This is a genomic window from Klebsiella sp. ME-303 (assembly GCF_007910085.1).
Classification (GTDB): domain Bacteria; phylum Pseudomonadota; class Gammaproteobacteria; order Enterobacterales; family Enterobacteriaceae; genus Klebsiella; species Klebsiella michiganensis.
Genome location: NZ_VOJB01000074.1, coordinates 2,400 through 58,380 on the forward strand (window position 1 = coordinate 2,400; position 55,981 = coordinate 58,380).

At 56.6% G+C, this 55,981-nt stretch carries 59 protein-coding genes and 1 riboswitch (1 of these 60 running past the window's edge); of the genes, 40 read left to right on the forward strand and 19 right to left on the reverse strand.

What is annotated here, in order from left to right:
- Both FQK12_RS27665 and FQK12_RS13070 read right to left on the reverse strand, forming a co-directional pair.
- Positions 1-537: aromatic amino acid transport family protein (locus FQK12_RS27665; protein WP_315898957.1), on the reverse strand; the 537-nt coding region annotated here is incomplete at its 3' end.
- Positions 538-686: 149 nt separating this feature from the next.
- Complete coding sequence (locus tag FQK12_RS13070) at positions 687-1,952, reverse strand: 4-aminobutyrate--2-oxoglutarate transaminase (RefSeq protein WP_014227093.1); 1,266 nt, start codon at positions 1,950-1,952, stop codon at positions 687-689.
- 117 nt (positions 1,953-2,069) lie between these two features.
- Here FQK12_RS13070 and FQK12_RS13075 point away from each other — a divergent pair, with 117 nt between their 5' ends.
- Entirely contained in the window at positions 2,070-3,584 is a 1,515-nt protein-coding gene (locus tag FQK12_RS13075; protein WP_014227094.1) for a PLP-dependent aminotransferase family protein, read from the forward strand.
- A gap of 32 nt (positions 3,585-3,616) precedes the next feature.
- On the opposite strand, the gene rpoH is transcribed toward FQK12_RS13075, so the two are convergent.
- The 4 genes from rpoH to ftsY all read right to left on the reverse strand — a co-directional run bounded on the left by rpoH (position 3,617) and on the right by ftsY (position 7,967).
- Entirely contained in the window at positions 3,617-4,471 is an 855-nt protein-coding gene (gene rpoH, locus FQK12_RS13080) for an RNA polymerase sigma factor RpoH (protein ID WP_004106554.1), read from the reverse strand.
- A 256-nt stretch (positions 4,472-4,727) separates the two neighbouring features.
- The gene (gene ftsX, locus FQK12_RS13085) at positions 4,728-5,786 is read right to left on the reverse strand and encodes a permease-like cell division protein FtsX (RefSeq protein WP_014227095.1); all 1,059 of its coding nucleotides are present in this window, start codon (positions 5,784-5,786) and stop codon (positions 4,728-4,730) included.
- Positions 5,779-6,447, reverse strand: a complete 669-nt coding sequence (gene ftsE / locus FQK12_RS13090; RefSeq protein ID WP_004106557.1) for a cell division ATP-binding protein FtsE — start codon at positions 6,445-6,447, stop codon at positions 5,779-5,781. Before ftsE ends, ftsX begins: the two co-directional genes overlap by 8 nt.
- Before the next feature lie 2 nt (positions 6,448-6,449).
- Positions 6,450-7,967, reverse strand: coding sequence for a signal recognition particle-docking protein FtsY (gene ftsY, locus FQK12_RS13095; RefSeq protein WP_014227096.1), 1,518 nt, complete (start codon positions 7,965-7,967; stop codon positions 6,450-6,452).
- Between the two features lie 192 nt (positions 7,968-8,159).
- On the opposite strand from ftsY, the gene rsmD reads away from it, so the two are divergent.
- A complete protein-coding gene (gene rsmD / locus FQK12_RS13100; RefSeq protein WP_014227097.1) occupies positions 8,160-8,756 on the forward strand; it encodes a 16S rRNA (guanine(966)-N(2))-methyltransferase in 597 nt (198 codons plus the stop codon).
- Positions 8,746-9,024 carry a DUF1145 family protein gene (locus FQK12_RS13105; protein WP_004106574.1) on the forward strand — a complete coding sequence of 93 codons (279 nt, stop codon included), beginning with the start codon at positions 8,746-8,748 and terminating at the stop codon, positions 9,022-9,024. Before rsmD ends, FQK12_RS13105 begins: the two co-directional genes overlap by 11 nt.
- Before the next feature lie 14 nt (positions 9,025-9,038).
- On the opposite strand, the gene FQK12_RS13110 is transcribed toward FQK12_RS13105, so the two are convergent.
- Positions 9,039-9,398 (reverse strand): DUF2500 domain-containing protein, encoded by a 360-nt coding sequence (locus FQK12_RS13110; protein WP_004855078.1) that lies wholly within the window; start codon positions 9,396-9,398, stop codon positions 9,039-9,041.
- A gap of 142 nt (positions 9,399-9,540) precedes the next feature.
- On the opposite strand from FQK12_RS13110, the gene FQK12_RS13115 reads away from it, so the two are divergent.
- Together FQK12_RS13115 and zntA are read left to right on the forward strand one after the other, a co-directional pair.
- On the forward strand, positions 9,541-10,167 hold the full coding sequence (locus FQK12_RS13115) for a lysoplasmalogenase (protein WP_004855080.1): 627 nt from the start codon (positions 9,541-9,543) through the stop codon (positions 10,165-10,167).
- A gap of 78 nt (positions 10,168-10,245) precedes the next feature.
- Entirely contained in the window at positions 10,246-12,450 is a 2,205-nt protein-coding gene (zntA, locus tag FQK12_RS13120) for a Zn(II)/Cd(II)/Pb(II) translocating P-type ATPase ZntA (protein WP_014227098.1), read from the forward strand.
- A gap of 78 nt (positions 12,451-12,528) precedes the next feature.
- Here zntA and tusA read toward each other — a convergent pair whose 3' ends face one another.
- A complete protein-coding gene (gene tusA / locus FQK12_RS13125) occupies positions 12,529-12,774 on the reverse strand; it encodes a sulfurtransferase TusA (RefSeq protein WP_004106582.1) in 246 nt (81 codons plus the stop codon).
- Positions 12,775-12,940: 166 nt separating this feature from the next.
- On the opposite strand from tusA, the gene FQK12_RS13130 reads away from it, so the two are divergent.
- Together FQK12_RS13130 and FQK12_RS13135 are read left to right on the forward strand one after the other, a co-directional pair.
- Positions 12,941-13,606: a 7-cyano-7-deazaguanine/7-aminomethyl-7-deazaguanine transporter gene (locus FQK12_RS13130; RefSeq protein ID WP_004126198.1), complete on the forward strand. Its 666-nt coding sequence runs from the start codon at positions 12,941-12,943 to the stop codon at positions 13,604-13,606.
- 73 nt (positions 13,607-13,679) lie between these two features.
- A complete protein-coding gene (locus tag FQK12_RS13135; protein WP_004855087.1) occupies positions 13,680-14,237 on the forward strand; it encodes a DcrB family lipoprotein in 558 nt (185 codons plus the stop codon).
- Here FQK12_RS13135 and FQK12_RS13140 read toward each other — a convergent pair whose 3' ends face one another.
- On the reverse strand, positions 14,238-15,458 hold the full coding sequence (locus tag FQK12_RS13140; RefSeq protein WP_014227099.1) for an MFS transporter: 1,221 nt from the start codon (positions 15,456-15,458) through the stop codon (positions 14,238-14,240).
- A gap of 132 nt (positions 15,459-15,590) precedes the next feature.
- Here FQK12_RS13140 and FQK12_RS13145 point away from each other — a divergent pair, with 132 nt between their 5' ends.
- The 20 genes from FQK12_RS13145 (at position 15,591) to acpT (ending at position 32,713) form a co-directional block, all read left to right on the forward strand.
- Positions 15,591-16,640 carry an AI-2E family transporter gene (locus FQK12_RS13145; RefSeq protein ID WP_014227100.1) on the forward strand — a complete coding sequence of 350 codons (1,050 nt, stop codon included), beginning with the start codon at positions 15,591-15,593 and terminating at the stop codon, positions 16,638-16,640.
- Positions 16,641-17,053: 413 nt separating this feature from the next.
- On the forward strand, positions 17,054-17,443 hold the full coding sequence (locus FQK12_RS13150; protein WP_014227101.1) for a lipoprotein: 390 nt from the start codon (positions 17,054-17,056) through the stop codon (positions 17,441-17,443).
- A gap of 63 nt (positions 17,444-17,506) precedes the next feature.
- Positions 17,507-18,568 carry a class I SAM-dependent methyltransferase gene (locus tag FQK12_RS13155; RefSeq protein ID WP_014227102.1) on the forward strand — a complete coding sequence of 354 codons (1,062 nt, stop codon included), beginning with the start codon at positions 17,507-17,509 and terminating at the stop codon, positions 18,566-18,568.
- Between the two features lie 76 nt (positions 18,569-18,644).
- Positions 18,645-19,367, forward strand: coding sequence for a beta-ketoacyl synthase chain length factor (locus tag FQK12_RS13160; RefSeq protein ID WP_014227103.1), 723 nt, complete (start codon positions 18,645-18,647; stop codon positions 19,365-19,367).
- Complete coding sequence (locus FQK12_RS13165; RefSeq protein WP_032719974.1) at positions 19,364-20,179, forward strand: lysophospholipid acyltransferase family protein; 816 nt, start codon at positions 19,364-19,366, stop codon at positions 20,177-20,179. The genes FQK12_RS13160 and FQK12_RS13165 overlap by 4 nt, the downstream gene beginning before the upstream one ends.
- The gene (locus FQK12_RS13170) at positions 20,160-20,417 is read left to right on the forward strand and encodes a phosphopantetheine-binding protein (RefSeq protein WP_014227105.1); all 258 of its coding nucleotides are present in this window, start codon (positions 20,160-20,162) and stop codon (positions 20,415-20,417) included. Before FQK12_RS13165 ends, FQK12_RS13170 begins: the two co-directional genes overlap by 20 nt.
- A gap of 12 nt (positions 20,418-20,429) precedes the next feature.
- A complete protein-coding gene (locus FQK12_RS13175) occupies positions 20,430-20,681 on the forward strand; it encodes an acyl carrier protein (RefSeq protein ID WP_014227106.1) in 252 nt (83 codons plus the stop codon).
- A 6-nt stretch (positions 20,682-20,687) separates the two neighbouring features.
- Positions 20,688-21,269, forward strand: coding sequence for a hypothetical protein (locus tag FQK12_RS13180; protein WP_014227107.1), 582 nt, complete (start codon positions 20,688-20,690; stop codon positions 21,267-21,269).
- The gene (locus tag FQK12_RS13185) at positions 21,266-22,615 is read left to right on the forward strand and encodes an AMP-binding protein (RefSeq protein ID WP_014227108.1); all 1,350 of its coding nucleotides are present in this window, start codon (positions 21,266-21,268) and stop codon (positions 22,613-22,615) included. Before FQK12_RS13180 ends, FQK12_RS13185 begins: the two co-directional genes overlap by 4 nt.
- Positions 22,602-22,955, forward strand: a complete 354-nt coding sequence (locus FQK12_RS13190; protein WP_014227109.1) for a hydroxymyristoyl-ACP dehydratase — start codon at positions 22,602-22,604, stop codon at positions 22,953-22,955. Before FQK12_RS13185 ends, FQK12_RS13190 begins: the two co-directional genes overlap by 14 nt.
- Positions 22,946-24,637: a glycosyltransferase family 2 protein gene (locus tag FQK12_RS13195; protein WP_014227110.1), complete on the forward strand. Its 1,692-nt coding sequence runs from the start codon at positions 22,946-22,948 to the stop codon at positions 24,635-24,637. The genes FQK12_RS13190 and FQK12_RS13195 overlap by 10 nt, the downstream gene beginning before the upstream one ends.
- Positions 24,638-24,640: 3 nt before the next feature.
- On the forward strand, positions 24,641-25,063 hold the full coding sequence (locus tag FQK12_RS13200) for an acyl-CoA thioesterase (protein ID WP_014227111.1): 423 nt from the start codon (positions 24,641-24,643) through the stop codon (positions 25,061-25,063).
- Positions 25,060-25,665, forward strand: coding sequence for a LolA family protein (locus FQK12_RS13205; protein ID WP_014227112.1), 606 nt, complete (start codon positions 25,060-25,062; stop codon positions 25,663-25,665). The genes FQK12_RS13200 and FQK12_RS13205 overlap by 4 nt, the downstream gene beginning before the upstream one ends.
- A complete protein-coding gene (locus FQK12_RS13210; RefSeq protein ID WP_014227113.1) occupies positions 25,634-27,955 on the forward strand; it encodes an MMPL family transporter in 2,322 nt (773 codons plus the stop codon). The genes FQK12_RS13205 and FQK12_RS13210 overlap by 32 nt, the downstream gene beginning before the upstream one ends.
- Positions 27,948-28,532: a DUF3261 domain-containing protein gene (locus tag FQK12_RS13215; RefSeq protein WP_014227114.1), complete on the forward strand. Its 585-nt coding sequence runs from the start codon at positions 27,948-27,950 to the stop codon at positions 28,530-28,532. Before FQK12_RS13210 ends, FQK12_RS13215 begins: the two co-directional genes overlap by 8 nt.
- Position 28,533: 1 nt before the next feature.
- Positions 28,534-29,703: a beta-ketoacyl-[acyl-carrier-protein] synthase family protein gene (locus FQK12_RS13220; RefSeq protein WP_014227115.1), complete on the forward strand. Its 1,170-nt coding sequence runs from the start codon at positions 28,534-28,536 to the stop codon at positions 29,701-29,703.
- Complete coding sequence (locus FQK12_RS13225; protein WP_014227116.1) at positions 29,700-30,176, forward strand: 3-hydroxy-fatty acyl-ACP dehydratase; 477 nt, start codon at positions 29,700-29,702, stop codon at positions 30,174-30,176. The genes FQK12_RS13220 and FQK12_RS13225 overlap by 4 nt, the downstream gene beginning before the upstream one ends.
- Entirely contained in the window at positions 30,173-30,904 is a 732-nt protein-coding gene (locus FQK12_RS13230) for a 3-ketoacyl-ACP reductase FabG2 (RefSeq protein WP_014227117.1), read from the forward strand. Before FQK12_RS13225 ends, FQK12_RS13230 begins: the two co-directional genes overlap by 4 nt.
- Positions 30,901-32,130: a beta-ketoacyl-ACP synthase gene (locus FQK12_RS13235; protein WP_014227118.1), complete on the forward strand. Its 1,230-nt coding sequence runs from the start codon at positions 30,901-30,903 to the stop codon at positions 32,128-32,130. Before FQK12_RS13230 ends, FQK12_RS13235 begins: the two co-directional genes overlap by 4 nt.
- Position 32,131: 1 nt before the next feature.
- Positions 32,132-32,713 (forward strand): 4'-phosphopantetheinyl transferase AcpT, encoded by a 582-nt coding sequence (acpT, locus tag FQK12_RS13240; protein WP_014227119.1) that lies wholly within the window; start codon positions 32,132-32,134, stop codon positions 32,711-32,713.
- Between the two features lie 213 nt (positions 32,714-32,926).
- On the opposite strand, the gene arnF is transcribed toward acpT, so the two are convergent.
- The 8 genes from arnF to FQK12_RS13280 form a co-directional block, all read right to left on the reverse strand.
- Positions 32,927-33,310 (reverse strand): 4-amino-4-deoxy-L-arabinose-phosphoundecaprenol flippase subunit ArnF, encoded by a 384-nt coding sequence (gene arnF, locus FQK12_RS13245; RefSeq protein ID WP_014227120.1) that lies wholly within the window; start codon positions 33,308-33,310, stop codon positions 32,927-32,929.
- Positions 33,310-33,648 carry a 4-amino-4-deoxy-L-arabinose-phosphoundecaprenol flippase subunit ArnE gene (gene arnE / locus FQK12_RS13250; RefSeq protein WP_014227121.1) on the reverse strand — a complete coding sequence of 113 codons (339 nt, stop codon included), beginning with the start codon at positions 33,646-33,648 and terminating at the stop codon, positions 33,310-33,312. Before arnE ends, arnF begins: the two co-directional genes overlap by 1 nt.
- On the reverse strand, positions 33,645-35,300 hold the full coding sequence (gene arnT, locus FQK12_RS13255) for a lipid IV(A) 4-amino-4-deoxy-L-arabinosyltransferase (protein WP_014227122.1): 1,656 nt from the start codon (positions 35,298-35,300) through the stop codon (positions 33,645-33,647). Before arnT ends, arnE begins: the two co-directional genes overlap by 4 nt.
- Positions 35,300-36,202 carry a 4-deoxy-4-formamido-L-arabinose-phosphoundecaprenol deformylase gene (gene arnD, locus FQK12_RS13260; RefSeq protein WP_014227123.1) on the reverse strand — a complete coding sequence of 301 codons (903 nt, stop codon included), beginning with the start codon at positions 36,200-36,202 and terminating at the stop codon, positions 35,300-35,302. Before arnD ends, arnT begins: the two co-directional genes overlap by 1 nt.
- A complete protein-coding gene (gene arnA / locus FQK12_RS13265) occupies positions 36,199-38,184 on the reverse strand; it encodes a bifunctional UDP-4-amino-4-deoxy-L-arabinose formyltransferase/UDP-glucuronic acid oxidase ArnA (RefSeq protein ID WP_014227124.1) in 1,986 nt (661 codons plus the stop codon). The genes arnD and arnA overlap by 4 nt, the downstream gene beginning before the upstream one ends.
- A complete protein-coding gene (gene arnC / locus FQK12_RS13270) occupies positions 38,181-39,164 on the reverse strand; it encodes an undecaprenyl-phosphate 4-deoxy-4-formamido-L-arabinose transferase (protein WP_004126208.1) in 984 nt (327 codons plus the stop codon). Before arnC ends, arnA begins: the two co-directional genes overlap by 4 nt.
- Before the next feature lies 1 nt (position 39,165).
- Entirely contained in the window at positions 39,166-40,305 is a 1,140-nt protein-coding gene (arnB, locus tag FQK12_RS13275) for a UDP-4-amino-4-deoxy-L-arabinose aminotransferase (RefSeq protein WP_004855110.1), read from the reverse strand.
- A gap of 399 nt (positions 40,306-40,704) precedes the next feature.
- Positions 40,705-41,211, reverse strand: coding sequence for a phenolic acid decarboxylase (locus FQK12_RS13280; RefSeq protein ID WP_025106840.1), 507 nt, complete (start codon positions 41,209-41,211; stop codon positions 40,705-40,707).
- Between the two features lie 97 nt (positions 41,212-41,308).
- Here FQK12_RS13280 and FQK12_RS13285 point away from each other — a divergent pair, with 97 nt between their 5' ends.
- The 7 genes from FQK12_RS13285 (at position 41,309) to nikR (ending at position 48,051) form a co-directional block, all read left to right on the forward strand.
- Positions 41,309-42,169, forward strand: a complete 861-nt coding sequence (locus FQK12_RS13285; RefSeq protein ID WP_014227126.1) for a LysR family transcriptional regulator — start codon at positions 41,309-41,311, stop codon at positions 42,167-42,169.
- A 586-nt stretch (positions 42,170-42,755) separates the two neighbouring features.
- On the forward strand, positions 42,756-44,324 hold the full coding sequence (gene nikA, locus FQK12_RS13295; RefSeq protein ID WP_014227128.1) for a nickel ABC transporter substrate-binding protein: 1,569 nt from the start codon (positions 42,756-42,758) through the stop codon (positions 44,322-44,324).
- Positions 44,324-45,268 (forward strand): nickel ABC transporter permease subunit NikB, encoded by a 945-nt coding sequence (gene nikB, locus FQK12_RS13300; protein WP_014227129.1) that lies wholly within the window; start codon positions 44,324-44,326, stop codon positions 45,266-45,268. The genes nikA and nikB overlap by 1 nt, the downstream gene beginning before the upstream one ends.
- The gene (nikC, locus tag FQK12_RS13305) at positions 45,265-46,098 is read left to right on the forward strand and encodes a nickel ABC transporter permease subunit NikC (protein WP_014227130.1); all 834 of its coding nucleotides are present in this window, start codon (positions 45,265-45,267) and stop codon (positions 46,096-46,098) included. The genes nikB and nikC overlap by 4 nt, the downstream gene beginning before the upstream one ends.
- A complete protein-coding gene (gene nikD / locus FQK12_RS13310; protein WP_014227131.1) occupies positions 46,098-46,859 on the forward strand; it encodes a nickel import ATP-binding protein NikD in 762 nt (253 codons plus the stop codon). Before nikC ends, nikD begins: the two co-directional genes overlap by 1 nt.
- Positions 46,859-47,629, forward strand: a complete 771-nt coding sequence (gene nikE, locus FQK12_RS13315; protein ID WP_014227132.1) for a nickel import ATP-binding protein NikE — start codon at positions 46,859-46,861, stop codon at positions 47,627-47,629. The genes nikD and nikE overlap by 1 nt, the downstream gene beginning before the upstream one ends.
- A gap of 5 nt (positions 47,630-47,634) precedes the next feature.
- Entirely contained in the window at positions 47,635-48,051 is a 417-nt protein-coding gene (gene nikR, locus FQK12_RS13320) for a nickel-responsive transcriptional regulator NikR (protein ID WP_014227133.1), read from the forward strand.
- A gap of 50 nt (positions 48,052-48,101) precedes the next feature.
- Here nikR and FQK12_RS13325 read toward each other — a convergent pair whose 3' ends face one another.
- Positions 48,102-48,659, reverse strand: coding sequence for a YagU family protein (locus tag FQK12_RS13325; RefSeq protein ID WP_014227134.1), 558 nt, complete (start codon positions 48,657-48,659; stop codon positions 48,102-48,104).
- 253 nt (positions 48,660-48,912) lie between these two features.
- Positions 48,913-49,096, forward strand: a riboswitch (M-box (ykoK) riboswitch).
- Between the two features lie 56 nt (positions 49,097-49,152).
- On the opposite strand from FQK12_RS13325, the gene FQK12_RS13330 reads away from it, so the two are divergent.
- Entirely contained in the window at positions 49,153-50,166 is a 1,014-nt protein-coding gene (locus tag FQK12_RS13330; RefSeq protein ID WP_004855147.1) for a magnesium transporter, read from the forward strand.
- Here FQK12_RS13330 and FQK12_RS13335 read toward each other — a convergent pair.
- On the reverse strand, positions 50,132-50,464 hold the full coding sequence (locus tag FQK12_RS13335) for a LysR family transcriptional regulator (RefSeq protein WP_038422952.1): 333 nt from the start codon (positions 50,462-50,464) through the stop codon (positions 50,132-50,134). The two genes, FQK12_RS13330 and FQK12_RS13335, sit on opposite strands and share 35 nt — an antisense overlap.
- 332 nt (positions 50,465-50,796) lie before the next feature.
- Here FQK12_RS13335 and FQK12_RS13340 point away from each other — a divergent pair, with 332 nt between their 5' ends.
- The 5 genes from FQK12_RS13340 to FQK12_RS13360 form a co-directional block, all read left to right on the forward strand.
- Positions 50,797-51,750, forward strand: a complete 954-nt coding sequence (locus FQK12_RS13340) for a hydroxyacid dehydrogenase (protein ID WP_014227135.1) — start codon at positions 50,797-50,799, stop codon at positions 51,748-51,750.
- Between the two features lie 10 nt (positions 51,751-51,760).
- Positions 51,761-52,459 carry an RraA family protein gene (locus tag FQK12_RS13345; protein WP_014227136.1) on the forward strand — a complete coding sequence of 233 codons (699 nt, stop codon included), beginning with the start codon at positions 51,761-51,763 and terminating at the stop codon, positions 52,457-52,459.
- 66 nt (positions 52,460-52,525) lie between these two features.
- Positions 52,526-53,920: a DASS family sodium-coupled anion symporter gene (locus tag FQK12_RS13350; RefSeq protein ID WP_004126262.1), complete on the forward strand. Its 1,395-nt coding sequence runs from the start codon at positions 52,526-52,528 to the stop codon at positions 53,918-53,920.
- A 12-nt stretch (positions 53,921-53,932) separates the two neighbouring features.
- Entirely contained in the window at positions 53,933-55,096 is a 1,164-nt protein-coding gene (locus FQK12_RS13355; protein ID WP_014227137.1) for a metallo-dependent hydrolase, read from the forward strand.
- A 142-nt stretch (positions 55,097-55,238) separates the two neighbouring features.
- Positions 55,239-55,981 carry the beginning of a sigma-54-dependent Fis family transcriptional regulator gene (locus tag FQK12_RS13360; RefSeq protein WP_014227138.1) on the forward strand. Its footprint extends 1,141 nt past the window's final position, so only the first 743 of its 1,884 coding nucleotides appear in the window; it begins with the start codon at positions 55,239-55,241; its stop codon lies beyond the right edge, outside the window.

The window sequence follows — 55,981 nt, forward strand, 5'->3', positions numbered from 1 at the left end:
CGTCGCGGCAACCAAAATGGTTATCATAACGACCATGCCGATACTGATGAATTTCTCACCCCGGCCAATCGCCTTCAGCCCAAGATAAAGCACCCCGGCCGCCGGAATAAAAAACAGCGCGCTGCCCAGGGCCGGCGAGATGCCGAATAACGAATGCAGGAGTTTACCGCTGCCGGTCATATAAGCCGTCAGCGCGCCGACGCTGTTGACGCAAACGGAGAGGAACATCATCAACGCGCCAAAGCGGCCGACGTAGCGCTGCGACAGGCCGCTAAGCTGCAGATGCTTACGCGTGCGCAGCGTCGATTCCGCCACGTAGAGCATGGTGATGGTCGTCAGGCTACCGACCACAATCAGCCAAAACAGCAGCGGCAGAAAGCCCGCTTTGCTGGAGGCATAGGCGATGGATAGCACCCCAGCGCCGATATTGGTGCCGACGATCATCGACACGCCTTCAATGAAACTGAGGGATTTTGCAGGTACAGCGGTACGCTCCCGGCTCGTCAGAGCCGGAGAAAAGGTGGAGTTGTCAGACATAATATTTTCCGTTTTATTCCGGCAGCGTGCGCCGCCGGAAAAAAGGTGATATCAGGGTGAAATACCACTCACGCTGAGCATGAATAACCAGACTGCGGCTTCCTGTTTCTGTTGGGCTTCCCTGCCGCCGCAACTGGATGTAAGACTGACTAGCCCTTCAGCACGCGGGCCAGAATATCCAGCGCTTTCGTAAACTGCGCATCCAGAATCGTTAACGGATAGAGGAAGCGAATGACGTTGCCATAGACGCCGCAGCTCAGCAGCAGCAGGCCGTTCTCCTGGGCTTGTTGCTGGATTTGACGGGTGATCTCCGCCGACGGCTCGCCGGTTTGCGGATCGTTAAACTCTACCGCCACCATCGACCCCTGGCCGCGTACGTCAGCAATCGCCGGGCAGCTTTGACGCGCCTGATTCAGCACCTCTTTCAGATGGCTGCCTAAGCGCTCAGCGCGCTGGCACAGCTGTTCTTCTTCAATCACGTCCAGCACCGCGTGCGCCGCCGCGACCGCCAGCGGGTTACCGGCATAGGTGCCGCCCAGACCGCCCGGCGCAGGCGCATCCATCACCTCGGCGCGACCTACCACGCCGGAGAGCGGGAAACCGCCGGCCAGGCTTTTGGCCATCGTCATCAGGTCAGGCTTCACATCATAGTGCTGCATCGCAAATAGCTTGCCGGTGCGCGCAAAGCCGGTTTGTACTTCATCGGCAATCAGCAGAATGCCGTGGGTATCGCACAGCGCGCGCAGCGCCTGCATAAACTCAGGCGGGGCAACGTTAAAGCCGCCTTCCCCCTGAATCGGCTCCAGCACAATCGCCGCCACCTGATCGGCCGCGATATCCGCTTTGAAAATGCGCTCCAGGCTCTTCATCGCGTCGGCGGTGGTAATGCCATGGGCGGCGTTAGGGTAGACGGCGTGATAAACCGAGCCCGGGAACGGGCCGAAACCAATCTTGTAAGGCGCCACTTTGCCGGTCAGCGCCATGGTCATAAACGTACGGCCGTGGAAGCCGCCGCCGAAGGTAATCAACCCCGGACGACCGGTATAAGCGCGCGCGATTTTCACCGCGTTTTCAACGGCTTCCGCCCCGGTGGTAAAGAACGCCGTTTTTGCCGGACCGTCAATCGGCGCCAGTTCGTTAATCCGCTCGGCCAGCGTGACATAGCTTTCGTACGGGACAATCTGGTAAGCCGTGTGGGTAAAGGCCTGCAGCTGCTGTTCAACGGCGGCAACGATTTTGGGGTGGCGATGGCCGGTATTCAGCACCGCGATGCCGGCGGCGAAATCGATCACCTCATTCCCTTCAATATCCCACAGCGTAGCGTTCTCCGCTTTCTCAACAAAGTAGCTGCACATCACCCCTACGCCGCGCGGAGTCGCCTGCTGGCGACGCTGATTCAGTTCTGAACTTTTCACCGAGAATCTCCTGTCATGTGTGTCACGTTATCGCAACAAATCCGAAACTATGTCGTTTATTTACACAGGATTTGGCCCTATAATCGAGTACCAATTCAGATTATCTGAGGGATCCAATTGCGTTCGCTTATCGCAGACCTGGTGCTGGTCAGATTGCAGAAAGAAACCGACCCGCTCCTGCACAAGCGCCTTTACAAGGCGATTCGCCACGCCATTCTGGATGGTTCTCTCCCGCCCCATAGCCGCCTGCCCCCTTCACGGGATCTGGCGGGAGAGCTGAGAATGTCGCGCAACACAATTTTAACAGTTTACGAACAATTGCTGGCTGAGGGGTACGTCGTGTCCCGTCGCGGCAGCGGAACATTCGTCGCGAAAACGCTGCCCGATATGTTTCTTCCCGCCAGCAGCGCCAGTGAAAGCAGCCCTGCGCCAGCAGCCAGCGCGCCCATCTCCCGGCGCGGCCAGCATCTGCTGGGGCACATCAGCGCCAGTCCGCGTCAGTGGGGGGCGTTTATCCCCGGCGTACCGGACGTCAATGCGTTTCCCCACCCGCTGTTCAGTAAAATCCAGGCGCGTATCAGCCGCCGTCCAAAACCCGAACAGCTCAGCTATAGCTGTAACGGCGGAACGGCCGAGCTGCAGCACACGTTGGTGGACTATCTGAGAGTAGCGCGCGGCGTTCAGTGCCAGGCAGATCAAATTCTTATCACTGAAGGGATCCATCAGGCTATCGACCTGATCACCCGCATGCTGTGCGACCGCGGCGATCTCGCCTGGGTGGAGGAGCCGTCCTACTGGGGCATTCGCCATGTGCTGGCGATGAATGAAGTGCGGGCCGAGCCCGTAGTGGTTGATGCCAGCGGCCTGTGTCCGCCCGAAAGCATAGCCGAAGCGCCGCGGCTGATCTTCGTTACGCCATCCCATCAGTACCCCCTTGGCGCGGTAATGAGCCTTGAGCGCCGACAGCGCCTGCTCACCCTGGCCCATCAGCACGGTAGTTGGATTGTGGAAGATGATTACGACAGCGAGTTTCGCTTTTCCGGCCAGCCGATCCCGGCGCTACAGGGCTTAGTCCCCGAAGCGCCGGTGGTCTACGTCGGTACGTTCAGTAAAACACTCTACCCGGGGCTGCGGTTGGGCTACGTCGTGCTGCCTCGCCCGCTGGCGGCTGAACTCAAAAACGCCCACGCCGAGCTCTACCGCGGCGGCCATTCGCTTATTCAGCTGGCGCTGGCGGAATTTATCAACGCCGGTCATTACTCGGCGCATATTCGCCGCATGCGCCTGCTCTACAGCCGCCGTCGCGTCTTTTTGACCGAGCTGATTCAGCGGCACTGCGGGCCGCACGCGCTGTCGGACTTCAGCGATAATGCCGGACTGCATTTGATCCTGAATTTGCCGGATGAGGCGGATGACGTGGCGATTGCCCGCGATGCCAACGCGCGCCATATTTTAGTGCGTCCGCTGTCGCGCTATTACCTGACGGCGCAGCGGAAGAAAGGGCTGTTGATGGGTTTTGCTTCGCAGCCGGAAACGCAGATGGAACCGGCGTTCAACGTCCTGCTTGAGTGTCTGAAAATGCACTGCCCGCAGGCGCTGGCGGAGGCAGAAAAACAAAACGCCCCATCGTAATGTGGGGCGTTATCGGGGGACTGGCGCTCAGATTAGGCTTCGATAGCGGCGCGCAGTTTTTTCATGGCGTTCTTTTCAAGCTGACGTACACGTTCAGCCGACACGCCGTAGCGGTCTGCCAGCTCCTGCAGCGTGGACTTGTTGTCTTCGTCCAGCCAGCGGGCGCGGATGATGTCCTGGCTACGTTCGTCAAGACCCTGCATCGCGTCGGTCAGCTTGTTTGCCGCCTGCTCTTCCCAGTTATCGTCTTCAATGCCGTCGGCAAAGTTAGACGTTTTATCCTGCAGATAGAGCACCGGCGCCATCGGCTGGCTATCGGACTCATCATCCGACGACATGTCGAAGGTCATGTCCTGCGCCGCCATACGTGACTCCATCTCACGCACGTCTTTGCTCGACACGCCCAGCTCGCGGGCCACCATTTCGACTTCATCCTGGTTAAACCAGCCCAGACGCTGCTTGGTTTTGCGCAGGTTAAAGAACAGCTTACGCTGTGCTTTCGTGGTCGCGACCTTCACGATACGCCAGTTACGCAGCACGTATTCATGAATTTCCGCTTTGATCCAGTGCACGGCGAAGGAAACCAGACGCACGCCCACTTCCGGGTTAAAACGGCGCACGGCTTTCATCAGGCCAATGTTGCCTTCCTGAATCAGATCCGCCTGCGGCAGGCCATAGCCCGAGTAGTTACGAGCAATATGAACAACAAAGCGCAGGTGAGACAGGATCAGCTTTTTCGCTGCTTCCAGATCGCCCTGGTAATGCAGCTTTTCAGCAAGCTCCCGCTCTTCATCAGCCGATAACATCGGCCAAGTGTTAGCAGCCCGGATGTACGATTCCAGGTTACCAACGGGGGCTAAGGCTAAAGTTTGCATATCTTTGGTCATTCAAATCCTCTCAATCGATATCTTCTGGCATCTTTCTGTCCTCACAACGGAGCAACAAACATGCCAGCATTGATGAGCAACGAGAATATCACTCACATTAGTATCAGACAGTGATTTTATCCACAAGTTCCATGCAATGATGTGAATAGATTACGCACAAAATGTGACATGGTTATGAAGTTTAGGGAAGCGTCGACAGGGACTCTTTCCCTGCAGAGAGATATTCAGTGCAGGGAAAGATTATACCAGATTTTTACTACTCGGGAGTAAAGTGACGTAAATGTTGAACGGTTGCCAGCCAGGCGGCGACCCAGCCAATCATCGAGCAAACAATCAGCATCAGCAGGCACTCGTCAAAGCCTAAGCCGCTGAGTTCAAACTGCGTGCCGAAGACTTTCGCCACTTCGGTGACCGCCGACGACAGGCGCATGACCATAATTTCCGACAGGATCAGCGACAGAAACGCGCCGGAGAACCCCAGCAGCGCCCCGCCGTAAAGGAACGGACGCAGAATAAAGCCATCGGTCGCGCCAATCAGTTTCTGCACGTTAATGGTATCGCGGCGGGCGAAGATGCTCAGACGCACGCTGTTGCCGATCACCAGGAAGACCGCCGCCACCATCAGTACGCCGATCATCGCCGAAACGCGTCCGACCAGCCCGGTCAGCGACGAGAGCCGCGCAAACCAGCTGTCATCCATACGCACTTCATCAACGCCCTGCACGTGGCTCACGCGGTCGCGCAGCGTGTTCAGCGCTTCAACGCTCTGGAAATCAATCTTCGGCACCACGATCGCCACCGCCGGCAGCGGGTTCTCTTCCAGCATATCCAGCGCGCCGCCGAAGCCTGACCAGTTGCGGAATTCGCCAAGGGCTTCATCGCGCGACAGATAGTTAACCTTCTCGACGCCCTGCTCCGCCTGCAGCTGGCCGACTACCCGCGCAGCGGCGTCGTCATCCAGCGTTTTTTCCAGATAGACGGTGATTTGCGGCGTGGGATAATACTGCGACGCCGCGGTGCTGACGTTTTTGTAGACCATGTAGCACACGCTTGGCAGGGTCAATGAAATGGCGATCACCATCACCGTCAGAAACGTCGCCAGCGGCGTGCTTTTCAGATCCTGTAGCGCGCCGTGCCAGGCGTAGCGCACCTGTTCATTGAATACGTTGCTCTTGCGGGAAGCCGGATTCGGCGCCGCTTTTGGCCGCTTCGACGCATTGCGCCCGCCGCTACCGCCCGCTCCGCCCGCATTGCGGAAACGGTCGAATCGATTGCCGAATCGGCGAATGTGGTTCATTGCCTCGCGCTTATTCACCGATGTGGCCTCCATGCATATGCCCCTCGCTGAGGGACAGGACGCGGTACGGACGACTGGAGATAAGCCCCAGGTCATGCGTCGCCATCAGCACCGTCACCCCAACGCGGTTAAACTCTTCAAACAGACGTAAGATCCCTTCCGACAGCGCCTCGTCGAGGTTACCGGTCGGTTCATCCGCCAGCAGGACCGCAGGTTTGTTCACCACCGCGCGGGCGATGCCCACGCGCTGTTGTTCCCCGCCTGAAAGCTGAATCGGCAGGTTTTTCGCTTTGTCCAGCAGCCCGACTTTATCCAGCGCCGCCGAGACGCGACGACGGATGTCATCCCCGCTGGCGCCGGCGATAATCAGCGGGATCGCTACATTATCGTAAACGGTTCGGTCCATCAGCAGATGGTGGTCCTGGAAAATCATGCCAATCTGACGGCGCAAAAACGGCACCTCGCGGCTCTTCAGGCGGCTAATATCATGGCCGCCGAAAAGGATTTTGCCGGCGCTGGGCCGTTCGATACCGCAGATAAGCTTCAGCAGGGTACTTTTCCCCGCGCCGGAATGGCCGGTCAGAAACGCCATCTCGCCCGCCTGCAGATGGAAAGTCACCCCCTGCAGCGCTTGTCTCCCACCGAGATAGGCTTTGCTGACTTGTTCAAAGCGAATCATTTTTAATCCTCTCGGGCAAAAAGTGCCTCAATAAAGTCGCCCGCATTAAACGGACGCAGATCTTCAATACGTTCGCCAACACCGATGTAGCGAATCGGAATACCGAACTGATCGGCAACCGAGAAGATAACCCCGCCCTTGGCGGTCCCATCCAGCTTAGTCAAGGTAATACCGGTCAGTCCAACCGCCTCATGGAACAGTTTGGCCTGGCTAATCGCGTTCTGCCCGGTGCTGGCGTCAATGGTCAGCATAACTTCATGCGGCGCATCGACATCGAGTTTTTTCATGACGCGGACAATCTTCTTCAGCTCTTCCATCAGGTGCGATTTATTCTGCAGACGACCCGCGGTATCGGCAATCAGGACGTCAATATTGCGCGCCTTCGCCGCCTGGATGGCGTCGAAAATGACCGATGCCGAATCCGCGCCGGTGTGCTGGGCAATCACCGGAATATTGTTGCGCTGCCCCCAAACCTGGAGCTGCTCAACCGCCGCCGCGCGGAAGGTATCCCCCGCCGCCAGCATCACCGACTTGCCCTGCTGCTCGAACTGACGCGCCAGCTTGCCGATGGTGGTGGTTTTACCGACGCCGTTGACGCCGACCATCAGAATCACAAACGGCGTTTTGCCTTCTACGTTCAGCGGCTCATCCACTTTCGCCAGAATATCGCCCATCTCTTCTTTCAGCAGGCCGTACAGCGCCTCGGCGTCGCGCAGCTGCTTGCGGCTGGCGTCGTTGGTAAGACGCGTGATGATCTTACGCGTGGTTTCCACGCCGACATCGGCAATCAGCAGCTGCTCTTCCAGCTCTTCAAACAGATCATCGTCGATTTTCTTACCGCGGAACAGACTGATAAATCCGGAACCGAGGTTCTGTTTGGTTTTTACCAGGCTGCGTTTGAGGCGGGCGAAGAAACCTTCTTTGGTCGGTTTTTCCTGCTCTAACGGCGTCACGACGGTTTCGTCCGGCACCACTTCAACGGCGTTTTCTGCCGCATCGGCCGCCGCCAGAGCCTGTGCTTCCAGCTCTTCATCGGTGATATCGGCCTCAGCCTCTTCTACCGTTTCGTCTGGTTCCGGCTGGTCAACGGCGGTTTCTTCAAGAACTGCCGTTTCCGGTTCGGTAATGACCTCTTCCGGCGTCTGTTCAGCGACGGCTTCAGCCACTACCGGCTCGGCGATGACCTCTTCCACCAGCGGCTCAGCGACCGTCTCTTCAACCGCGGGCTGCTCCGCTATCTCCTCAACCGCCGGGGATTCGACAACCGCCTGCGGCTGTTCGCTCTCCACAACCTGCTCGGTCACCTCAACCACCTCGGCGGCAAAGGCTTCGGCATCCTGTTTCTCTGTCGCAGTGGCGTCGACCGTTTCCGGCGCAACCGCAGGCGCTTCGCTTTCCTGAGCCGGTTCTTCAACCTCTTGCTGGGCTTCTACTTTTTGTTCTGTTTCGCTTTCCTGCGCCTGTTCTTTTTGACCAAAGCCCAGCCAGGAAAAGAAGCCACGTTTTTTGTCTTTCGCCATTTGCGACTACACTCCTCGCTGTTAATTCATGGCACAGCTTCGGCCAGTAGGTAGCGGAAGCTGAAAAATGATGAAATTAGTCGGATAGTCTACCACTTAACTTAACTCGCATCACCGCCCCCGGATTAAGGTTTCGTCAACCGCCGCCGATCGTTAGAATAGCAGCCCGGAAGTTGAGACTTGAGCAAAGAGATGAAGAAACCAAACCACGCGGGCAGCGGCCAGATCCGTATTATCGGCGGGCAATGGCGGGGCCGTAAACTCCCGGTGCCGGAGAGCCCGGGTCTGCGCCCGACCACCGACCGGGTGCGCGAAACGCTATTTAACTGGCTGGCGCCGTCGATCGTTGACGCGAACTGCCTCGACTGCTTCGCCGGCAGCGGCGCGCTGGGCCTTGAAGCCCTCTCCCGCTATGCGGCCAGCGCCACGCTGCTGGAAATGGAACGCGGCGTCGCGCAGCAGCTGCAAAAAAATCTGGCGACCCTCAAAGCCAGCAACGCTAAAGTGGTCAATACCAATACTTTAGCGTTTCTTGCTCAGGCGGGCACGCCGCATCACATCGTGTTTGTCGATCCCCCGTTTCGTAAAGGACTGCTTGAAGAGACGCTAAAGCTGCTGGAAAACAACGGCTGGCTTAGCGATGAAGCGCTTGTCTACATTGAGAGTGAAGTCGAAAACGGTTTACCGCCGGTGCCGATGAACTGGCACGTCTATCGTGAAAAAGTGGCCGGACAAGTCGCCTACCGTCTCTATCAACGTGAGGCCCAAGGAGAAAACCATGCTGATTAATTTTGGCCGCTTGCTGATGCTGTGCGTGTGGGCGTTTTTATTGCTGAACCTGTTTCAACCGTTCCCAAAACCGCTGAACATCTTCGTTAACGTAGCGCTGATCTTTATGATTCTGATGCACGGCCTGCAGCTGACGCTGCTCAAGGCGACGCAGACGAAAGAGATGCCGCCGCTGGGGCGCTTCGAGCAGATTCGTATTTTCATCTTCGGCGTGTTCGAACTGGTCGCCTGGCAGAAAAAGCTCAAGGCGACCCTGAAGAAGAAGTAATGCCAGGAAAAGGTTCAGGGGTCTGGCGTAAAGCCCATAAACCGCGAACCTTTATAGCTCAGGACGCCCTTATCGCCGACGCTTAGCGCATGATACTGCGGCGCCTGCAGACGAAAAACCACTTCCAGCCCGCCGCTTTCCGGCCTGAAGCTTGCTTCATAACGCATTTCGCTGCCGGCAGGCGTCACCGTCTGCTGGCGCGAACGGCGATCGTTAATCACCTTCTCCCGCTTATTGCTCACCACCACCCGTTTTTGCAACAGCGGCGCGGCATCGTTATCCATTTTTTCCCGACGCTGCTGCACATAGCGATACGACGCGGCAACCGCAATGATGGCAACGGCAACCATAAAAAACAGCGGAACTTTACTCATTCACCTTGCCCCCAGGAATTATCAGGAATAAGCATACTGTGGCTTGATTATCATTGTCATCTTCCTCTGCAAACCACTACACTGAGATTCAGTACTGTAAGTACAATCACTTACGTAATGATAACAGATACAGGGACTTACTATGCTTTGGTCATTTATTGCTGTCTGTTTCTCCGCATGGCTTTACGTCGATGCGTCCTATCGTGGGCCTGCCTGGCGTCGCTGGGTGTTTAAACCCGTCACGCTGATCCTGCTTCTGTTACTGGCCTGGCAAGCGCCGATGTTTAACGCCATCAGCTATCTGGTGCTGGCCGGGCTTTGCGCCTCGCTGGTCGGCGATGCGCTGACCCTGCTGCCGCGGCAGCGGGTAATGTACGCCGTGGGGGCGTTCTTTCTCTCGCATCTGCTCTACACCATCTGGTTTGCCAGCCAGCTGACGCTATCTTTCTTCTGGCCGCTGCCGCTGGTGCTGCTGATCCTCGGCGCGCTGCTGCTGGCGATTATCTGGACGCGTCTGGAAGAGATGCGGATGCCGGTGTTTACCTTTATCGCGATGACGCTGGTGATGGTCTGGCTGGCCGGTGAGCTGTGGTTCGCCCGCCCGACGGATACCGCCCTGTCCGGCTTCGCTGGCGCGGCATCCCTGCTGCTCGGCAACGCGGTCTGGCTCATCAGCCATTATCGCCGCCGCTTCCGCGCTGACAACGCGATCTCCTCAGCATTTTACTTCGCCGGGCACTTCCTGATCGTCCGCGCGCTCTATTTGTAATTAAGCGCTTGACTCTGGAGTCGACTCCAGAGTGTATCCTGCGGGTAATGAGAAAATTATCATTACCCGGAGGGTCCTATGTCGGCTCCAGAATCGCAGGATAAAAAAGTCCCACACTTCTCATCGTTAAAATTTACCCCTGCCGCGCAGCCTGCGGAAAGCTGCTGCGCGGACCCCGCCTGCAGCAGCGAAACCGCCGCTGAAAACGATGCGCTGAGTCACGCGCGCTTTAGCTGGCTGGTAGAAGGCATGGACTGCGCGGCCTGCGCCCGCAAGGTCGAAACCGCCGTTCGCCAGGTGCCGGGGGTCAGCCAGGTGCAGGTACTGTTCGCCACCGAAAAGCTGCTGGTCAACGCCGAGGGCAATGTCCGTCCGCAGATCGAAAGCGCCGTGCGCGCCGCGGGCTATCAGCTGCGTGATGAAAACGCGCCACGGGCAGAGGAGCCCACCTCTTGGCTGCGCGAGAATCTGCCGCTCCTCACCCTCGTCGCCATGATGGCGCTCAGCTGGGGGCTGGAGCAGTTCAGCCCGCCTCTGGGCGAAATCGCCTTCATCGCAACCACGCTGGTCGGCCTGTGGCCGGTCGCCCGGCAAGCAATACGCCTGATCAAAAGCGGAAGCTGGTTCGCCATTGAAACCCTGATGAGCGTCGCAGCCATCGGCGCGCTGTTTATCGGCGCCACCGCCGAAGCGGCGATGGTCCTGCTGCTGTTCTTAATCGGCGAACGTCTTGAGGGCTGGGCCGCCAGCCGCGCGCGGCAAGGCGTCAGCGCCTTGATGGCGCTGAAACCCGACACGGCAATCCGCGTGCGCGACGGCGTGCGTGAAACCGTAGCCCAGCGCGACCTGCGCCCCGGCGACGTGATTGAAGTCGCCGCCGGAGGCCGCCTGCCCGCCGATGGCCAGCTGCTCTCGCCCTTCGCCAGCTTCGATGAGAGCGCGCTAACCGGTGAATCCGTACCGGTGGAGCGTAACGCCGGGGAACGCGTGGCGGCCGGCGCGACCAGCGTCGATCGTCTGGTACAGCTGACGGTGATCTCCGAACCGGGCGACAGCGCTATCGATCGTATCCTTAAGCTGATTGAAGAAGCGGAAGAGCGCCGCGCGCCGATTGAGCGCTTTATCGATCGCTTTAGCCGCATCTATACCCCGGCGATTATGGTCGTCGCGCTGCTGGTGGCCATTGTTCCGCCGCTGCTGTTTGCGGGCGCATGGCTGCCGTGGATCTATAAAGGTTTAACGCTGCTGCTGATTGGCTGTCCGTGCGCGCTGGTGATCTCAACCCCGGCGGCGATTACCTCCGGGCTGGCGGTGGCGGCGCGTCGCGGCGCGCTGATTAAAGGCGGCGCGGCGCTGGAGCAGCTGGGCCGCGTGCGCCAGGTGGCGTTTGATAAAACCGGCACCCTGACCATCGGCCAGCCGCGCGTCACCGCGGTGATGACGACCGCAGACATCGGCGAAAACGATCTGCTGGCGCTGGCGGCCGCCGTGGAGCAAGGCTCCAGCCACCCGTTAGCCCAGGCGGTCGTACGTGAGGCGGAGCAGCGCCAGCTGGTCATTCCGCCGGCAAGCGGCCAGCGCGCGCTGGCCGGCTCCGGCATTGAGGCGCAGGTTGAAGGACGTCAGGTGCTGATTTGCGCCGCGGGTAAAAATCGCGATCCACAGTACGATGAACCTATTCAGCAGCTGGAGAGCGCGGGGCAAACCGTGGTGCTGGTGATGCGCGATGAGGCGCTGCTGGGGATTGTGGCGCTGCGCGATACGCTACGCGATGATGCTCGCCAGGCGGTGGATGAACTCCATCAGTTAGGCGTTCAGGGAATCATACTGACCGGCGACAATCCGCGCGCGGCGGCGGCTATTGCCAGCGAACTGGGGCTGGCGTTCCGCGCCGGGCTGCTGCCTGCGGATAAAGTGCAGGCGGTGATGGCGCTTCATGCCCAGTCGCCGCTGGCCATGGTCGGCGACGGGATCAACGATGCGCCGGCGATGAAAGCGGCGACCATTGGCATCGCGATGGGCAGCGGCACCGACGTCGCTCTGGAGACTGCCGATGCGGCATTGACCCACAATCGCCTCACCGGACTGGCGCAGATGATTTCGCTGGCGCGCGCCACTCACGCCAATATCCGGCAGAATATCGCTATCGCGCTGGGTCTTAAGGGGATTTTCCTCGTCACCACCCTGCTCGGCCTCACCGGCCTGTGGCTGGCGGTGCTGGCGGATACCGGGGCGACGGTGCTGGTCACCGCTAACGCGCTGCGGCTGTTACGTAAGAAGTAGGGACAATTCCCGGGGGCGGCGCTTGACGCGCCTTGCCCGGGCTACGGATTAGTGCGGTCTGGTTTTTTGTAGCCTGGATCAGTGGCTTTTACGGATCAGATAGCGGTACGGCAGCGCCTCGGTTTCCTGCGCCAGCAGCTCATGCTCCATAAAGCGGCAGAAACCGGGAATATCGCGGGTCGTCGCCGGATCGTCGGCCACGATTAGCAGCGTCTCGCCCACCGGCATCGTACGCACGGTCTTGCGCACCATCATCACCGGTTCCGGGCAACGAAGCCCCTGCGCATCAAGCGTATGGTCAGGGCTGGAGAAAAGTTCGCTCATTTTCATCTCACATTAACAAAACGGCCCTAGTTTACCCCCAGTTCGCCAGTACGCAAGCCAGGTTAACGTTTGCGCGAAAAACAACCATTGCAATACGCTCGCAACGCAGTATCATGCAGCCGTTTTTATTGGGTTCCCTCACCCCAACCACTAAAAAGGTCACAATATGAGTCCGTTTACTACCGTACAGCGTAAAAAAGCGCTGATCTGGCTATCGCTTTTCCATCTGCTGGTCATCACTTCCAGTAACTATCTGGTGCAGCTGCCGATCTCCATCTTTGGTTTTCATACCACCTGGGGCGCGTTCAGCTTTCCGTTTATTTTCCTCGCCACCGACCTGACGGTGCGGATTTTCGGCGCTCCGCTGGCGCGACGCATTATCCTCGCGGTCATGATCCCGGCGCTGCTTATCTCCTACGGGGTTTCCGCGCTGTTCTATATGGGCGAGTGGCAGGGGTTTGCCGCATTAACCAGCTTTAACCTGTTTGTCGCCCGTATCGCCGCCGCCAGCTTTATGGCCTACGCGCTGGGGCAAATCCTCGACGTCCACGTCTTTAACCGCCTGCGTCAAAACCGCCGCTGGTGGCTGGCGCCCACGGCATCCACCCTTTTTGGTAACGTCAGCGATACGCTGGCCTTCTTCTTTATCGCCTTCTGGCGCAGCCCGGACCCGTTTATGGCGGCGCACTGGGGTGAAATCGCCATCGTCGACTACTGCTTCAAAGTGCTGATTAGCATCGTATTCTTCCTGCCGATGTACGGCATGTTGTTGAATATGCTGCTGAAAAAACTGGCAGATAAATCTGATTTATCCGCATTGCAGCCAGGTTAAGAGTACTCACGAAACGATGTGATAAGATAAGCGAATGAGCCGTTAATGGCCGTTTATCGAAAGGAAGATGTCAATGCGCAATTTGGTTAAATATGTCGGTATTGGCCTGCTGGTTGTGGGTCTTGCGGCCTGTGATAACAGCGATACAAAAACGCCGACTGCCGGGGCTGCTGCGGAAAGCAACGCCAGCGGGCAACCTATTAGTCTGCTGGATGGCAAACTGAGCTTCTCCCTGCCAGCCGGTATGACCGACCAGAGCGGCAAGCTGGGCACCCAGGCCAACAATATGCACGTCTATTCTGATGCCACCGGCCAGAAAGCGGTGATCGTGATTGTGGGTGACAATACCAACGAGGAGCTGGCGGTGATGAGCCAGCGTCTGGAAGAGCAGCAGCGCAGCCGCGACCCGCAGCTGCAGGTCGTGAGCAATAAATCCATTGAGATCAAAGGCCACACGCTGCAACAGCTGGACAGCATCATCTCCGCCAAGGGTCAGACCGCCTGGTCTTCCGTCCTTCTCGGCAAGGTTGATGACAAACTGCTGACGCTGCAAATCACATTGCCAGCGGATAACCAGCAGCAGGCGCAGACCGAAGCGGAAAACATTATCAACACCCTCGTCATCCAGTAACTACTGGCCTGACGCCGCGGCCTCCGGTTCACCGACCGGGGGCCGTTTTTTTAACCGCCATCCCAGCAGCAGCGCCACCGCAACCAGCCCCGCCGTCGCCAGATAGATCGATGAAATGCCCGCCCACGCCATCAGCAGCCCGGCAAGCGGACCGGTGATCCCCAGCGAGAGATCCATAAATACCGTGTAGGTTGCCAGCGCCGACCCCTGGTTCTGCTGCGGTACGGCCTTCACCGCCACCACGCCAAGCGCCGGGAACACCAGCGAAAAACCGGCTCCGGCAAAGAAAGTGCCGATTTTCGCCATCAGCGGCGTCTCCGCCAGGCCCACTAACAGCAGCCCAATAATCTCGACGACAAAACAGATCATCGCCACGTTCAGCCCGCCGAGGCGGTTAATTCCGTTGGGGAACAGCAGCCGGGTGCCGACAAAGGCGCAGCTAAACAGCGTCAGGGCGAAGGCCGCGCCGTCCCAGCCTTTAGCATCATAAAACAGAGTGATAAAGGTGGCGATAACGCCAAAACCCGCCGAAGCCAGGGCCAGCGCCATGCCGTAGAGCCAGACGCGCCCCAGCACCGCGCGAAACGACATCGCTTTACCCTTGCCCGCTTTGACCGCCGCCCGCGGCAACGCGCACAGCACGGCCACCAGGGCGACCGCCATAATGGTCAACGCCAGCCCGTGCAGGCCAATCAGCGAGTAACAGAGCACGCCGAGCGGCGCGCCCATCGCCATCGCTCCGTAGGTGACAATGCCGTTCCAGGATATGACCCGCCCGATATGCAGCGAACCGACTACCCCGACGCCCCACAGCGTGGAGCCGGTTCCCGCGAAGCTCTGCCCGATGCCGAGGATAATCCGGCCAAGGCACAGCAGCGCCAGGCTAACCACGGGCAAGCCGCCGAAGAGCGCCGCCAGCAGATAGCCTAGTCCGCTCAGAAAGCAGCCGCACAGGCCGAAAATGACGATCTTTTTTGGCCCCAGCAGATCGGCATAGCGCCCGGCGTGAGGGCGGCTGAGCAGCGTAGCGAAGTACTGGAGGCTAATCACCAGCCCGGCCCAAAAGGCGCTAAACCCCATCACATCATGAACATAGCCGGGCAAGACCGCCAGCGGCAGGCCAATGGTCAGGTAGCTGGCAAAGTTAAAAATCACGACAGAGACAATCCGCAGATTGAGGCGCAATCCATTAAGCGCCGGTTCGGCGACGGTTTCGGGCATCGGGTTCCACCAGATTTTTACAACTGTGTTTCATTTCTACCACGCCGCACGTTATAAATCAGCAGCCAGATTAGGATTCCAGGCAGCAAGCCAGCCGCTACACTTAATGAAAATCATAGAAAGGAAGAGTGAATGACAACCCCTCAGCCCGATAAAACGGGCATGCATATTCTGCTCAAACTGGCGTCACTGGTGGTTATCCTCGCCGGTATTCACGCCGCGGCAGATATCATCGTGCAACTATTACTGGCGCTGTTCTTCGCCATTGTCCTCAACCCTCTGGTCACCTGGTTTATTCGCCGCGGCGTGCGTCGCCCGGTCGCCATTACTATCGTAGTGGTGGTGATGCTGATCGTGCTCACCGCGTTAATTGGCGTACTGGCCGCGTCGGTTAACGAATTTGTCGCCATGATGCCAAAATATAATAAAGAGCTGACGGCAAAAGTCCTGCGGCTGCAGGAGGCGCTGCCCTTTTTGCATATTCATATGTCCCCGGAGCGTATGCTGCAACGCATAGACTCCGACAAGCTGATGACGTTCACGACCACCCTGATGACCGGGCTGTCCGGCGCCATGGCCAGCGTCGTTCTGCTGGTTATGACGGTGGTATTTATGCTTTTTGAAGTCCGGCATGTGCCCTATAAACTCCGTTTTGCCCTCAACAACCCGCAAATCCACATCGCCGGTCTTCATCGGGCGTTAAAAGGCGTTTCGCATTATCTGGCGCTGAAAACGCTGCTCAGCCTGTGGACCGGGGTGATTATCTGGTTAGGGCTGATGCTAATGGGGGTGCAGTTTGCGCTGATGTGGGGCGTGCTGGCTTTTCTGCTGAACTATGTGCCTAACATTGGCTCGGTGATTTCCGCCGTCCCGCCGATGATCCAGGCGTTACTTTTTAACGGATATTATGAATGCCTGCTGGTCGGCGCACTCTTTTTAGTCGTGCACATGATTATCGGCAATATTCTCGAGCCCCGCATGATGGGCCACCGGCTGGGCATGTCTACGCTGGTGGTTTTCCTCTCGTTGCTGGTCTGGGGATGGCTGCTTGGACCGGTGGGAATGCTGCTGTCGGTACCGTTAACCAGCGTGTGTAAAATATGGATGGAGACCACCAAGGGCGGCAGTAAGTTAGCCATCCTGCTCGGGCCCGGGCGCCCCAAAAGCAGGCTACCGGGCTAGCTGATCTTGACGTATCAATGCATCCGTATACCCGTATTTAAAAAAGCGGGTATGCGGGAAATACGTTATTCAGATAAGCTTCATAGATAAATCACAACAGAACACTATTCACCTGCTATTTATTTTCAACTTTTTCGCTACAGAGCAGAAACATCCCTCCTTTGATTATATTCATTGATAGAGCATATTAATTTAATTATACTTTTGCACCGGCCTCTAACAAGCGGCCTCCATTATTCGTCTTGACAATAAAAACCCATTAACATCAGAGTCTCCATCTATCTGAACGACTTAAAAGCAGACAAACACACGAATTAATGTAGAATAAAAACGATAGCCGCATAACATCTACGTATCAATATTTCCAACACGATATATTATTTTTTTAACCAATAAAATGATAGGGAGTATTCATGAAAAAAATAATTCGCTGGGTTGCCGCCGCAACGATTATCGGTGCTCTGGCAGGCTGTGCCCGTACAGCGCCCATTGAACAAATCCATACAACAGTAAGCGCAGGCCATACCGAAGCCGAGGTTAAAAATGCAATCATCAAGGCAGGTGCCCAGAGAGAATGGATTATGTCAGACGCTGGGCCGGGGGTGATCAATGCCCGCCAACAAATACGCGACCATATTGCTGAAATTAAAATTAACTATTCCGCAACCAGCTATTCCATCAACTATGCCAGCAGCATTAACCTGATGGCCTCCGGTGGAAAAATTCATAGAAACTATAACCGCTGGGTGCACAACCTTGATAAAGATATTCAAATTACCCTTGCCGCGGACTCAGCTCGGTAAATGAACTCTCTTTGGGCCAATAACGGCCCGTTCCCCCACTAAACTGTAAAGGCTGTGTCAATCGTGTACAAAAAGGACACTCTCAGCGCACTGGATGCTATTACCGAAGCGCAGCGGATTGCTTTTGCCCCCATGCTTTTTCAAACTGCATTATGCCTACGCAACTCAGGCGTACTAGATTACCTCGACCATCAAGGTAAACTCGGTGCGACGCTGGAGGCTATTTGTGAGCATTGCGAGGTAAATGAATACGCCGTCAGCGTATTGCTGGATATGGGATTAAGTGGACGTATCCTTACTCATAAAGGAGAGTGCTATTATCTCGCTAAAGTAGGACATTTCTTACTTCATGATACAATGACCCGGGTAAATATGGATTTCACACAGGATGTTTGTTATCAGGGATTGTTTTTTCTGGAAAATGCGCTCCAGGAAGGAAAGCCAACCGGGTTAAAAGTATTTGGCGACTGGCCCACGATTTATCCAGCCCTGGCACAGTTACCGCAGGCGGCGCGTAAAAGCTGGTTCGCTTTTGATCATTACTATTCTGACGGGGCATTCAATGCTGCACTGCCGTATGTATTCGCCAGCCAGCCCGCAACCCTGTACGATGTAGGCGGAAATACCGGAAAGTGGGCTTTACGCTGCTGTCAGTATGATGAAAATATCGCGGTAACGTTATTAGATTTGCCTCAACAAATTGCACTGGCTCGTGAAAATATAGAAAATGCAGGCCTTACCCACCGCATCGATTTCCATGCTGTGGATATGCTGAGCGACGCGCACCTTCCCGGGGAAGCGGATGTCTGGTGGATGAGTCAATTTCTTGACTGCTTTTCACCAGAACAAATTATCACCATGCTCAGTAACGTGGCGCGCGTGATGAAACCCGGCGCTCGCCTGTGCATTCTGGAACTGTTCTGGGACGCGCAGAAATTTGAAGCTGCATCTTTCAGCCTGAATGCGTCTTCGCTCTATTTTACCTGCATGGCCAACGGTTACAGCCGGTTCTACAGCGTCGACAAGTTTTATCGCTATCTGGAAATGGCAGGATTCCAGGTAGAACAACGTCAGGATAATTTAGGCGTTGGGCATACCTTATTGATATGCCAGAAAATAAAATAACAAAGCAGCGTTACTCGCTGTTTTGGCGTTCAATTTAACGCCAGCAAAATCATTGATTGATCGCGGACGCGAGCGGATGACATTTTCATTTAACATAATTGACTGGCAAGCCATGGCTCCTGGGGTCAGTGGCACCGAACAGTGGCAAAAGTGGTCACGGCATTTGCACGCCATCGACCCCACGGCACCGTTGGCTAAGCTCAGCGAGCTGCCAATGATGACGGCCCGCCGGCTCAGCTCCGGTAGTAAGCTGGCAGTCGAGTGCGGGCTGGCAATACTCCGTCGCCATGAGATAGATGCCGTGGTGTACACCAGCCGCCACGGAGAGCTGGAGCGTAACTACCGGATCCTGCACGCGCTGGCGACAGAGCAGGCGCTCTCTCCAACCGATTTCGCCTTATCCGTGCATAACTCCGCCGTAGGTAATCTGACTATCGCCGCGAAAAAGCCGATCGTTTCATCGTCGCTCTCCGCCGGCCGCGATACTTTCCAGCAGGGATTGTATGAAGTCATGGGTCTGCTGAATGCGGGGTACCAGCGTATTTTAATAGTCGATTTCGACGGTTTCCTGCCTGTTTTTTATCACCCGCAGCTACCACCTTTGATGCCCACCTGGCCCTATGCAACGGCGTGGATTATTGAGGCTGGTAGCGAATGGCAGTGTAAAACCCAACGCTGCGAGGTTGGCGAGGAGAGCGAGCTACCGCAAAGTTTGCTGTTTTTACAACACTATTTGCAGAATACCAGCACATTCACCATCCCCGGTGAGCGCGCGCAGTGGCAGTGGTGCCGCTCATGAATAGTATGCTACCCAAGCTAAACCGTCTTTGGCGAGCGGCAATGACCGGCTTTTGTTTCGCGCTTTTCGGGCTTGGCGGGCTGCTGCTCTCGCTTGTCTGGTTTAATCTGCTGCTGGCAACGATTCGCGACAAAGCCCGTCGCCGTCGACTCGCACGGCGCAGCATTTCAGCCAGTTTCCGATTCTTTCTCACCGTGGTAAAAGCCGTTGGTGTACTCGATTTTCGCATTGAAGGCGGCGACGTTTTGCGCCAGGAGCGCGGTTGCTTGATCGTCGCCAACCACCCTAGCCTGATCGATTATGTCATGCTCGCTTCAGTAATGCCCGAAACAGACTGCCTGGTGAAGAGCGCGCTGCTGAAAAATCCGTTTCTCAGCGGCGTGATTCGCGCGGCGGATTATCTGATTAACGATCAGGCTGATGCCCTGCTTCCGGCCAGCAGCCAGCGTTTACAACAGGGTGACACCATTTTGATTTTTCCCGAGGGAACGCGCACGTTACCTGGCGAAAAAATGACACTACAGCGCGGTGCGGCCAATATCGCGGTTCGCTGCGGTAGCGATTTGCGCGTAGTCGTTATCCGCTGTACCGAGCATATGCTGGGCAAACAGAGCAAGTGGTATGATGCTCCGCCAACGAAACCACGCTTTACCATTGCGGTTGGTGAGCGGCTACAAATCAACCAATTTTACGATGCAAACATACAAGAACCGGCGCTGGCGGCAAGGCAGTTAAACCGGCATATTTTGCTTCAATTACAATCAGGTACTACGCCTGGCACAGGAATTAATGATGCAAGCGCTCTATCTTGAAATTAAAAATCTGATCATAAATACACTGAACCTGGACGAACTGTCCGTTGACGATATCGAAACCGAAGCGGCGCTGTTTGGCGATGGTTTGGGACTGGACTCAATCGATGCTCTGGAACTGGGTCTGGCAGTGAAAAACCAGTACGGTGTGGTGCTGTCCGCCGAGAGTGAAGAGATGCGTCAGCACTTTTTCTCCGTTGCCACGCTGGCATCTTTCATTCACGCGCAACGTACCTGAGGAGACGCCGTTATGACCGCACAAAACGCCATTTACGAAGAAGTCTCCGCGCTGCTGATTAAGCTGTTCGAAGTCGATGCGCAGGCGATTCAACCTGAAGCGCGCCTGTACGAGGATCTGGAGCTGGATAGCATCGACGCAGTCGACATGATCGTACATCTTCAAAAGAAAACCGGTAAGAAAATCAAGCCGGAAGAGTTTAAAGCCGTTCGTACCGTGCAGGATGTCGTCGATGCGGTAGAACGCCTGCTCAAAGAAGCATAATTCTCCGTGTCAGGCGCACGGTCGCTGCCGGTCATCACCCTGCTGACAGGTTTATTGCTGCTGACCTGGCCATTTTTGATCTGGTTTGGTCTGGCGCATAACGGCCTGCGCTGGCTGCTGCCGCTAATTGCACTCTTGCTGTTTTTACGCTGTCGTCAGATCCGACGACAGGCGGGGCCACTACGCATCGTCACACAGATCGTTGCTGCTGCAGGCATCACGCTGTGCTCTGCCAGCTATCTGCTCAAAACTCACCAACTGCTACTGTTTTACCCGGTGGTAGTGAACAGCGTCATGCTAGCGGTTTTTGGCGGTTCGCTGTGGTCAGCTATGCCGATTATCGAACGCCTGGCACGACTGCGAGAACCAGACCTTCCAGAAACTGCCGTTCGTTATACACGCCGTGTGACACAAATTTGGTGCGCATTTTTCATCTTCAACGGCAGCATTGCGCTCTTAACCGCGCTGCACGGCGACATGTCTATTTGGACGGCGTGGAACGGGATGCTCTCTTATCTGTTGATGGGCATGCTGATGGCCGGTGAGTGGTTAGTACGCCAGCGGGTAATGAAAAGAGATAATCAATGAAGCCGATCCTCACTCTGGCCCAGTGGCTCAACGCCCCTCGCCCGGTCGACACGTCGATTGCATGGCAGGAAGGACATACCTGGACACTTGGGCATCTGCGCAAGGATGTCGGTCATCTGCTTGAATACCTGCAACAGCAGGAAGGCGATCGCTGGGCGCTATGTTTTGAAAACAGCTATTTGTTCATCGTCGCGCTGCTGGCAACGCTGCATGCAGGTAAAATACCGGTGCTCCCTGGACACTGCCGCGTAACATTATTGAGTGAGCAGCACACCCTATTTGACGGTCTATTGAGCGATAAAGCGCTGGACTGGCAGGGCTCGCTGCGGGTGGTCAGTTCCGCCATGACGCTCGCCACTGAATCCTTCGCCTTTCCAGCAATCGACAACGATGCATATATTGAGCTGTTTACCTCCGGATCGACTGGTCAGCCAAAACGTGTGAACAAACCAATACGCCTTCTCAACAACGAAGCACAGCTGCTGGCAACGCGCTTTGCCGATCGTCTTGCAAATTGCCGCATAGTCGCTTCAGTCACACCTCAACACCTGTACGGCCTGACATTCCGTATCTTCCTGCCGATGGCCTTAGGTCTGCCTCTCCACGCAGGGATGCTCTGGTACGCAGAGCAGTTGGCGGCTCTGAGCCATAAATATCGGTACGCGTTTATCAGCAGCCCTGCATTCCTCAAACGCCTCGACGGCCAGCTCGCTCCCCCACCGGTAGAGATGATCCTGTCCGCGGGTGGTGTGCTCTCCTGGTCAGATGCCGCGCGAGCAGCTAGCTGGCTGAACGTTTGGGTGGATGAAATCTACGGCAGTACTGAAACCGGCGTTATCGCCTGCCGCGATTACCAACAAGATGATGCGAAATGGTTGCCTTTTCCTGGCATCAGCATCCATCAGGAAAATGGTTCATTTCGCGTTATTTCACCGCTAATTGCAGATGTTGATGGCTTTTTACTCGATGATATTCTGCAATTTTCAAAAAATGGGCAGTTCGGCCTGATTGGACGCCGGGGGCGGGTGGTCAAAATTGAAGAGAAGCGCATTTCGCTCAGCGAAGTGGAGCAGCGCCTGCTGATGTTGGACGGCATCCTTGATGCAGCGGTATTAACGGTAACACGCGGCAGCCGTCAAAGCGTGGGCGCCTTGCTGGTCCTGGATAACAACGCGCGAAAGCGCTGGGGTAAAACCCAGGAATTAACATGGCGGAAAGCGTTGAGCTCATGGCTGGAGCCGGTCGCCGTTCCCCGCTACTGGCGGGTGATTGATGAAATTCCGGTAAACAGTATGAACAAGCGTGTCTATGCGCAATTACAGGAGTTATTTCATGAAACCCCATGAAATTGAGCGCCATCAAGCACAACCTCATCAGATTCAAATCGATTTATATCTCGACCCCACGCTGTTCTGGTTTCGCGGGCATTTTGCCGTCCAGCCGCTGCTCCCGGGCGTTGCGCAAATAGATTGGGTGATGCATTACGCTACCACCCTATTCGCGCCCGGCTGGCGTTTTCATAGTATTCAGAACGTGAAGTTCCAGGCGCCGCTATTGCCGGAGACAGCCGTTACGCTCACCGTACTCTGGCAGGAAGAACGGCAAATACTCACCTTTAGCTATCAGCGCCACGACGGCGAAGCGCGACACATAGCCAGCAGCGGGAAGATCCGTTTATGCCGTTAAATTTTTCCCCGTGCGTGCTGATCCCCTGCTATAACCACGGCGCGATGATGTCGCGCGTGCTGGCGCGTCTTCAGCCGTTTGGCCTGCACTGCATCGTAGTTGATGATGGCAGCGATTTCCGTACGCAACAGGAACTCGAACGATTAGCGGCAGCATCTGCAAATATGACTTTAATTCGCCTGCCGATTAACTCAGGTAAAGGCGCAGCGGTTATTCGCGGCATGCAGACGGCAGCGGAAGCTGGCTTTAGTCATGCCGTCCAGGTTGATGCCGACGGCCAGCATGCTCTTGAAGACATTCCCAAACTGCTTGCCCTGGCCGAGGAACACCCGACGGCGCTGATTTCCGGACAGCCTATTTACGACGATTCCATTCCCCGCTCGCGCCTGTATGGGCGCTGGGTGACCCACGTCTGGGTGTGGATCGAAACGCTTTCGCTTAAATTGAAAGACAGCATGTGTGGCTTTCGGGTCTATCCGGTTGCGCCAACGCTGCGGCTAGCGCAGCGCGTGGCGCTAGGTAAGCGGATGGACTTCGATACTGAAGTTATGGTGCGTCTCTACTGGCAGGGTAGTACCAGTTATTTTATCCCAACCCGCGTTACCTATCCGCTAGACGGGCTATCTCATTTCGACGCCTTCAAAGATAACCTGCGTATCTCACGGATGCACACGCGACTGTTCTTCGGCATGCTGCCGCGCATCCCATCGCTGTTGTTCCGCCACACATCGCCACACTGGGCGCATCAGCAGGAGGTCAGGGGATTGTGGGGAATGCGTGTGATGCTTCTGGTATGGCGCCTGCTAGGGCGCAAGGCATTTACTCTGCTACTCTATCCAGTGGTCGCCGTTTACTGGCTCACGGCTTCCACTGCTCGTAAAGCTTCGCGGAACTGGATAGCTCGCGTACGCGAACAGCTCTCCGAGCGTCTGATGCCGGTCCCCCCTTCGCTCACCAGCTACCAGCACTTTCTGCGCTTCGGAAATGCAATGCTCGATAAAATTGCCAGTTGGCGCGGCGAGCTGCGGTTGGGCCGCGATGTGGTATTTTCGCCTGGCGCGGAAGAAGCCCTCAACGTCAACTCACCGTACGGCAAGCTGCTGCTTGCATCACATCTGGGCGATGTTGAAGCCTGCCGCGCGCTAGCGCAATTACAGGGCAGCAAAATCATCAACGCGCTGGTATTCAGCGACAATGCCCAGCGCTTTAAGCAAATTATGCAGGAAATGGCTCCGCAGGCTGGACTCAACCTGATGCCGGTCACCGACATCGGCCCGGAGACCGCCATCCAGCTTAAAGAGAAGCTAGAGCGCGGTGAGTGGATTGCCATTGTCGGCGATCGCATTGCGGTTAATCCCCAGCGCGGCGGCGAATGGCGCGTCTGCTGGAGCCGCTTTATGGGCCAACCCGCTCCGTTTCCACAGGGGCCGTTCATTCTCGCCTCGATTTTAGGTTGTCAGGTGGATCTGATTTTCGCCCTGCGCCAGCAGGGAACGCTGCGTATTCACTGCGAACCGTTCGCCAATCCGCTGCTGCTGCCGCGCGCCGAACGTCAGGATGCCTTGCAGAAAACTATCGAGCGCTACGCCGAACGCCTCGAGCACTATGCGCTCCAGTCGCCGCTGGACTGGTTTAACTTTTTCGATTTCTGGCAACTGCCGGACACCAAACACAAGGAATAAAAGGTGCTGAACGATCCCCGCTTTACGGCTGAAGTCGAGCTGGCTATCCCGTTCCACGACGTTGATATGATGGGCGTGGCGTGGCACGGCAACTACTTCCGCTACTTTGAGATTGCCCGTGAAGCGCTTCTGAACCAGTTCGACTACGGGTACCGACAGATGAAAGCCTCAGGTTACCTGTGGCCCGTGGTTGATGCGCGGGTAAAGTACCGTAATCCCCTGACCTTTGAGCAGCGCATTCGCGTCCGCGCGCGTATAGAGGAGTTCGAAAACCGCCTGCGCATCGGTTATGAAATTTTCGATGCCGAAACAGGAAAGCGGGCAACGACTGGCTACACCATTCAGGTAGCGGTTGAAGAAAAGAGTCGCGAACTGTGCTTTGTCAGCCCCACGATTCTGTTTGAACGTATGGGAGTTACGCCATGAGATTCTTACCACTGCTGGCGCTGTTCATCAGTCCCATAGTCAGCGCCCTGACGCTTGATAATCTGCAACAGCGCTTTACCGAACAGCCGGTGGTCCGGGCGCATTTCGATCAAACCAGAACGATTAAGGATCTGCCGCAGCCGTTGCGATCTCAGGGGAAGATGCTGATCGCCCGCGACCAGGGTTTACTATGGGATCAAACCAGCCCTTTCCCGATGCAGTTGCTGCTGGATGACAAGCGGATGGTGCAAGTGATTAACGGCCAGCCGCCGCAAACCATCACCGCCGAGAACAACCCTCAGATGTTCCAGTTCAACCATCTGCTGCGCGCGCTGTTCCAGGCCGATCGTAAAGTGCTGGAAGAGAATTTCCGCGTAGAGTTTGTAGACTTAGGCGAAGGACGCTGGACGCTGCGCCTGACCCCCATCACCACGCCGCTGGATAAGATTTTCGCGACCATTGATTTAGCCGGAAAAACGTATCTGGAGAGCATTCAACTCAACGACAAGCAGGGCGATCGTACCGATATCGCACTTTCCCAACATCAACTCACGCCAGCGCAACTGACCGATGACGAACGCCAACGCTTTGCCGCCCAGTAAACGCCCTGCGTTGCTATGGGGAATCGCCTGCCTGATCCTGCTGGGCGTTCTGCTAACGCAGCTGCCTCAGGCGCGGCTAAACAGTAGCGTGCTGGCGATGCTGCCAAAGCAAACACTGGGGAAGACCCCTCCGAGCCTGAACGACGGTTTCATGCAGCGTCTCGACCGACAGTTGGTCTGGTTGGTAAGCCCTGGTAAGAAAGCCGATCCGGCGGTAGCTCACGACTGGCTGATGCGATTGCAAAAATCGCAGGCGCTGGCTGAAGTGAAAGGCCCAATGGACGCCAACAGCCAGCAAGCGTGGGGAGCTTTTTTTTGGCAGCATCGCAACGGACTAATCGATAGCGACACCCGTGCGCGTTTGCAAAACGGCGGCGAGGCGCAGGCGCAATGGATACTTTCCCAACTCTACTCGGCATTCTCCGGCGTTAGCGGCAAAGAGTTGCAAAACGATCCGTTGATGCTGATGCGCGGCTCGCAGCTGGCAATGGCCAAAAACGGCCAACGCCTGCGGCTGATGGACGGCTGGCTGGTGACTCAGGATAAACAGGGCAACTACTGGTATCTGATGCATGGCGAGCTGGCCGGTTCCTCGTTTGACATGCAGCAGACGCATCGGTTGGTCACCACGCTAAAAACGCTGGAAGGTGAACTTAAAGCGCAATATCCGCAGGCACAGTTGCTGTCTCGCGGCACGCTCTTTTACAGCGATTACGCCAGCCAGCAGGCGAAACAGGATATCTCCACCCTCGGCGTGGCGACTCTGTTCGGCGTGATTCTGCTGATTATGGCGGTATTCCGCTCGCTGCGCCCGCTGCTTTTGTGTCTGATATCCATTGCTATTGGCGCGCTGGCGGGCACGGTCGTGACGCTGCTTATTTTCGGCGAGCTGCATCTGATGACGCTGGTGATGAGCATGAGCATTATCGGAATTTCCGCTGACTATACGCTCTATTATCTGACCGAACGGATGGTGCACGGTGCACAAATGTCACCGTGGCAAAGCCTCGCTAAAGTGCGGAATGCGCTGCTGCTGGCGCTACTGACTACCGTAGCGGCGTACCTGATTATGATGCTCGCCCCCTTCCCCGGTATTCGTCAGATGGCGGTCTTCGCGGTGATGGGGTTAAGCGCCTCCTGTTTAACGGTGATTTTCTGGCATCCGTGGCTATGTCGTGGTCTGCCCGTCCGTCCTGTTCCGTCCATGGTACAAATGCTGCGCTGGCTTGCCGCATGGCGACGCAATAAAAAGCTTTCCATCGGTTTGCCTGTGGTGCTGGCGCTGTTCTCGCTGGCAGGTCTTGCCACGCTGCGCGTTGATGATGATATATCACAGCTACAAACGCTGCCGCAGGACATCCTGGCCCAGGAAAAAGCCATTACCGCGCTCACCGGACAAAGCGTCGACCAGAAATGGTTCGTAGTTTATGGCAAATCTGCCCAGCAAACCCTGGAGCGGCTGGAACGCTTTACCCCCGAGCTGGAGCAAGCGAAAACAGAAGGATGGCTCAGCAGGTATCGCACCATTCCGCTAAATTCGCTCACCCGACAGCAGCAGGATCTTAGTTTGTTGAAAAATGCTGCGCCCACCGTTACCGCAGCCCTGAATAACGCCGGACTAGCGGCAGTAAATCCCGACCTCAACGCCATGCAGGTAACGGTTGATGCCTGGCTTGCCAGCCCGGCTAGCGAAGGGTGGCGGCTATTGTGGATAACGCTGGCAGATGGAGAAAGCGGCGTACTAGTGCCAGTAGAAGGCGTGAACAATAGCGCAGCGCTAAATGCTCTCAGCACAAGATATGTTGGTGTTGCGTGGGTGGATCGCAAAAGCAGCTTCGACGAGCTGTTCACACTTTATCGTCATATCCTGACCGGCCTGCTGTGCGTTGCGCTAGCGGTGATTGCCTGCGGGGCGATGATTCGGCTTGGGTGGCGAAAAGGGCTAATTAGCCTGGTGCCGTCGATGTTATCCCTTGGCTGCGGGCTGGCCGTACTTTCGCTGAGCGGTCATACGGTAAACCTGTTCTCGCTACTGGCGCTGGTGCTGGTGCTCGGAATTGGCATTAACTACACGCTGTTTTTTAGCAATCCGCACGGCACTCCGCTGACGTCGCTACTGGCGATTACGCTGGCGATGCTAACTACGATCTTGACCTTGGGCATGCTGGTTTTTAGCGCCACCCAGGCTATCAGCAGTTTTGGCATTGTACTAGTAAGCGGTATTTTCACCGCGTTTCTGCTTTCACCACTGGCGATGCCCGCGAAAAAGAGAAAAAAAGATAATGATTAAACCGACGTTCTGGCGCGCCATCGCTCTGATCGCAACGCTGATACTGGCCGGATGCAGCAGCTCGCAGCCGGAACAACAAGGGCGCCCTCAGGCCTGGCTCGAGCCGGGCACGCGCGTCACACTGCCTTTACCGGACATCTCTCCGCCGATTAATTCACAGCAACTACTCACCGGCAGCTTTAACGGCAAAACCCAGTCGCTGCTGGTACTGCTCAATGCTGACGATAAAAATCTCACGTTGGCAGGACTCTCCTCTGTCGGCATTCGCCTGTTCCTTGTGACCTACGATGAAAAAGGGCTGCACAGCGAACAGTCAATCGTGGTACCGCAGTTGCCGCCAGCAAGCCAGGTGCTGGCTGATGTCATGCTCAGCCACTGGCCAATTCACGCCTGGGAGTCGCAGTTGCCAAAAGGCTGGACATTGATCGACTGCGGCGATAAGCGCGAACTGCGCAACGCCAGCGGTAAGCTGGTCACCGAAATCATCTATCTGAATCGCAAAGGCAAGCGTGAGCCGATCAGCATCGAACAACATGTCTTTAAATACCACATCACCATTCAATATCTGGGTGACTGAAATGATCTATATTTCTGCCGTCGGCATGATCAACGCGCTGGGTAGCGATAACAATGAAATTGCCGCCAACCTGATGCGCGGCGTGGCACCCGGTATGCGCCCTCGTTCGGGCTGGCTTCGGGGACATCCGCACGCGGTATTAGCCGGTGTAGATGGCGAACTGCCGGTCATTCCCGATGAGTTCAGCGCCCATCGTTCGCGCAATAATCAATTACTACTGGCGGCGCTTAAACACATTCAGCCGCAGGTCGATAAGGCTATTACGCAGTACGGACGGGACCGGATTGCCGTGATACTGGGTACCAGTACCTCTGGACTTGATGAAGGCGATACGCACGTTAATCTGACGCTTAACGGACAGGAAAGCGCGGCCTGGCAGTACCCGCAACAAGAGCTGGGAGACCCATCGCGCTTTCTTAGCCGCTGGCTGGCACTGGCTGGCCCGGCATTCACGCTGTCAACCGCCTGCTCTTCCAGCGCCCGGGCAATAATTAGCGGACGCCGCCTGCTTGAAGCCGGGCTAGCGGACGTCGCGATTGTCGGCGGTGCGGATACGCTGAGCCGAATGCCGATCAATGGCTTCCACAGTCTGGAATCCCTCTCCCCAACGCTGTGCCAGCCGTTCGGTCGTGACCGCAATGGCATTACTATTGGTGAAGGTGCCGCGTTGATGCTGCTGACTCGTGAACCGCAGCCTATTGCTTTACTGGGCGTGGGCGAGTCGAGCGACGCATACCATATTTCAGCGCCGCATCCACAAGGTGAAGGAGCGATCCGCGCCATTCATCAGGCGCTGCACGACGCAGGAATCACGCCAGAGCAGGTGGGCTACATCAATCTGCACGGTACCGCCACGCCGCTTAACGACCAGATTGAATCCAGAGTGGTGCACGAACTGTTCGGCGAAACGGTGCCATGCAGTTCCACTAAACACCTAACCGGCCACACGCTGGGTGCGGCAGGGATCACCGAAGCGGCGATCGGTATGCTAATTTTGCAACGCAACCTGCCACTACCGCCGCAGAATTTTAGCTCCTCGCCACGCGACGAAACGCTGCCGCCCTGCGGTATCATCGAGCAGCCGCAGCCGCTTGAACGTCCAGTTATCCTGTCAAACTCGTTTGCCTTTGGCGGCAATAACGCCAGTATTCTGCTCGGGAGGATCTCATGAGCGACTATTTACCCCCCGGCGAATACCTGCCGCACGACGAGCCAATGCTGCTGCTTGATGAAGTGGTAAATGTGACGGACGACTCCACCCTCTGCCGAGTCACGGTATCGGCCAATGGCACGCTGGCCCCCTTTCTCGATGCAGAAGGCCATCTCCCCGGCTGGTTTGCCCTGGAGCTTATGGCGCAAACCGTTGGCGTCTGGTCAGGCTGGCACCGCCACCGGCAGGGACAAGAGAGTATTTCCTTAGGTATGGTACTCGGCGCGCGTGAACTGGTCTGCGCGGCGGGGATTGTTCCCGCCGGATTAACGCTGAATGTCTCCGTCACGTTGCTGATGCAGGATGAGCGCTTCGGCAGCTTTGAATGCACGATCGCCGCTGGCGAAGAGACGTTGGCTACTGGCAGGGTTAACACCTTCCAGCCAACATCTGAAGAACTTAACACCCTATTTCAACAAGGAGCGTCCGCATGAATCGTTCAGTTTTGGTTACCGGCTCCAGCAAGGGAATCGGTCGCGCTATCGCCCTCCAACTGGCAGCGGACGGCTTTATTGTTGGCGTCCATTATCATCGCGATGCGCAGGGCGCGCAGGAGACGCTGGATGCGATTCTCGCCGCAGGCGGCGCTGGCCGCCTGCTGACGTTTGACGTCGCCAACCGCGAGCAGTGCCGCAAGGTGTTAGAGCAGGATATCGAGGCACATAGCGCGTGGTACGGCGTGGTGAGCAATGCTGGTATCACACGCGATGCGGCCTTCCCGGCGCTCAGCGATAACGACTGGGATACGGTGATCCACACCAATCTGGATAGCTTCTACAACGTTATTCAGCCGTGCATCATGCCAATGATTAGCGCGCGTAAGGGCGGGCGAATCATTACGCTTTCTTCGGTTTCCGGCGTAATGGGCAATCGGGGCCAGGTTAACTACAGCGCGGCCAAAGCGGGGATTATCGGGGCGACGAAAGCGCTGGCAACTGAGCTGGCAAAACGCAAAATTACCGTCAACTGCATCGCACCGGGGCTTATCGACACCGGGATGATCGAAATGGAAGAGGCCGCGCTTAAAGAGGCGATGTCGATGATCCCCATGAAACGGATGGGCCATGCGGACGAAGTGGCCGGGCTTGCCAGCTATTTAATGTCGGATGTGGCGGGCTACGTGACCCGTCAGGTGATTTCCATCAATGGAGGGATGTTATGACGCGTAGAGTGGTGATTACAGGCATGGGCGGTGTCACCGCCTTTGGAGAAAGCTGGCAGGCCGTTTCCACCAGACTGCTTGACTACGAGAACGCAGTACGCAAAATGCCGGAGTGGCAGGTTTATGACGGCCTGCATACGCTGCTGGGCGCGCCGGTCGATGATTTCACCCCACCGGAGCATTATACCCGTAAGCGTATTCGCTCCATGGGCCGCGTATCGCTGATGTCCACTCGCGCCACTGAACTGGCGCTGGAGCAGGCAGGGCTAATTGGCGAGGCAGTGCTAACCAACGGCGAAACTGGTATCGCCTATGGCTCCTCAACCGGCAGCACCGGACCAGTGAGTGAATTCGCCACTATGCTGACCGAAAAACACACCAATAACATCACCGGCACCACCTACGTACAGATGATGCCGCATACCACCGCCGTCAACACCGGGCTGTTTTTCGGATTGCGCGGTCGCGTTATCCCCACATCCAGTGCCTGTACCTCAGGCAGCCAGGCGATTGGTTACGCATGGGAAGCGATTCGTCACGGATATCAAACAGTAATGGTGGCTGGCGGCGCAGAAGAGCTATGTCCGTCGGAAGCGGCAGTGTTTGATACCTTATTCGCCACCAGCCAGCGTAATGATGCCCCCAAAACCACCCCTTCCCCGTTCGATGAACAACGCGATGGTCTGGTGATTGGCGAAGGCGCAGGCACGCTGATCCTGGAAGAACTGGAGCACGCCAAAGCGCGCGGTGCGACCATCTACGGTGAGATTATCGGTTTCGCCACCAACTGCGACGCGGCGCATATAACCCAACCGCAGCGAGAAACCATGCAGATATGCATGGAGCAGTCACTGAAAATAGCAGGCCTGAGTGCTCTGGATATTGGCTATATTTCCGCTCACGGAACGGCGACCGATCGCGGTGATATTGCAGAAAGCCTGGCAACAGAGGCGATTTATGGTAACAACGTCCCCTTCTCTTCCCTGAAAAGTTATTTTGGCCATACCCTGGGTGCCTGCGGTGCGCTGGAAGCCTGGATGAGCCTGCATATGATGCGCGAAGGCTGGTTTGCGCCAACGTTGAACCTGCATCATCCGGATGCCAACTGCGGCGCACTGGATTACATCATGGGTGAAGCCCGCAAAATTGACTGTGAGTTTCTGCAAAGCAACAACTTTGCCTTTGGCGGCATTAACACCTCTATTATCATCCAGCGCTGGCCCTGAAATGTACCGGCTTTTTCTGGGAAACGTGTCGGCCTTAAGCGCAGGCGATCTGCCGTCTGCATTGATCTCCTGCGCGCCTCAGGGCGCCGGCCAAACTCGCTGGCTGGCCGGGCGTGCCCTGCTTTCCCATGCCGTTTCGCCACTGCCGGAAATTATCTATAGCGAACAGGGCAAACCTGCTTTCTCGGCCGGTACGCCACTGTGGTTCAATCTGAGCCACAGCAACGACGATATCGCGTTACTGCTGAGCGACGAAGGTGAAGTGGGTTGCGATATCGAAGTTGTACGCCAGCGCGATAACTGGCGCGCGTTGGTAAGCGCGGTTTTTAGCCCCCGCGAACAGGCTGAGATCGAGGCTATCCCCCCGGAACGGCAGATAGCTGCCTTCTGGCGGATCTGGACACGCAAAGAAGCCATCATCAAGCAGTACGGCGGAAGCGCCTGGCAAATGCGCAGTATCGACAGCACGCAGCCCTCCGCGCTGTCGGTGAGCCAGATTCAGATAGGATCGCTCAGCCTCGCGGTCTGCACGCCAACACCATTTCTTTTGACCACCGCGAACATCAGCCGGGTTCGCTCGTAAAATCAAGCCCTGCGGGCAACCGGCACCAGACTGCACGCTCCCGTAGCGCGGTCAACACTGCACCACCGGAAAGATTCAATGCCAATCATCAGCCCCGCCACACTTTCCGGAGGCGATGCTGCGCATCTGTCCGGGCTACCGGCCAGCAGCCGGCTCAACTCCGCAGCCCGAGCGGCGCAGCGCCACCGGGAAGAAACAGTGATATTAGCCAGGCTAATTGAGCCGCTTCACCGGCCAGAAGATCGTCAGCACCCCGGCGACAATCAGCAGCACGCCCAGCAGCGATTGCCAGTGGAAAGGTTCATGCCAGCCGGGGAGCCAGATGGCGGCGGCCCATACCAGGATGTAGCTCAGGCTCAGCAGCGCGTAGGCTTTCGCCAGCGGCAGTTGATGCAGAGCGAAGTACCAGCAGACCATCGACAGCAGGTAACCCATAAGCCCGAACGCCAGGCCAAACGTGCCCGCCCGCAGATGCAGCAGATGGTTGAGGAAGGTGAATATCTCCGTCAGCGGCGGGAGCTCGACCATCGCGCTGCGCAGCAGCAGCTGCGCGCCGCTCGCCAGGCCGACGCTGAATAACGCCCAGATTAAGCCCATCAGATACGGCTCCCGAGAATAACGATCCCAACGACGATGAGACCCACGCCAAGCCAGTGGCGACGCGCGACCGGCTCGCGCCAGATCCCCCACGCCGCCAGCGTCACCCAGACGAAGTTCAGGCTCAGCATGGGATAGGCGATGCTGACCGGGATCGACTGCAGCACGCTAAGCCACAGCAGCATGCTGCAGCCGAGAGAGAGCAGCGCGAGCCCCAGCCAGCCAAGGATATGGTACCCGCGCCGCCCGGATTTGGACGGGCGGGTCGCCTGTTTCTGGCACAGCTGTCCGGCGCAGCTCAGCAGGCTGGCGAAAACCAGACAGATCCAGACGCTCATTGCGGCAGATACTGGATATATACCACGCGCCCAAGCTCGTAGGAGCTATCCGGTTTCGGTAGCGCTAAATCAGCCATACTTTCTCCTTTATCCATCAGCAGAACCAGCGAGACGGGGCCCTGTTGGCGGTGCGTCGCTAGCCAGTCAGCAAAATGGGCTTGATCGACAAACTGGTGCTGCGCGTCCGGCCAGGAGAGACCGTACTTCAGCTCGCCCTGCTTGTCGAACAGAATGATATCGCTGCGCTTGAGCTCCCACGACAGCCCGCCGGCGATACCGACGTTATTGGTCAACACGTAGCGGCTCGGGGTCAGCGATTCGCTGACGATATCCACCAGGAACTGCGGCTGCTTGCTGTCGATCACCCGATCCGGGATAGCGAAGCCCACCAGCAGCGCCAGCCCGAGCGGGCAGCAGGCGGCGAGGGTCCAGCGGCGGCCGTTGTCCTTCATCGCCATCCAGCCCATCAGCGCCCAGCAGCCAAATATCAGCGCCGCCAGCAGGCACTTATAGAGCTCAATATGGCTCCATACCGGCTTGTGCATAAAGCCCCACGGCGAAACCACCAGCACGGCGACCAGGCCAATCAGGCCAAAGGCCAGGTTGATCGCGCCGTTAATTTTCAGCGCCTTCGCCCCCGCTTTCGCCGCGTCCAGCGCGTAGCGCGCCATCAGAATCGACAGGGGAGCAAAACAGGGCAGGATATAGGTTGGGAGTTTACCCTTAGCAATGCTGAAGAACAGGAACGGCATCGCCACCCATCCGAGCAAATAGAGCGCACCGCGCGACTCATCGCGTTCGGTCCAGCCGCGCTTGAGCGCACCCGGCAGCAGCGCCAGCCACGGCAGGCTGCCGGCAATCAGGAACGGAATGTAGTACCAGAACGGCGCTTTATGCTGGGCATCTTTTTCCGCGAAACGCTGGATATGCTCCACCCAGAAGAAGTAGCGCCAGAAGTCCGGCTCGCGTTTGGCGATGGCAAGACCCCACGGCAGCACCACCAGCGCGCAGACGCCCACCGCCAGCCAGCCGTAAGTCAACACTTCGCGCCAGCGCTTACGCGCAATCACCCACGGCAGTACCCCGACCACCGGCACCGCCAGCGCGAGGAAGCCTTTGGTCATCACCCCCATCCCGCAGGCCACGCCGAGTAAAACATAGCCGAGAATTTTGCCGCCGCGGCTTTGGGCCTGCGCCGCGCCCCAGAAGCTGCACATCGCCAGCGCCATCCACATGGTGATCATCGGGTCGAGCACCGCGTAGGTGCCGATACCGTAGACCAGCAGCGTGGTCAGGAAGATCGCCGGTGACAGGATCGCGACGCGTTTATCGCGGAAAAGACGCCATGCCAGCCAGGCGACCAGCAGAGCGGTGACGGTAATGGAAAACACCACCCCAAAGCGGACGGCAAAATTATTGTGGCCGAATAGCCACTGGCCGATGCTGTTGATCCAGTAGCCGGCAATGGGCTTTTCAAAGTAGCGCAGCCCGAGGAAATGCGGCACCACCCAGTCGCCGGTCGCCAGCATTTCGCGGCTGATCTCCGCGTAGCGGGTTTCATCAGGCTGCCAGAGCAGGCGGAAGTTAAGCGGCAGTAAATAGTAGAGGACAAAAAGGGCGACCAGAGAGGCGCCGTAGCGAATGCTTTTCATCAAACACCCGAATTGAGTAATTGTTCACGTCCAAGCCAGCCTTCCCGGCCGGCCAGTTCACCACGAACCACTTTACCTCGCGGCAGCACGCTAAAATCGGCGGGCAGCAGCTGGCTTAGCGGGCAAAACCGGATCTCTTCCTGTGCGGCCATGGTCAGCAGTTCATCAAACTGCTCCGCGAAGGCGATGCCTTCCACTTCGGCATGGATGGTATAGACCGGCGTCCCCGCGTCGCGATGGATGCAGTCCAGCAGATAGCGGTTGAAGCCCGCACTATCCACCGCGTTGCCCACCACTTCATCCCAGGTCGGTAAGGTTACCGGGATCTGCACGGTTCCCGGCGCGCCGTTCCCCAGCTGCGGCAGAAAAGGCCCGGTCCCCCGGCAGTCGCTGTTATAGAGGAAATCGAAAGCCTCTTTGGCTTTGATCACCCGCTGATCGGCACGCCAGCCGGCAACGGCGGAACAGGTGACCGGGCGACCGATAATCCGCTCCAGCTCCAGCAGCCCGCGTTCAACCTCCAGCGTCAGCCTTTCCTGCGGCCAGACGCCGCTCCACGCCTGCCAGCTATAGTGATCCCAGGCGTGCAGGCCGACTTCATGCTCCTGCGCGGCGGCGCGGATAACGTCCTCATTCCCGGCGCCGATCCTGCGCCCTGGCCAGGCGGTACCGGCCAGCAGGATATCCCAGCCGTACAGCGACGCGGCCTTTGAGCGCAGCATCTTCCACAGAAACTTCGGTTTTATCAGGCGCCAGATATGGCGCCCCATGTTGTCCGGCCCGACGCTGAAAAAGAAGCTTGCCTGAATCCCGTGCTGGCTCAGCAGAGCCAGCAGCCGCGGGACCCCGTCCCGCGTGCCGCGAAAGGTATCGACATCTATGCGTAAGCCGACCTGTTTCATGATTTTCCGCTGTCCGTCAGCTCAACCGTGCGCAGGAAGAAGTCCAGGGTGTGTTCCACGGTCTCTTCCATTTCCACCGTTGGCACCCAGTTCAGGCAGCGCTTCGCGTTGCGAATGCTCGGCTTACGATGTTCGACGTCCTGGTAGCCTTTACCGTAGTAATCGCTGCTTTCCACTTCGCGGAACCCGGCAAACGGCGGGAAGCGGTCGCGCAGCGGATGGCGTTCAAAGCAGGCCAGCAGCATTTCCGCCAGCTCTTTGATACTCGCTTCGTTATCCGGGTTGCCGATGTTGATGATCTGCCCGTCGCAGCGGCCGTCTTTGTTCTCAATGATGCGGAACAGCGCTTCGATACCGTCGCTGATATCGGTAAAACAGCGCTTCTGCTTACCACCCTCAATCAGCTTGATCGGCGAACCTTCAACCAGGTTCAGGATCAGCTGGGTGATGGCGCGAGAGCTACCGATGCGCGCGGCGTTGAGGTTATCGAGGCGCGGCCCCATCCAGTTAAACGGACGGAACAGGGTAAACTTCAGGCCGTTCTTATCGCCGTAGGCCCAGATCACGCGGTCCAGCAGCTGCTTGGAGACCGAGTAGATCCAGCGCTGTTTGTTAATCGGCCCGACCACCAGATTGGAGGTATCTTCATCGAAGTTATTGTCGGTGCACATGCCGTACACTTCCGAGGTCGACGGGAAGATGATGCGCTTATCGTATTTCACGCAGTCGCGGATAATCTTCAGGTTCTCTTCGAAATCCAGCTCAAACACGCGCAGCGGGTTGCGGGTATATTCGATTGGCGTGGCAATCGCCACCAGCGGCAGGACCACGTCGCACTTCTTAATGTGGTACTCGATCCACTCGGAGTGAATGCTGATATCGCCTTCAACGAAGTGGAAGCGCGGGTTGTCGAGGAAGCGGCTGATAGCGTCGGAGCCAATGTCCAGGCCGTAAATCTCGTAGTTGTCGTCCTGCAGCAGACGCTCGGTCAGGTGGTTGCCGATAAAGCCGTTCACCCCGAGGATCAGCACGCGGGTACGGCGCTTAATCGCCACCACCGGTTTGCTGCTCAGCACCGCGCCGGCAACCAGGCCAAGCGCCTGCGCCAGCTGCGTACCCTGCATATAAACGCCGCGCTCGGTCTGCCCGGTAACGATTTCTAACGCCCCTTCCTGGCAGGCGACCACCAGCGGCGCAACGGAGATCACCGTCCCCGCTTTGGCGGCGGCCAGATCGTGGCGCACGCGGGATTTCCAGACGATAAACTTGTTCGCGCCGGCGTAGCCGAACGCGCCCGGCCACGGATCGGAGACCGCACGGACGAGGTTGTGCAGCGTCTGGGCCGAGCGTTCCCAGTCGAGGCGACCGTCTTCCGGCGTACGGCGACCGACGTAAGTCGCCTGGCTTTCATCCTGGGCGCGCTCTTCGGTTTTGCCGTCGCGGATGGCGGGCAGCGCCTGAGCCAAAAGTTCCGACGCCGCGGAACAGAGCTTACGGTGCAGCGCCAGCGCCGCGTCATCCGCGCCGATCGCGACGCTTTTCTGCGCCACGATATTGCCGGCATCGGCGCGGTTAACCATACGGTGCAGCGTCACGCCGGTTTCGCTTTCGCCGTTCACCAGCACCCAGTTCAGCGGCGCGCGGCCGCGGTATTTTGGCAGCAGTGAACCATGCAGGTTAAAAGCCCCCTGCGGCGCAATATTCAAAATGTCATCGCACAGCAGGTTGCGGTAGTAGAACGAGAACAGCACGTCCGGTTTAATCTCACGAATACGTTCGATCCACAGCGGATGATTCGCATCTTCCGGCGCCCATACCGGGATGCCTTGCTCAGCGGCAATACGCGCCACGGAGCCAAAAAAATGGTTTTCGCCAGGGTTATCCGGATGGGTAAAAATAGCGGCGATGTCATAACCGGCATCCAGCAGAGACTGAATACCTGCACAACCCATATCGTGATAAGCGAAGACTACGGCTTTCATGAACGATCTTCCTCTTGAGATGCCGTTTCCGGCTGGCGAACAACACGTTGAATAAAGTAGCGAGGGCGGGCGCGGACATCGTTATAGATGCGGCCGATATACTCCCCGAGCAGGCCCATCCCGACGAACTGGGCGCCGATAAACATGAACAGCACCGCGAACAGCATGAACACCCCTTCCGCCGCCCACTGGGGACCAAACACCAGACGCAGCACTACCAGCATCAGGCCGAAGGCGAAGCCCAGCAGAGCGATGACGCTGCCGAACAGGCTCAGCAGGCGCAGCGGCGTGGTGGTCAGGCAGGTCACCAGGTCGTACATCAGGTTAATCAGGCGCATAAAGCTGTATTTAGAATCGCCGAATTCGCGCTCGGCGTGCATCACCGGGATCTCAACCGCCCGGCGGGCAAAAGTGTTCGCCAGAATCGGGATAAACGTACTGCGCTCATGGCAGTTGAGCATCGCGTCGATGATATGGCGGCGATAGGCGCGCAGCATGCAGCCATAGTCGCCCATCGCTTTACCGGTGGTGCGCTGGATTAGGCGGTTGATCATCTTCGAGGCGCTTTTACGGAAGAAGGTGTCCTGGCGGTTCTGGCGCACGGTACCGACCACGTCGTAGCCCTCATCGGCCTTCTCGACCAGGCGCGGGATCTCTTCCGGCGGGTTTTGCAGGTCGGCATCAAGGGTAATGATCAGGTCACCGGTAACGTGGCTGAAGCCCGCCATAATCGCCGAGTGCTGACCATAGTTGCGGTTCAACAGGACCGCCACCACGTGGCTGCCTTCGGCCTCGGCGGCTTCGGTGAGCATTCGCGCCGAGTCGTCGCTGCTGCCGTCGTCGACCAGCAGAATTTCATATTGCCGTCCGAGCGTCGCGCAGGCGGTGTCGGTGCGGCGGATAAGCTCCGGCAGGCTCTCCTGTTCGTTATACACAGGAATAACGACCGAGACCTTTTTCACGGGAGGGTAGCTAAACATATCAACGTCCTGACAGCTGGTGCAGTGCGGAAATGACCCGAGTGACATCGTCATCGGTCATATCCGGGAACAACGGAATGGAACAAATGCGCGCGCTGTTCCATTCCGTATGCGGTAATGAAACTTCAGGGAAACGCTCGCGGTAATACTTTTGCGTATGGGCCGCGCGGAAGTGCAGGCCGGTGCCAATGCCCATGGCCTTCAGTCTTTCCATCAGCGCATCGCGGCTGATGCCGCAGGCGGCTTCGTCAACGCGGATAATAAACAGGTGCCAGGCGTGCTGATGCTCCCACGACGGCGCCACCAGCGGCCTGAAGGGCGTATCCGCCAGCTCGCGCAGATAGCGTTGCGCAATGGCGGCGCGGCGCTGATTGGCGTGGGCGAGCTTATCCAGCTGCACCAGCGCCAGCGCGGCGTTGATATCCGCGAGATTGTATTTAAAGCCCGGCGAAATCACCTCCGCCTGCGGCGCGCGGCCCAGGGTCTGGCGGTCATAAGCGTCAACGCCGAGGCCGTGGAACTTCAGGCTGCGAATGCGCGCGGCCAGCTCGTCATCGTCGGTTACCACCAGCCCGCCTTCGGCGCAGGTCATATTCTTGATCGCATGGAATGAAAAAATGGCGGTACCGCGCCACCCGACGTGGCGGCCTTTGTAGTACGTCCCCGCCGCGTGGGCGGCATCTTCAATCACCGGAATAGCGTGACGCTCGCCAATCGCGCGAATGGCGTCAATATCCGCCGGTGCGCCAGCATAGTGCACAGGGATAATGGCTTTGGTTCGCGGGGTGATTGCCGCTTCAACCGCTTCGGGGGTAATCATCAGGTTATCGGGATCGACATCGATCATCACCGGGGTCGCGCCGAGCAGGCAGATCATGTTCAGCGTGGAGACCCAGGTCTGGGAAGGGGTGATCACTTCATCACCCGCACCGATACCCAGCCCCATCAGCGTGACGTGCATGCCGCCGGTCGCCGAACTGACGGCGATGGCGTGACGGTTGCCGGTTAACGTGCAGAACGCCTCTTCCAGCGCCTGATTTTTCGGTCCAGTGGTGATCCAGCCCGATTGCAAAACTTCACGCAGCGCAGCCAGCTCTGCGTCGCCCATCGACGGGCGCGAAAACGGCAAAAAATCGCTCATCATGTTCCTGTTCTGTGAATGACCCGCGAAAAAACGGGTCGATAAGAAATATCCTGCACCTGCTGACCTAAACAAAATGAAAATGAAAGCGAAATCAGTCCGATGGCGCATTTCATTATTTTGTATTCAGATGTTATTAAATTTAGTCAGCTTTGCTTAGGATAATATTAAGAAATTAATATTAATTAGATATGCATGATGATTTTGTTAAAAATCATTGAGATAGGTTGGAATTTATTGCAGAAAAAGGCGCTATAGCGTTCCCGCTTGACGGAGAAATAGCGGGAACGCATTGGCGAAAAGTAAACGGATGCTCAACCAGATTCCAATAAGCTATCTTTAAACATCGTTCAGCAAATATAAAAAATCCAGTCGAATCACGAAACTATTTCAAAATGATTACAGGTTGGCAGGAAAGTTGTCAGGTAATTCATTAGCCGGGCAATTAATCACTTCGTCATTATCCGCGCCGCAATCGCGCACAAAAGTGATGGTGGCAAACTCATCAATCACTTCTGTCGGATAAGCCGGACCGGCTTCACGATAAGAGACCATCAGCGGAATATGATCGTTCTGGAAGCAGACGGTTTTCTCCGGGTTATTCATTACCCAGCGCGGGAAAAAGATGGTGCCGTGAAACAGCTTATCGCCGAGGTTAACGATCAGGCTCACGTCGGTACCGGTCGGTTCGGTCCAGGAAATTTTGTAGATGCTTTCGCCGACGCGAACGATGTAAGCCTGCTGATCTTTCACCCAACGATTCGCCACGATACCGCTGTGAATGCGATAATCCAGGGTGGTGCCGTTTTTAACGTAAATTTCGTAGTTCCAGCCATTATCATAGGTATAAACCAGATGTTTACCGATAAAACCGCTCAGGTCATGTTTGTCGAATGTGCTCATAATCTGTTCTCCTCTGTTTGTTGAGAACAAGCATACTGCTTTAAAAAATGGATGAATAACGCTATGTTTGGATTAAACCCATTCACTTTTTAGATGGATTATGCACAAGACTACGCTGGAACAATGGGCGCTGCTGGAGAAAGTTGTCGAGCTGGGTAGCTTCGCGAAGGCGGCGGACGAGACCCACCGCAGCCAGTCGTCGGTGAGCTATAATCTCGCGCTGTTGCAGGAGCGGCTGGGCGTTACGCTGCTGACGCCATCGGGCCGTCGCGCGGTGCTGACCCCGGCAGGCGAGCTGCTGCTCGGCCAGGTTAAGCCGCTGCTGCAGGCCTTCTCTTATGTCGAAACCCATGCCGCCACCCTGCGAGACGGCGCCCGGACCCGGCTGGATCTGGTGGTCGACAGCATTTTCCCACGCCAGCGGCTGTTCGCCATTCTGCGCCAGTTTCAACAGCGCTACCCGCAAACTCAGGTCAGGTTGACCGAAGTGCTGGAAAACGTTGAGGAAGAGCATCCGGCCCGCACCGAGGCGGACGTGATGGTGCTGACCCGCCGTCAGGATATTACCGGCCGCGGCGAATGGCTGATGAACATTGATTTTGTCGCCGTCGCCCATCGCGATCATCCACTCTCCGCACTGGCGGGGCCGCTGGACGACAGCGCGCTGGCCCCCTGGCCGCTGGTGCGCATCGCCGACCGCAGCAACGACCCGCAATCTTCCCGCGATGCATGGACGTTTTCCACTATTGATGCCGCCATCGATGCGGTGCTGTATCAGGTCGGATTTGGCTGGCTGCCGGAAGAGCGCATTGGCCCACAGCTTCAACAAGGGGTGCTGAAGGCGCTGCCGCTGGGACACGGCGCGCGGCGGGCAACGCCGCTGCACCTGATCGTTAAGCGTGATTTAACACCTATTGATGAGCAGGTCGCCACGCTGCTGGATCTGTTCAGAGCGCCCTGATGGGCTTGTTTACCCGGCTCGCGCTGCGCTTAGCCGGGCTACAGAATCACTGCGGTCTGCTCCCGGGGGCGGCGCTTATCGCGCCTTGCCCGGGCTACAGGTTCCCTGCCGTCTGTGGTCTGGTAGCCCGGACAGATGCGCAGCATCGCCTCCGGGAAATTCAGCCTCTCTGCGCGCTGCTCCCGGGGGCGGCGCTTATCGCGCCTTGCCCGGGCTACAGGTTCCCTACCGTCTGTGGTCTGGTAGCCCGGACAGATGCGCAGCATCGCCTCCGGGAAATTCAGCCTCTCTGCGGTCTGCTCCCGGGGGCGGCGCTTAACGCGCCTTGCCCGGGCTACGGGTTCCCCGCCGTCTGCGAGCCGGTAGCCCGGACAGATGCGCAGCATCGCCTCCGGGAAATGTGCCGAAGCTGATGCTTCCCGGCTTGCGCTGCGTTTAGCCGGGCTGCAGGCGGGTTCGTAAGCTCATACAGCCAAAAGAGATATACCGTTTTCTTATACTTTCAGGCCCGATATTGATCCAGCTTACGCCGAAAGTATGATGAATCTTTAAAATCGTCATACTTTCCTGTCGCTGAGAAAAAGCCTTGTCTATTATCCGCACCACCCTGCTGGCGCTATTCGCCTGCGCCCCTTTGCTGGCCTGCGCCGCGTCCAATGAAATCACCACCGCCTGGCCGGTCAACGTGGGGCCGCTCAACCCGCACCTCTATACGCCCAACCAGATGTACGCCCAGAGCATGGTCTATGAGCCGCTGGTAAAGTATCAGGCGGATGGCTCGGTGAAACCCTGGCTGGCAAAAAGCTGGACCCACTCGGCGGACGGCAAAGTCTGGACCTTCACCCTGCGCGATGACGTGACATTTTCCAACGGCGAAGCGTTTGACGCCCATGCCGCCGCGGAGAACTTCCGCGTGGTGCTCGATAACCGCCAGCGCCACGCCTGGCTGGAGCTGGTTAATCAGATCGTCGAGGTCAACGCGCTCGACAAAAACCAGCTGCAAATCACCCTGAAAAGCGCCTATTATCCGTTCTTACAGGAGCTGGCGCTGCCGCGCCCTTTCCGCTTTATCGCCCCGTCGCAGTTCAAAGACAATGAGACCCTGCACGGCATTAAAGCGCCGATTGGCACCGGTCCGTGGCTGCTGAAGGAATCAAAACTCAATCAGTACGACGTGCTGGTGCGTAACGAGCGCTACTGGGGCGAAAAGCCGCAGATTGAAAAAATTACCGTCAAGGTGATCCCGGACCCGACGACCCGCGCGGTGGCCTTTGAAACCGGCGATATTGACCTGCTCTACGGCAACGAAGGGCTGCTGCCGCTCGACACCTTCGACCGCTTCAGCCACAACCCGGCCTACCGTACCCAGCTTTCCCGCCCGATAGAGACGGTGATGCTGGCGCTGAACTCCGCCAAAGCCCCCACCAACGAGCTAGCGGTGCGCGAAGCGCTGAACTTTGCGGTGAATAAAAAATCGCTGATTGATAACGCCCTGTACGGCACTCAGCAGGTGGCCGATACGCTGTTCGCCCCCACCGTGCCCTATGCCGATATTGGCCTGACGCCGCGCCGGTACGATCCGCAGCAGGCGAAGGCGCTGCTGGAAAACGCGGGTTGGGTCCTGCCTGCGGGTAAGGATATTCGCGAGAAAAACGGCCTGCCGCTGCGCGTTGAGCTGTCGTTTATCGGTACCGACGCGCTAAGCAAATCGATGGCGGAAATCATTCAGGCCGATATGCGCCAGGTTGGCGTGGACGTGGCGCTGGTCGGCGAGGAAGAGAGCAGTATTTATGCCCGCCAGCGCGATGGTCGCTTCGGCATGATTTTCAACCGTACCTGGGGCGCCCCCTACGATCCGCACGCCTTTATGAGTTCGATGCGCGTACCGTCGCACGCCGATTTTCAGGCGCAGCAGGGATTAGCCGACAAACCGATTATTGATAAAGAAATCGGCGAGGTGCTGATAACCACCGATGAAACGCGGCGTCAGGCGCTGTACAAAGACCTGCTGACCCGACTGCACAACGATGCGGTCTATCTGCCCATCAGTTACGTCTCGATGATGGTGGTCGCCAGACCGGAGCTGGGGGCGATTCCCTACGCGCCGATCGCGTCTGAAATTCCGTTTGAACAGATTAAGCCGGTGAAACCCTGATGTTACGTTACGCGCTGCGGCGGGTCGCGCTGCTGATACCGATGATCTTCGCCGCCTCGGTGATTATCTTTTTAATGCTGCGCCTGGGCACCGGTGACCCGGCGCTGGACTATTTGCGCCTGTCAAACCTGCCGCCGACGCCGGAGATGGTGGCCTCAACCCGCGCGATGCTGGGGCTGGAGCGGCCGCTTATCGTCCAGTACGGCAGCTGGCTGTGGCAGGCGCTGCATCTGGATTTTGGCGTTTCGTTCGCCACCCAGCGTCCGGTACTGGATGACATGCTGAGCTTTCTGCCCGCCACGCTGCAGCTGGCCGGCGCCGCGCTGGTGCTGATCCTCCTCACTTCCGTACCGCTGGGCATCTGGGCGGCGCGGCACCGCGACCGCCTGCCGGATTTTATTGTGCGGATCATCGCTTTTCTCGGCGTGTCGATGCCCAACTTCTGGCTGGCTTTCCTGCTGGTGATGTTCTTTTCGGTTTATCTGCAATGGCTGCCGGCGATGGGCTATGGCGGCTGGCAGCACATCATTCTGCCGGCGGTGTCGATCGCCTTTATGTCGCTGGCGATCAACGCCCGCCTGCTGCGCGCCAGCATGCTGGAAGTCGCCGGGCAGCGTCACGTAACCTGGGCCAGACTGCGCGGCCTGAACGACAGGCAAACCGAGCGCCGCCATATTCTGCGCAACGCCTCGCTGCCGATGATTACCGCCGTGGGGATGCATATCGGCGAGCTGATTGGCGGCACGATGATTATCGAGAATATCTTTGCCTGGCCCGGCGTGGGCCGCTACGCCGTCTCGGCGATTTTTAATCGCGATTATCCGGTGATTCAGTGTTTCACCCTGATGATGGTGATCGTTTTTGTGGTCTGTAACCTGATGGTTGATCTGCTGAACGCCGCGCTGGACCCGCGCATTCGCTGCCATGAAGGAGCGCGCTCGTGAACTTTTTCCTCTCTTCACGCGGGTCCGTCCGCATTTCTTTGCTTATCATCGCCCTGCTGGCGGTCGTTGCGCTCACCAGCCAGTGGTGGCTGCCGTACGATCCGCAGGCGATCGATCTGCCTTCGCGCCTGCTGCCGCCCGGCAGCCAGCACTGGCTCGGTACCGATCATCTGGGGCGCGATATCTTCTCGCGTCTGCTGGCGGCGACCCGCGTATCGCTCGGCTCGGTGATGGCCTGCCTGCTGCTGGTGCTGGCGCTGGGACTCCTCGTCGGGGGCTGCGCCGGGCTTATCGGCGGCCGCGTCGATCAGGCCACCATGCGCATCGCGGATCTGTTTATGACCTTCCCGACCTCAATCCTCTCTTTCTTTATGGTGGGGGTACTGGGAACCGGGCTGACCAACGTAATTATCGCCATCGCCCTGTCGCACTGGGCGTGGTATGCGCGGATGGTGCGCAGCCTGACAATCTCCCTGCGCCAGCGCGAATTTGTGCTCGCCGCGCGGCTTTCCGGCGCGGGACACGTGCGGGTATTCGTCGACCATCTGGCCGGCGCGGTCATTCCGTCGCTGCTGGTGCTGGCGACCCTGGATATCGGGCATATGATGCTGCACGTCGCCGGGATGTCGTTTCTCGGCCTCGGCGTCACCGCGCCAACCGCCGAGTGGGGGGTGATGATTAACGACGCCCGCCAGTATATCTGGACCCAGCCGCTGCAAATGTTCTGGCCGGGACTGGCGCTGTTTATCACCGTCATGGCCTTCAACATGGTGGGCGACGCGCTGCGCGATCGCCTGGATCCTCATCTGATCGCGGAGCACGCCCACTAATGCCGCAACAAATTACACTGCAAAACATCGTCTTACAGGCCGAGCGTCCGCTGGTGCACGGCGTATCATTGACGCTCAAACGCGGGCGCGTGCTGGCGCTGGTTGGCGGCAGCGGCAGCGGAAAATCGCTAACCTGCGCGGCGGCGCTGGGCATTTTGCCTCCCGGCGTACGGCAAACGGCGGGGATGATCCTCGCCGACGGCCAGCCGGTCTCCCCCGGCGAGCTGCGCGGCAGCAAAATCGCCACCATTATGCAGAACCCGCGCAGCGCCTTTAATCCGCTGCACACCATGGCGACCCACGCGCGGGAAACCTGCCGGGCATTGGGTAAACCCGCAGACGACGCCACGCTTACGGCGGTACTGGAAGCCGTTGGGCTGGAGGAGGCGCAGCGCGTCCTGAAGCTTTATCCGTTCGAGATGAGCGGCGGCATGCTGCAGCGGATGATGATTGCCATGGCGCTGCTGTGCGAGGCGCCGTTTATCATTGCCGATGAACCCACCACCGACCTGGACGCCGTGGCCCAGGCGCGCATTCTCGATCTGCTGGCAGGTGTTATGCAAAACCGTGGGCCCGGGATGCTGCTGGTCACTCACGATATGGGCGTCGTGGCGCGGCTGGCGGACGATGTGGCGGTGATGGATAGCGGCTGCATTGTGGAACAGGGGGATGTCGAAAGCCTGTTCAACGCTCCGCAGCACAGCATCACCCGCAGCCTGGTGGCGGCGCATCTCGCCCTCTACGGACTGGAGCTGGCCTGATGACATTACTGAGCGTATCCGCGATAACCCATCAATATACCGATTCAACGGTGCTAAAAGAGGTCTCTTTAGCGCTGAAAAGCGGTGAAACCGTTGCCCTGCTGGGACGCAGCGGCTGCGGGAAAAGCACCCTGGCGCGCCTGCTCGTTGGCCTGGAATCCCCCACTCAGGGCAGCGTCTGCTGGCGGGGAGAACCGCTCTCCCGGCTCAATCGCGCCAAGCAAAAGGCGTTCCGTCGGGATATTCAGATGGTGTTTCAGGACGCCATCAGCGCGGTGAATCCGCGTAAAACGGTACGCGAGATTTTGCGTGAACCCATGCGACATCTGCTGTCATTGACGAAAGCGGAACAGCTGGCGCGGGCAAGCGACATGCTCAGGGCGGTGGATCTCGATGATGGCATGCTCGATAAGCGCCCCCCGCAGCTGAGCGGCGGACAGCTACAGCGCGTCTGCCTGGCGCGCGCGCTGTCGGTTGAGCCGCAGCTGCTGATCCTTGATGAGGCGGTGTCTAACCTCGACCTGGTGCTCCAGGCGGGCGTCATTGGTCTGCTCAAAAAGCTTCAGCGACAGTTTGGCACCGCCTGTCTGTTTATCACCCACGACTTACGTCTGGTGGAGCGTTTTTGCCAGCGGGTGATGGTGATGGATGAGGGGCAAATCGTTGAGACGCAGGTCGTGGGCGACAAATTAACGTTTTCTTCCCACGCCGGTCGCGTGTTACAAAATGCGGTACTTCCCGCCTTTCCCGTGCGCCGTAATAAGGTTTAAAACAGATGCAACGTATCACGATTACTCTTGATGACGATTTACTCGACACGCTGGATAGCCTGAGCCAGCGCCGCGGCTATCATAATCGCTCCGAAGCCATCCGCGATATTCTGCGCGGCGCGCTGGCCCAGGAAAGCGCTCAGGAGCACAGCACCCAGGGCTTCGCGGTACTCTCCTATGTTTATGAACATGAGAAGCGCGATTTAGCCAGCCGTTTAGTTTCCACCCAGCATCACCACCACGACCTCTCCGTCGCCACCCTCCACGTACATATCAACCATGACGACTGTCTGGAAATCGCCGTGCTGAAAGGCGATATGGGCGACGTTCAGCATTTTGCCGATGACGTTATCGCCCAGCGCGGCGTGCGCCACGGCCATTTGCAGTGTTTGCCAACGGAGAAGGAGTCACCCCACTCATAGCAGTGGGATGCGATAAATGACTCTTTAACGCGCGATCGGGACTAACGCCATTATGGCGACTCGTTGGCCCATGCGCCTCGTATCGGTTTTGCCAGCAGGGCAAGAACGGCAATCATGCTGATTTCAATCGAAAACGACCAGCAAATATGTCCGAGGGTTTCGCTCCACAGCTCGTAGCCATTCAGGTTCCACAGCCACCCGGTTTCCCCGTTTAAATAGGCGGGATGCCTGAAGCCCAGCGCGGGAATGAGGAAGCCGTGCATAACGAGAGTAATAATCAGACCATAGGCCGCGCCGTACCAAAGCCGGATTTTCGGCCAGTATGCGGAAATGAAGACATAGAGAAAGGCAAAAGCAAAGCTGAACAGCCAGTGGTAAAGCATGACGGCGCCGGGGATTGTCACCCCCTGATAAACGTAGTCCAGCGAGTGTGAATTAATGCCAAGCCAGCCGAGCCAGGCGTCGATATGCGCCGCCGGGGGCGATATCTCGCCCGCCACGCGGGGCGGCATATTAGCTTCCGTTCCCGACTTCACCAGAGAGCTAATGAACCCTCCAATGAGCGTCGTCCAGATAATAACCTGAAGATTAATCCTGCTTTTCAACATAACAGCGTTCCTCTTAAATATCGCTTATACGATGGGTCACCTCAGTTTTTTCAACCAACAATCTCGCGGGAAATAGCATTTATAACGCATCCATTGCTAAGTATAGTTTGAAAAAATTTTGTTCACCCTAAGAGGGAAAAATCCCCGTATCGCCCTGATCGCAATAAACTTTCGCCTTTTCTCAACAATTAATAAACCACATGAATTATATGCTTGGTTAATCATCTCTCTTCGCGAATAATCAGGCCTCATTTAACGATCTCGTTATGGCGAGGCTCCTGCATAAACATAAGTTACCGCCCTGTTGGTATCGAGAGAGACCACTCAGGGAAATACAGGCTTCCATCGAATCAAGGTGTTGCCAAGGTAACTTCTGACGGCATTCATGCCGGGCAGATACGTTGTGCAGTGCTAAAACCAGGACGTAGGGATCTGCCTGTGCTCATCCTGTCTTGTTCGCCCCTATGAGTGATTTTTTATAGGGAATTACACCATGTCTTCCATTCAACTGTGCGCCGCACATCAGGCTACCGCAGCGTTCGACGGCGACGCGATCGCCCAGTACATGCGTACCGATTTCATTACCCTGCCGGAACATTTCAGCGTTCATGAAGCGCGTGAGCTGTTCGTTTCTCAGCTGGCCAGCGATGAGATCCCCGGCCAGGTTTTTGTCGTCGCCGGGAAAAAACTGCGCGGCAGTTTATCGATTAAAAAGCTGCTGCAGGAGAGCGATACCGCCCAGTCCATTCGTTATTTAATGGATAGCTGCCTGTTTCGCGTCAGGCCTGACGACCCGCGGCCGCAGGTGGTCGCCGAGCTGGCCGAGCGCGGGCTCGACCTCGTGCCGGTGGTCGAAAAAGGCGAGCTGGTCGGCTGCCTGATGGAAAAAGAGATCGCGCATCTGTTGGAAGATGACGTGACCGAGGATGCTCAGCGTCAGGGCGCGACGCTGCCGCTGGAAAAGCCCTACCTGGAAACCAGCCCGTGGGCGCTGTGGAAAAAACGTTCGGTATGGCTGCTGCTGCTGTTTGTCGCCGAAGCCTATACCAGCAGCGTGTTGCAGCATTTTGAGGAAGCGCTGGAGTCGGCGATTGCGCTGGCCTTTTTCATTCCGCTGTTGATTGGTACCGGCGGCAATAGCGGGACGCAGATCACCTCCACCCTCGTGCGTTCCATGGCGCTCGGCGAGGTGCGGCTGCGCGATATGGGACGCGTAATCCGTAAAGAGGTCTCAACCTCGCTGCTGATTGCCATTACGCTCGGCCTGGCGGGCTGCCTGCGCGCCTGGATGATGGGCATCGGCATGGAGATCACCCTGATTGTCAGCCTGACGCTGGTATGCATTACCCTGTGGAGCGCGGTGGTGTCGTCGGTGATCCCCCTGACGCTCAAACGCGTCGGCATCGACCCGGCTGTAGTTTCAGCGCCGTTTATCGCCACCCTTATCGACGGTACCGGACTGATTATCTACTTCAAAATTGCCCAGTATTTCCTGGGGCTGAACTGATTATTTTGCCCGGCGGGGAGGACTTGCCGGGCTGTTTTATTCCCGCCCGAATATCCGCAATCGCATTAAGCAATCTCAGTAACTCTGGAGCAAGCCGATAAAAAGCGTGTCCTTTTTCCGTTAAGATAACTTTTCTGATATTCCTGCCGCGCTTAATCAGGTTGAAACCCAGTTCATTTTCAAGCGCACATACGCTGGTTGTTATCAACGAAGGCGCAATACTCAGCCGCTGCGATACAAAATGAACACTCCCCTCCCGAACCATAAGCATGAATATCTCCACCTGTGATTTATTCATTGCCGAAACCTCTCCAGATTAACCTTTGGCTTACGTTTTAAGTTGTCCACCGGGCAATGTCAATCGCTACAAGAAAATGCTCTCCGTATATAAATAAAATAAAGTGTGAAGCTCGCCATTCGCACATTTAATTATGCATTTCAGCCATTTCACAATTAAATAACCGGCCTCACTCCGGCGTTCAGGTATGTGAAGAACATCACCACAACTCGTTGACCACAAAAACAAAATACACATATATATCAAAGCATTACAAAAAATACACATCTTGCATGAATGTATGGCACACGCCATGCAATTACCTCCACGTAATCAACACTGGAGATAGTTAAATGACGTACAAAATTTTACTCCCGCAGGAAATCATGGCAGAAGGGAGAGAATATCTGGAAAGCCGCGGTTATCAACTGATTAACGGCTCAGGGATGGAAGAAGAAGATATCATTCGCGACATCGTCGATTGCGACGGTATTATCGTCCGCCTTTCAAAAATGTCCGACCGCGTATTTGAAGCGGCTAAAAAGCTGAAAGTCGTTGCGCGTCACGGTGCCGGTTACGATACGGTCGATCTGGCGTCGGCTAAACGTCACGGCGTCGTGGTATTAAATGCGCCAATTGCTAACAGCATGTCCGTTGCCGAACTGGCCATATTTTATATGCTGCACTGCTCGCGTAATTTCAAGCTGGTACAGGAAAAGATGCTTGAAGATTATTACTGGGCGAAACTGCGCACGCCAAAAGTGGAGCTGGATGGAAAAACGCTGGGTTTAATTGGCGTCGGGAATATCGGTTCACGCGTGGCAATCAAAGCGCTGCATGGCTTTAATATGAAAGTTATCGCCTATGACCCGTATAAAACCCAGCAGCAGATCCCCGAAGGCGTAGAGCTTACCAACGATTTTGACCGTATTTTCAAAGAGAGCGACTTCGTTTCTCTGCACTGTCCGACGACGGCGGAAACCACCGGTTTTGTCGGAGAGAAACAGTTTTCCATGATGAAGCCTACCGCCTATTTCATTAATACCGCGCGCGGGAAGCTGGTTGATGAAAAAGCGCTGTATCACGCCTTGAGCACCCACGCTATCGCCGGGGCGGGCGTGGATGTTTTAAAGAAAGAGCCGTTTGATGCCAACGACCCGATTTTCTCGCTAAGCAATATCGTGATTGCCCCGCATATTGGCGCCGCCACCATTGAAGCGACCGACAGAGCCTCGCTCCATTCCGCGATTGGCATTGATGAAGTCTTATCCGGTAAGAAACCGTCCTGGCCGGTCCCGGGTTTTTAAGGAGAAAAAAATGACTATTGGTAACCGTATTTTTTTAAAGCGTCCGACCAGCAGCGTCGATCTTCTTAAAGAATTTGAACAGCTCCCGGCGGCGAATATTGCTGACACCATGAACCGTATTGCCGTTCTGGGTAACGGCATTAAACGTATCTCTTCGCCGAAAAAGCCGATTATGGCGGGGTTCGCCATCACCGTGAAAGTCCGCGCGGGCGATAACCTGATGCTGCACGCCGCGCTGGATATGGCGGGTGAGAACGATGTGATTGTGGTCTCCAACGAAGGCGACCGTTCGCGGGCATTAATGGGCGAAATCATGGTGGCCTATGCCCACTGCATGAAAAAAATCGCCGGTATCGTGCTGGACGGGCCTATCCGCGATATCGATGCGCTGTCGGTTCTCGATTTTCCGCTGTTCGCTACCGGCTCTAACCCCGCAGGCCCGTTTAAACAAGGTCCAGGGGAGGTGAACACGCCGATCGCCGTTGGCGGCGTCGCGGTTTGTCCGGGCGACCTGATCGTCGGCGATGCGGATGGCGTGATTGTTATTCCCCTCGGCGACGCAGAAGCCGTACTGAATAAAGCCAAAGAGTATGCAAAATTCGATGCCAGCAAAGTAGAGGCCGCCAAAAACGGCACCGCGAATCGCCTTTGGGTCAAAAAATCACTGGATGAGACCGGCGTTGAGTTTATCGACGACATGTATCGTTAATTTGATTAAATAATATCAGGCCGCGGCGCCCTGACGGGCCGCGGCTTTAAAGCAAAGGTAATAAAAATGCTTTATTTAAAACTCTTGCCCATTATCTTTTTCCCCGTTTTATTTTGGATAATACCGCACCCGGAAGGCGTCTCCGCACCGACCTGGCATATGGTTGGCATCTATCTGGCGATGCTGTGCGGGCTGGTTTTGCGCCCGTTTACCGATGCGGTCATTATGCTGATTATTCTCGGGTTTGCCTCTCTGGTTCTCGACCCCGCTCCCCTGTTTGCCGGTTTTGGCAGCCCTATGGTCTGGTTTATTATCAGCGCCTTTATTATTTGCAAAGCGTTTGTTATTACCGGACTGGGTAAACGTATCGCCTATCTGCTGCTAAAACGCTATGGAAAAAATACCCTCACCCTGGGTTATCTGATGATGGTGACGGATACCGTACTGGCCCCGGCAACGGGTTCAAATATGTCCCGTTCGGGAGGCATTACCTATCCCATCTTCAGGAACATCGCCGAAGCGCTGGGCTCGAAGCCCGACGACGGTAGCCGCAAAATCGGCGCCTATCTGACCATCCTGATGTACGTCGTCTCAATGGGAACCTCCAGCCTGTTTCTGACGGGGATGGCGACCAACTCAATTACCGTCTCGCTGGCCAACGAGATCATGAAGGTGAATCTCGAATGGATGACCTGGTTTAAAGCCGCCGTGGTGCCAGCCGGACTGGTGCTGCTGCTCGCGCCGTGGATACTGTATAAAATCTACGCGCCGGAACTGAAAGTTATCGATAACGTCAATGAAATTGCCGAGAAGGGCCTGCGTGAGCTGGGTCCGGTAAAACGTGAAGAGAAGCTGCTGATCGTGTTCTTTGTCCTGGGCGTGCTCGGCTGGATGACCGGTTCCATCACCGGCATCGCCTTTATTCCCGTCGGCCTGGCGTTCCTCGCCTGTCTGCTGCTTTTCGGCGTGCTGAGCTGGAATGACGTGGTGAGCGAAAAATCGGCCTGGCAGACCTTCGTCTGGTATGGCGCGTTTTATGGCTGTGCGGTTGCCCTATCAAAAGGCGGGTTCTACGTCTTTCTGGTGGACGTTATCAAAAACTATCTCGACCTGTCGCATCTCAATGAAATCAGCGCGATTGCCGTGCTGGTCTTTATCAGCCTTGCCGTCCGCTATTTCTTTGTCTCGAACAGCGCGTTCGTCGTCTCTTTCTATCCGGTACTCTTTACCCTGGGAATGACGACCCAGGCGCACCCGATGTACGTGGCGCTTTCTCTGGCTTTCTCCGCAGGCTATGGCGCACTGCTGACGCACTACGGCAACGGCGCGGGCGTATTTACGTTCTCCAGCGGCTACGTCCCGCAAAAAACGTTCTGGATGCTGGGCACCATCATGGTGGTGGTCAACGTATTAATCTTCTTCCTGATCGGTATTCCCTACTGGAAATTTATCGGCATTTAACGGGAGCATAAAATGAAACTGGATATTCTGATTAAAAACGGTCTGGTCGCCGATCCCGAAGGTCATGATTATATTAATCGTAATATTGGCGTTATCGGCGATCGCATCGTGGACTTAAATACCGTTGACGATTTGCAGGCCGAAACGGTGATTGATGCCGCGGGTTGTATCGTGCTGCCTGGCTTAATCGACTTCCATGGTCATGTTTTTCACGGCGGGACCGCCATCAGCGTCAACCCTGACATCGTATGCTTGCCCAACGGGGTCACCAGCATGGTCGATGCCGGCAGCAGCGGCTGGGTGAATTATCCGCTTTTTCGCAATAGCGTGATTCATCCTGCCATGGTGAAAATCAAAAGCTATTTGAACGTGGTCAACGTCGGGCTTTCCACCCTCGGGGGCGGGCCGACCGGGTATCTGGAAAATACCAATCCGGCGAATTACAACGAGGAGAAAATCGCCCAAACGCTGAATAGCAACAGAGACAATATTCTGGGATTGAAACTACGCTACAGCCAGGATATCGCCAAAGGGAAACAGTACGCCAGCGACCCTCTTCTCTCTACCGTCTCCCTGGCGCGTAAACTGGATACCACGATTTGCGTTCACGTCACGGACTCTCTTCTCTGCGCCGATGAACTGATCCGCTATTTTAATGCCGATGATATTTACGCCCACTGCTTCCACGGTACCGGCCACTCGATTCTCAATGAACAGGGCGAGGTCTATGCGGCAATAAAAGAGGCGCAGACCAGAGGGGTTATCTTCGACTGTTCAAACGGCGTGGCCCACTTTGATTTTCACGTTGCCAGAACCGCCATGGAGCAGGGATTTTATCCCGATATCATCAGCACCGATCTCACCCTGAGAAATAGCTTACGGACGGATAAGGTCTACAGTCTGCTCCACGTCATGTCGAAATATCTCAATATGGGAATGTCCTTCTTCGATATCGTTCGCGCGGTAACCGCCACGCCGGCCCGCTTAATGAAAATGCAGGGGCAAATTGGTACCCTGGCGCCCGGCGCCAGTGCTGATATTTCGATTGTTAAGCTGCGAAAAGAGAACGTCATTTTTGAAGATACCCACGGGGTCAAACTCGAAGGTGACCGTTATATCGATAACTGCGCTACCTTATGCAACGGTCAAATTGTCTACCGCCGCCTGCGTTTCTAATCACTAAAAACTTAGCCTTACGCATTTGCTATGCGTAAGGCTTTTATTCTTAATATCGTATTATATGACCACCCTCATTGATTCTCCCTGTGCTCACCATATAATAAACATTGCAAACCCAGAACACCTGAGCGAATAATATATGAAGAATAATGAAATTGTCATTTTTTCAGTTTCCAAAACAATAACCCAACGCATCATGAATGTTCTTATTGAGAGGAAGCTCGATGTTCCGGTATATGAATTTCGTTATTCTGACGTTCTCGATAAAGCGAATGAGATGATCCAGTCCGGCGCTAAGATAATTATTAGCCGAGGCGGCACCGCCGCCCTCCTGCGTAACAATATTAGTATCCCGGTCATTGAGATCGCCCATGATTTTCACGGCGTTTATCGCATTTTACAACAGGCCAAAATCAAATCACAAAAAATCGCCGCGGTTGGTTTCCCCCAATTTTGTAATGCCTTACGTCATTATCAGAACATGACTAACGAAGAGTTTAAAATTTGCCAGGTATACAACCACAATGATATTGAAAACGTTATAAAAAATCTTTCAGAGAACGATTACCATACGGTCATCGGCGGCCTCACGGTTGCTGAAATGGCTAAAAAATATAACCTCAATGCTATTATGGGAGACACCGATAATATTTCGATTGAGCAGGCCATCAATGAAGCCGATAGCCTATTAAAATATCTCAACAGAGAAAATACCAAGCTCATCATGAGCCACGCCGCGCTGAATCAAGCACGTGAGGGCATCATGTGTATTGATCAGTTGGGTGAGATCATCAATATTAATGCTATCGGCCTGAGCTTATTCCAGTGTCATGTCGGAGATAAAATATTCAAAAAAGAGGCATTTAAAGATATTTACCCCAG

Excerpts from the sequence above, each read along its gene's own strand:
- rpoH (WP_004106554.1), bottom strand. The coding sequence starts at position 4,471 with ATGACCAAAGATATGCAAACTTTAGCCTTAGCCCCCGTTGGTAACCTG.
- ftsE (WP_004106557.1), bottom strand. The coding sequence starts at position 6,447 with ATGATTCGCTTTGAACAAGTCAGCAAAGCCTATCTCGGTGGGAGACAA.
- ftsY (WP_014227096.1), bottom strand. The coding sequence starts at position 7,967 with ATGGCGAAAGACAAAAAACGTGGCTTCTTTTCCTGGCTGGGCTTTGGT.
- rsmD (WP_014227097.1), top strand. The coding sequence starts at position 8,160 with ATGAAGAAACCAAACCACGCGGGCAGCGGCCAGATCCGTATTATCGGC.
- FQK12_RS13105 (WP_004106574.1), top strand. The coding sequence starts at position 8,746 with ATGCTGATTAATTTTGGCCGCTTGCTGATGCTGTGCGTGTGGGCGTTT.
- FQK12_RS13110 (WP_004855078.1), bottom strand. The coding sequence starts at position 9,398 with ATGAGTAAAGTTCCGCTGTTTTTTATGGTTGCCGTTGCCATCATTGCG.
- FQK12_RS13115 (WP_004855080.1), top strand. The coding sequence starts at position 9,541 with ATGCTTTGGTCATTTATTGCTGTCTGTTTCTCCGCATGGCTTTACGTC.
- zntA (WP_014227098.1), top strand. The coding sequence starts at position 10,246 with ATGTCGGCTCCAGAATCGCAGGATAAAAAAGTCCCACACTTCTCATCG.
- tusA (WP_004106582.1), bottom strand. The coding sequence starts at position 12,774 with ATGAGCGAACTTTTCTCCAGCCCTGACCATACGCTTGATGCGCAGGGG.
- FQK12_RS13130 (WP_004126198.1), top strand. The coding sequence starts at position 12,941 with ATGAGTCCGTTTACTACCGTACAGCGTAAAAAAGCGCTGATCTGGCTA.
- FQK12_RS13135 (WP_004855087.1), top strand. The coding sequence starts at position 13,680 with ATGCGCAATTTGGTTAAATATGTCGGTATTGGCCTGCTGGTTGTGGGT.
- FQK12_RS13140 (WP_014227099.1), bottom strand. The coding sequence starts at position 15,458 with ATGCCCGAAACCGTCGCCGAACCGGCGCTTAATGGATTGCGCCTCAAT.
- FQK12_RS13145 (WP_014227100.1), top strand. The coding sequence starts at position 15,591 with ATGACAACCCCTCAGCCCGATAAAACGGGCATGCATATTCTGCTCAAA.
- FQK12_RS13150 (WP_014227101.1), top strand. The coding sequence starts at position 17,054 with ATGAAAAAAATAATTCGCTGGGTTGCCGCCGCAACGATTATCGGTGCT.
- FQK12_RS13160 (WP_014227103.1), top strand. The coding sequence starts at position 18,645 with ATGACATTTTCATTTAACATAATTGACTGGCAAGCCATGGCTCCTGGG.
- FQK12_RS13165 (WP_032719974.1), top strand. The coding sequence starts at position 19,364 with ATGAATAGTATGCTACCCAAGCTAAACCGTCTTTGGCGAGCGGCAATG.
- FQK12_RS13170 (WP_014227105.1), top strand. The coding sequence starts at position 20,160 with ATGCAAGCGCTCTATCTTGAAATTAAAAATCTGATCATAAATACACTG.
- FQK12_RS13175 (WP_014227106.1), top strand. The coding sequence starts at position 20,430 with ATGACCGCACAAAACGCCATTTACGAAGAAGTCTCCGCGCTGCTGATT.
- FQK12_RS13185 (WP_014227108.1), top strand. The coding sequence starts at position 21,266 with ATGAAGCCGATCCTCACTCTGGCCCAGTGGCTCAACGCCCCTCGCCCG.
- FQK12_RS13190 (WP_014227109.1), top strand. The coding sequence starts at position 22,602 with ATGAAACCCCATGAAATTGAGCGCCATCAAGCACAACCTCATCAGATT.
- FQK12_RS13195 (WP_014227110.1), top strand. The coding sequence starts at position 22,946 with ATGCCGTTAAATTTTTCCCCGTGCGTGCTGATCCCCTGCTATAACCAC.
- FQK12_RS13205 (WP_014227112.1), top strand. The coding sequence starts at position 25,060 with ATGAGATTCTTACCACTGCTGGCGCTGTTCATCAGTCCCATAGTCAGC.
- FQK12_RS13210 (WP_014227113.1), top strand. The coding sequence starts at position 25,634 with ATGACGAACGCCAACGCTTTGCCGCCCAGTAAACGCCCTGCGTTGCTA.
- FQK12_RS13215 (WP_014227114.1), top strand. The coding sequence starts at position 27,948 with ATGATTAAACCGACGTTCTGGCGCGCCATCGCTCTGATCGCAACGCTG.
- FQK12_RS13220 (WP_014227115.1), top strand. The coding sequence starts at position 28,534 with ATGATCTATATTTCTGCCGTCGGCATGATCAACGCGCTGGGTAGCGAT.
- FQK12_RS13225 (WP_014227116.1), top strand. The coding sequence starts at position 29,700 with ATGAGCGACTATTTACCCCCCGGCGAATACCTGCCGCACGACGAGCCA.
- FQK12_RS13230 (WP_014227117.1), top strand. The coding sequence starts at position 30,173 with ATGAATCGTTCAGTTTTGGTTACCGGCTCCAGCAAGGGAATCGGTCGC.
- FQK12_RS13235 (WP_014227118.1), top strand. The coding sequence starts at position 30,901 with ATGACGCGTAGAGTGGTGATTACAGGCATGGGCGGTGTCACCGCCTTT.
- acpT (WP_014227119.1), top strand. The coding sequence starts at position 32,132 with ATGTACCGGCTTTTTCTGGGAAACGTGTCGGCCTTAAGCGCAGGCGAT.
- arnF (WP_014227120.1), bottom strand. The coding sequence starts at position 33,310 with ATGGGCTTAATCTGGGCGTTATTCAGCGTCGGCCTGGCGAGCGGCGCG.
- arnE (WP_014227121.1), bottom strand. The coding sequence starts at position 33,648 with ATGAGCGTCTGGATCTGTCTGGTTTTCGCCAGCCTGCTGAGCTGCGCC.
- arnT (WP_014227122.1), bottom strand. The coding sequence starts at position 35,300 with ATGAAAAGCATTCGCTACGGCGCCTCTCTGGTCGCCCTTTTTGTCCTC.
- arnD (WP_014227123.1), bottom strand. The coding sequence starts at position 36,202 with ATGAAACAGGTCGGCTTACGCATAGATGTCGATACCTTTCGCGGCACG.
- arnA (WP_014227124.1), bottom strand. The coding sequence starts at position 38,184 with ATGAAAGCCGTAGTCTTCGCTTATCACGATATGGGTTGTGCAGGTATT.
- arnC (WP_004126208.1), bottom strand. The coding sequence starts at position 39,164 with ATGTTTAGCTACCCTCCCGTGAAAAAGGTCTCGGTCGTTATTCCTGTG.
- arnB (WP_004855110.1), bottom strand. The coding sequence starts at position 40,305 with ATGAGCGATTTTTTGCCGTTTTCGCGCCCGTCGATGGGCGACGCAGAG.
- FQK12_RS13285 (WP_014227126.1), top strand. The coding sequence starts at position 41,309 with ATGCACAAGACTACGCTGGAACAATGGGCGCTGCTGGAGAAAGTTGTC.
- nikB (WP_014227129.1), top strand. The coding sequence starts at position 44,324 with ATGTTACGTTACGCGCTGCGGCGGGTCGCGCTGCTGATACCGATGATC.
- nikD (WP_014227131.1), top strand. The coding sequence starts at position 46,098 with ATGCCGCAACAAATTACACTGCAAAACATCGTCTTACAGGCCGAGCGT.
- nikE (WP_014227132.1), top strand. The coding sequence starts at position 46,859 with ATGACATTACTGAGCGTATCCGCGATAACCCATCAATATACCGATTCA.
- nikR (WP_014227133.1), top strand. The coding sequence starts at position 47,635 with ATGCAACGTATCACGATTACTCTTGATGACGATTTACTCGACACGCTG.
- FQK12_RS13325 (WP_014227134.1), bottom strand. The coding sequence starts at position 48,659 with ATGTTGAAAAGCAGGATTAATCTTCAGGTTATTATCTGGACGACGCTC.
- FQK12_RS13330 (WP_004855147.1), top strand. The coding sequence starts at position 49,153 with ATGTCTTCCATTCAACTGTGCGCCGCACATCAGGCTACCGCAGCGTTC.
- FQK12_RS13335 (WP_038422952.1), bottom strand. The coding sequence starts at position 50,464 with ATGAATAAATCACAGGTGGAGATATTCATGCTTATGGTTCGGGAGGGG.
- FQK12_RS13340 (WP_014227135.1), top strand. The coding sequence starts at position 50,797 with ATGACGTACAAAATTTTACTCCCGCAGGAAATCATGGCAGAAGGGAGA.
- FQK12_RS13345 (WP_014227136.1), top strand. The coding sequence starts at position 51,761 with ATGACTATTGGTAACCGTATTTTTTTAAAGCGTCCGACCAGCAGCGTC.
- FQK12_RS13350 (WP_004126262.1), top strand. The coding sequence starts at position 52,526 with ATGCTTTATTTAAAACTCTTGCCCATTATCTTTTTCCCCGTTTTATTT.
- FQK12_RS13355 (WP_014227137.1), top strand. The coding sequence starts at position 53,933 with ATGAAACTGGATATTCTGATTAAAAACGGTCTGGTCGCCGATCCCGAA.